Source organism: Methanoregula sp., from assembly GCF_035543475.1.
Taxonomy (GTDB): Archaea; Halobacteriota; Methanomicrobia; order Methanomicrobiales; family Methanospirillaceae; genus Methanoregula.
Window position 1 is genome coordinate 1 of record NZ_DATKKA010000033.1, and the last position, 56,960, is coordinate 56,960.

A 56,960-nucleotide genomic window follows, 5' to 3' on the forward strand; every position below is an offset into this window, starting at 1 on the left:
GTTCGCGTGTGGATTTTCACGGGTGTCCCGATAGTACACACGGTGCTTTCCTACATAAAGTTCCCGCTTTGATCCGTCGGAGACCGGGCCTGGGAATGCCATTCCTCTCATGTTTTATTACGTCAGCGAACGTAACCTAAAAACGGGTTATGCGTGTAGCCCAGGAGGTCTGGATTGGATTTCAAAAACAAAGTACTGATCATCGGGTACGGCGCCGTGTCCAAGTGTACGCTCCCGATTCTGCTTCGTCATGTCAATATTCCGCTCGAAAATATCACGATCGTCGATTTCAAGGATAAATCCCAGGACCTCAAGGCATACACTACCCGGGGGCTCCGGTTCCTGAAGCGGAAGATCACCCCGGAGAACCTGACTACCGTCCTTACCGAGACACTCGGTGAGGGCGGACTCTTGATCGACCTTGCCTGGAACATCGATGCCGGCGAGATTGTCCAGTGGTGCCACGAGCACAACGTGCTGTACGTGAACACTTCGGTCGAGGCATGGGACCCGCTGGGCGAACGCTATACAGCAAGCCCCGTGGAGAAATCCCTCTATTACCGGCAGATGAAACTGCGCGAACTGACCCGGGAGTGGGCAGACTCCACCACGTGCGTGGTCGACCACGGGGCAAACCCGGGGCTCATCTCGCACATGACCAAGCAGGGTCTCGTGGATATCGCTACCAAGATGATCGCGGACGGTCTTGCCGCGGACCCGGCCCGCTTCAGGCGCCTGATTGCCGAGCAGAAGTTTGGCGAGCTCGCCATGGAGGTGGGGGTCAGGGTGATCCACTGCTCCGAACGCGACACCCAGATCTCCCGGTCGCCAAAGAAAGTGGACGAGTTTGTCGGCACCTGGTGTATCGAAGGGCTGCTCGAAGAGGGCACGGCCCCGGCCGAGATCGGGTGGGGAACGCACGAAAAGGAACTTCCTCCCGGGGCGCATGTCCCGTCCGCCGGCCCCAAGAACGCGATCATGCTCCACCACATGGGGATAAACACCTGGATCCGCTCCTGGGTACCCGAGCAGGAGATCGTCGGGATGGTGATCCGGCATGGCGAGGCGTTCGGGATCTCGGACCGCTGGACGGTATGGAAAGATGGCAAGGCGATCTATCGCCCGACCGTGAACTACGCGTACATGCCCTGCGATGCAACGATTGCCTCGCTCCACGAGCTCCGGGGCCGGAACTATGAGCTCCAGTCCCGGCTCCGGATCATGAACGACCGGGAGATCTCCATTGGCTCGGATATCCTGGGCGCGCTTCTCATGGGCCACCCGTACAATTCGTGGTGGACGGGAAGCATCCTCTCCATTGATGAGGCAAAGAAGCTCGCGCCGGGCCAGAATGCGACCACCATCCAGGTCGCACTCGGGGTTGTCTCCGCGGTGATGTGGATGATCGAGAACCCGAAGAAAGGCTTCTGCCTGCCCGACGACCTCCCCCACCAGTTCGTCCTGGACATCGCAAAACCCTACCTCGGCGAGTTCTGGTCCGGGCCCTCGGACTGGACGCCGCTCAAGAACCGGACGGTCTATTTCCGGGAGAACCCGGAGAACGATTACGACAAGGAAGATGTCTGGCAATTCAAAAACTTCTTATTTGTGAGATGAATCAATCAGTACGGACAACACCGGAGGAACGGACGTGAACCCGACAGCAGACGCATGCAGGCAGGACGATGCGGTATCCCACATGGACCGCGGAAGTCGTCAGATGTTTCAGGATTTGGCAAAGAGAGAGGGGACTCCCCTTTTTGTGATCGACCATGCAAAGATCCGTGAAAACTACCACGAATTCAAGAAAAATTTCCCCAAAATACAGGCCTATTTTGCTGTCAAGGCGAACTCGAATCCCGAGATTGTCAAGACCCTGATGGATCTCGGTGCCAGTTTCGATGTTGCGTCGATGCCCGAGTTCATGATCGTGCACAATTTCATCAGGGATCTGCCGGACAAAGAACGGCAGGATTTCATCTGGGACCGGATCATCTACGCGAACACGATCAAGCCCATCGAGACCCTCGAGGAGCTCAACCAGTACAAGCCACTGGTCACCTTCGACAACATCGAGGAGCTCAGGAAGATCCGCATGCACGCCCCGCAGGCCGGCCTCGTGCTCCGGCTCAGAGTTCCGAACACCGGCTCCATGGTGGAGCTCTCCTCGAAATTCGGGGCAGACCCGGGCGAGGCCGTTGACCTGATCGCGGCGGCATTTGATCTCGGGCTCGTGGTGGAGGGCCTCAGTTTCCACGTGGGCAGCCAGTGCACCAACTTCGAGAACTACGTGGTGGCGCTCCAGATCTCGGCAAACATCATCGAGGAGACCGAGCACCGTCTGGGAAAGAAGATCCGGATTCTCGATATCGGCGGCGGGTTCCCCGTGAAGTACAACCCCGAGGTCCGGTCCATCGAGGAGCTGGCGGTCAAACTCAAGGCCGAGATCGCCCGGCTCTTCCCGGCTGACATGGAGATCCTCGCGGAACCCGGCCGGTTCCTTGTCGCAAATGCCTGCACGCTTATCGCAAAGGTGGTCGGGAAGGCCTACCGGGATGGCAAGCCCTGCTACTACATCAACGACGGAGTGTACCACACGTACTCGGGGCAGGTCTTCGACCACTGCACCTACCCGGTGCTGGCCTTCAAGGAGGGCCCGCGCCACATTTCGGCAGTCTTCGGGCCGACCTGCGATGCGTTCGACACGATCACGCTCTCGGCCGAGCTGCCGGAGCTGGCGATCGGCGACCTGGTATACTCGGAAAATATCGGGGCCTACTCGATCGCATCATCCACGTACTTCAACGGGTTTCCTCCGGCAAAAGTCGTGCATATCAACAAGTGATCTTTTTTTGGTAATCCGGGCCTGATTTTGGCTTATTTTCCCCCTAGGATCATATCTCCATACCCAAATCAGGGTTATGCTTTTCCGGGCCCAAATTGAGCCCGGATTGCCGTTTCGGGGATCCCGTTTTCCGGTTCCACAGGAAACGATGTCCACGCCCACGGAAAAAACAGCATTCTGCCTCTCTTTTCAAGAACCGGTCAAAAAGAAGGCCACTTAAACCTGCACTATAGCGGGCTTCTGTTGGCCCCCTTTTTCCGGACGTGCAAAGATACATGCAAATGAAAAGAAGGCCTGTTTTGGAGGGCGGGGAAAAAGGAGTACCTGGCCGTTACCCGAGCCGGACCGGGTTTATGACTGCCGTCTCCGGCTCCACCACCACCGCGGTGCCGTAGGCGAGCACCTCGGTCATCACACCGCCGGTCTCGGACGAATCGAATGCAACCCCGATAACCGCGTTGGCTCCCAGGGATCGTGCGTGCTCCCTGAGCCGTGCCAGCGCCTCCACCCGGGACTGGTTGAGGAGCTGGGTATATTCATGGATCTCGCCGCCGGCAAGCGAGCGCAGGCCCGCGGTGATGTTGCGGCCAAGGCCCCGGCTCCGGACAATCAGGCCCCAGGTGAACCCCAGCGTCTTTGTAATCTTATGGCCGGGCAGGTACGGCGTGCTGACAATAACGATCGCGTCTTCCATGGTTCTCACTCGATCTGCTATAGGACGGGCAAGACCAAAAGGGCATCTCTTAACAAAAAATGCTCTCCCCGGAATCCCAAAATAAATGATAAACGCCCTTTTCAGGCTACCGCCCCCGCACCCTTTTGGGGCAGGGCTGGCGTGAGGGGGATGGAATACGTGAAAAAAAAAGTTTTCACCCGTGCAAAAATAAACCGGAACCTCTCTCAACCCGGTTCTGTTTCACACTGTCACTTTCCGGAAGAGCCAGGCCCCCACAATGGTCATCGCCACGGCAAACCCGGCGATCACCACGGCGCTGATCACCGGGTTGATGGGAGAGGTCCCGGTCAGCCCGTACCGGATCCCTTCCACGCCATAGGTGAGCGGATCGATCAGCGTAAGAGGCTTGAGCCAGGCGGGGATGGAGTTGATGGGAAAGAGCGCTCCCGAAAGGCCGAAGAGGGGGAAGACCACGAAGTTTGAGATCAGCGAAAAGCCGGTCATGTCCTCCATCCGGGAGGCGATCGCGATCCCAAAGGCGGTAAACGCGATCCCGACAAGGATCATGAAGCCGAGCGCAATCAGGAAATGCAGGGGACTGGTGACCCGCAGGCCCAGGAATACGGCAAATACCATCAGGAGGATCCCCTGGAAGACCGCGGTGCTTGCGCCCCCCACGGTCTGGCCGAACATGATCTCGAGCCGGGATACCGGCGCCACGAGTGTTTCTTTCAAAAACCCGAACTGCTTGTCCCAAATGATCTGGATGCCGGAGAAGACCGAGGTGAAGAGCACGCTCATCGCTACCATGCCGGGCACCAGGAAGAGCACGTACTGCTGCCCGAGCGTGGTGGTGCTGACCACGGAATTGAGGCCAAAGCCAAGGAATACAAGGAGGAAGAGCGGCATGGCGATGCTTCCTACGATACGACTCTTTGACCGGATATACCGCTTCATGCTCCGGAGCCAGATGGTGTACACGATATCCATGGTCTAGTGCCTCATCATCCGGAAATGCATCCGCATCGCGTCCCTGCGGCTGATGTCCTCTTCGCGTATGGTCTTTCCCGTAAAAGAGAGGAAGACATCCTCGAGCGTCGGCTTGTGCACCGAGATGGACGTGATCGGGATCTTCTGCTCGTTGAGCAGCGTCACGATCTGGCTGAGCCGCTGCTCGGCGTTCTCCAGCGTGAGGATCACTTCCCCGTCATGGGTCTCCACACGCTTGATCCACGGTACGGCCAGTGTCGTGGCGACTTTTTCTGTCTCGGGTGACCGGAGGGTCAGAACGTCCCCGCCGATCGAGTCCTTGAGCCGTGCGGGAGTGTCCAGGGCAATGACCTTCCCGTGGTCGATGATGGCGATACGGCTGCAGAGCCGGTCGGCTTCCTCCATGTAATGGGTGGTGAGGATGATGGTGATGTTCTTCTCCTTTGCCAGGGTCTCGATGTAGGTCCAGAGGTGGTTGCGCGTCTGCGGGTCCAGGCCGAGCGTGGGTTCGTCCAGAAAGAGGACCTGGGGGTGGTGGAGGAGCCCGCGGGCGATCTCCAGGCGCCGCCGCATCCCGCCGGAGAAGGTCTTGACGATATCGTTTCGCCGGTCATAGAGTTCCACGAGCCTGAGGAGCTCCTCGGTGCGCTGCTCGCGGACATCTTTTGGGATCCGGTAGAGCCGGCCGTGGAAGTCCATGTTCTCCCATGCCGTGAGCTCCTCGTCCAGGCTCTGGTCCTGGAAGACGATCCCGATCGCTTTCCTGACGCCATCCTGGTCCCGGGTGACATCGATACCCATCACCGTGGCGGTGCCCGAGGTGGGCTCAAGCAGGGTCGAGAGCATCGAGATCGTGGTGGTCTTCCCGGCACCATTGGGGCCCAGGAGGCCGAAGATCTCGCCCTGTTCGATGTCAAAATTAATTCGGTCCACGGCCACGAGATCGCCAAATCGGCGGGTCAGGTCAGCGGTATGGATGGCGGCAGTCATGTCAGGTCACCTTTTTTGAGCTCATCGCGGCAGCGCCGGAGTATCTTTAACGCTTCCCGCTCTTTTTCTTCGGGCATTTCATTCAGAAGCGTTCGTATTTCAAAAAGCACACCCATCCCCGGGCTGTGCCAGTCGCCGAAGATAGCGGTGATGAGATGCCGGTACTGGTCCGTTTTCCTGTGGTGCTCTTTGCTGTGGGCCCGGATCCTTTTGAGCGTGTCCCGCCCGGTCCGGGTGAGCATAAAACCGGTACGGGCACGGGCACCACTTTTTTCCGGTGCAGGTGCGATGAGCCCTTCGGTTTCAAGCTGGCGAAGCAGGGGATAGAGCGTACCTTTGCTGGGAACCCATGCGCCATTGGTGAGTTTTTCAATCTCCCGGAGAATGTCGTAACCGGATTTTTCGTTCTTGTCAAGAGAGTGGAGCACGTAGAGGGCAAGCAGGGTGCGAGTTCTCCCGCTCTTTGATGCAAACTGGAAGAGGCTTGTCATGGGTAGTTCGGTTCCGATATAGTTCGATTTCGAACTATCAGTGTTTGGCAGTGCCAGATATAAATATTCCTGAAGTGACATGGAGAAGATCGTGACGGTACCTTATGAACCGGGACAGGCAAATGATAAAGCAGCATTACTCTCAGGCGCGTGAGGAATCTCCTGTGAACCATATCTACTGCTTCGGCCACCGCCAGCCTGACACCGACAGTATCGCGAGCGTGATCGGGTACGCCGATTTCAAAAACCGCTCCGAGCCGGGCCGGTATGTCCCGGCCCGGTGCGGGGAGCTCAACAGCGAATCGCGCTTCATGCTCGAGCGGTACGGCGTTGCCGCTCCTGCCTTTATTCCCTCGGTCGAGCCGACACTCGCCGATATTGTTTACAAACCGGTCTTTGCCCTCCCTGATGACGTCCCGACCGGGGACGTGGCCGCCCTCATGGCAAAAGAAGGGATCCGGAACGTGGTCATTACGGACGCGGAGGGAAAACCCGTCGGGATGATCGGGGAACACGCGCTTGCCAATGCATATATCGGGACCCTCCATCTCGCCGCCCTCTCGGTCACCCCGGTCCCGATCGGGACCCTCGCCCGTGTCCTGTCCGCGGAGATCCTGGTCCCGGCGCATGCAATCCTCGAAGGGCGGGTCTATATCGCGATCGATGCGCTCCACGTTACCCTTGCGAAGATGACCGAGAAGGATATTGCGATCGTGGGCGACAACGAACCGGCCCAGCTCGCGCTGGTCTCAGCCGGAATTGCCGCCCTGATCATTGCGGAGGGGGCACCGGTGGGCAGCCGGGTGATTGCCGCCGCCCAGCAGCGCAGGGTCTCGGTGCTCTCGACAAAGCTCGATGCATTCGGGGTGGGTAAGATGATCAACCTCTCCCTGCCGGCCCGGGAAGTGATGGAGACCAATGTCCCGGTCCTTACCTGCACCGAGACGATTGCCCGGGCCCGGCAGGTCGTGGCAGGGTCCATGTTCCGGGCTGCCTGCGTGGTCTCCCGCGAAGGAAAACTCCTGGGGATCCTTACCCGGACAACGCTGCTCGACGATGTGCGCCGCCCGGTCATCCTGCTCGACCACAACGAGGCCTCCCAGGCCGTTCCCGGTATCGAGGAGGCTGACGTGGTCGAGATCATCGACCACCACCGTCTCGGGGCCATCACCACGCTGCGGCCCATCCGGTTCTTCAATGATCCGGTCGGGGCGACGTCCACGATTATTGCCATGAAATTCCGGGAGGCCGGCCTTACGCCGTCCCGGGAGATCGCCGGTATCCTCCTGTGCGGCATCCTCTCCGACACGCTTGCCCTGCGGATGTCCACGACCACCCACCAGGACAAAAAGGCGGTGAAGTGGCTTGCCGGTATTGCCGGGGAGGACGCCGAAAAGCTGGGGGCCTGTCTTCTCGAAGAGGGCATGGATCTTTCGGGGGTTCCGCTCGATACCCTGCTTACCCGCGACACCAAGCTCTTCACCCTCTCGGAGAAGAGCGTGCAGATCGCCCAAGTGATGGTCCCGGCATTTGCCTGGAACCGGGACCGGAGTACGGAGATCACCGCTGCACTCGAACGAGCGAGGGCCGAAGCAGGAATCTCCCTCTCCCTTGCCCTCTTTACCAACATCCCCGAAAATGCGAGCGATCTCTACGGGGCCGGGGATACCGCGCTCCTCTCCTCGCTTTTTGGCGGACCCCTGCCGGTCCGCCTGCCCGGGGTGATGTCAAGAAAGAAGGATTTCCTCCCGTGGCTTGGCGAAAAACTGAAACGTACCTGCGGGACATAACCTGTTGTGTCTCCTGCCGGAATCCGTTTTCCCGCACAAACCTGTTATTTTTATCTGTGATTACAGAAAAGGTGTAAAATATAAAAGGTGTCCGTTATCCTGTCCTTTCCGACCCTTCCTGATCCTGCCAGCACCTCCGGCCAGCGCATCATCGTTGCCACGGTCTCCCTTGCCTCGCTCATGGGTGCCCTTGACATGAGCGTGGTCAACATTACCGTTCCCACGATTATCAGGTCATGGCAGATCCCTGTTGGCGTGGGGTCGCTTATCATCATCTCCTACATGCTCACCATCACCGGTCTCATCCTCTTTATGGGAAAACTGGGCGACCGGTACGGGTTCCGCCAGCTCTTCCTTCTGGGACTGGTACTCTTCGGCCTCGGATCCTTTTTGTGCGGGGTTGCCACCGATATTACAAGCCTGATCGTGTTCCGGGTGCTCCAGGGTGCCGGTGCTGCGATGTTCTCGGCGATTGGGCCGGCGGTCATCACGACTTACCTGCCGCTCTCCGTGCGGGGCAAATCCCTCGGTTTCCTCATCGCCATGTCCGCGGCCGGGTATGCCCTCGGCCCCGGCATCGGCGGTTTTGTCTCGCAGTATGCCGGCTGGCGCTGGGTCTTTTTCCTGAACCTTCCGATCGTGCTCGTCGCGCTTTTTATGAGCTGGTACTGCCTCCCCTCTGCATCGGGCACCACCGAGCAGAAACCCCTCAACATCACCGGTCCCCTCATCTTCGTTGCCGCCCTTATCCTTGTCCTTTCTGCGTTTACCTTCTACCAGGTACCGGGTACTCCCGACATTGTCCTCGAGCTGCTCTTGTTGGCCGGCGTGATCCTGGGCGTGATCTTTGTCCTGCGGGAACGGAACAGCCCGGATCCCCTGATCAACCCGGCGCTGGTCCGGAACCGCGATTTCCGGCTGGGGATCCTCGCCTGCCTGGTTATCACTACGCTCTTTTCCGGGGTCACGTACCTGATGCCCCTGTACCTGATCAACTCCCGTCATCTCGATGCAGCCCTTGCCGGCCTGATCATGACCGCTCCCGCGCTCCTCTCGATCCTGGTGGCCCCGGCAACCGGGAGCCTTGCCGACCGGCACGGGAGCATCCTGATCTCCATGGTTGCGGTCGCGCTCGCGGGGGCCGGCTTTCTGATCTTCTTCACGTTCAATCCCCTCACGCTCGTGATCGTGATCATCGCCGGGATGCTGATCACCCGTGTCTCCACGGCTGCGTTCTTCGGCCCCAATGCCCGGCTGATCATGGGACACTGTCCCCCCGATTCGGTCGGTGACGGTTCCGGGGTCATGATGACGGTCCGCCACGTGGGGATGGTGGCCGGGATTGCCTTCTTCCAGAGTGTCTTTGCGATCCGCATGTACATGGCCGGCATCCCCCGTGACGGGACTCCGCTCGTCTCGAAGCTGACCCCCGCCCTCTCCGTGCTCGGTTACCAGGCCGTGTACCTGGTCTCTTTTGCCCTCTGTATCCTGGTGGTCATTATCATCCGCCTGACCCGTGAAGTGCCGGACGAGGAATACAGCACTCCCCCGGAAACGCTCCCCCCGGATGCCCTGATATGATTTCCCCTCGGTAGAACGTATACCTGTTTTACGGGTTACCTGCCACCCTCAGCGCAGTGCATAAATAACGCCCGCTGCCCTATGTTCCCATGGTAAGCGTTATGCCCGAACTGGATATTACCCGGAAAACAACAGCGCTGGTGGTCATCGACCTCCAGAAGGGGATCGCCTTACAGCCCACACAGCCGCACCCGTCATCACTGGTCATCAGGAATGCAGCCCGGCTTGTAACGGCATTCCGGAAAAACGCGATGCCGGTTTTTCTCGTGCATGTGGTTTCCACACCGGAAACGATGCTTAAGGTGAAAAGCGACGATTCGTTCTCCCGTACCGGGCCCATTCCCCCGGACTGGTCCGAGTTTATCCCGGAGGTGGCTCCCGGACCCGCCGATATCGTTATCGGAAAGAAGCAGTGGGGGGCCTTCTACGGAACGGATCTCGAACTGCAGCTCCGGCGGAGGGGAATGGACACGATTGTCCTGTGCGGGATTGCAACCGATTTCGGGGTTGAAAGTACCGCACGCTTTGCCTACGAGTATGGCTTCCAGCAGATCTTTGCCGAAGATGCGATGGCCTCGAGGACCGCAGAGCAGCACCAGGCCGCAATAAACTTTATCTTCAGGCGGATGGGCCGGGTCCGGAGCACGGACGAGATCCTGACCGCGATCGGGTAAGTCTCCTTTCTCCCTCACGGGCGGGAGATCACTTCTTTTTCCCCGTAAAAATAGGCGAATTGTTCGAGGTATACAAGGAGGAGATACCCGGCAAGGATGCCGATCACGATACCCGCCACGTGGAGCGATATGCTTACCGTCCTTGTCGAGGGGGCCAACCGCTCGGGGAAGAGATTCCAGACAAAGTACGCAAAGATTGCGACAATTGCCACCGTTACAAGCCGGGTGGACCAGGTGAATCCGGCAAGGACGCGATACACTTCAAGGAACTGCTGCCGGTACAGGAGAATGACACATCCGAGCAGGACAAGGATACCGGCAAGGGCGCCGACAAATACCGCGTTATGTACGGCATGGTACAGGATGATATACCGTGCTATAATGCCGGCAGAAAGGGCAAGGACACCCGAGAGCACGATGCCATAATAGTGGCGCATGCGCTGGCCTGAAAGGTGTTCGAGGTAAACCAGCCAGAAGAGGAGCAGGAGCCCGGCAAGCGCTGAATCAATGCCCGAGAGACCGGCGTAGTATGAAGTCGTTGCATTAAAGTATGCGAAGAATGCCCCGAAAACGAGGAAGACCACGACGATGATCTTGCTGAGGACGAGATAGAGCCGTTTCCGGTTCACCAGCGTGGCAAGCACCAGCCCGTAGACTGCGATCAGCAGGTACGCGGTCACGTTTGCCACGAAATGATCGAAATTGAGGTGGACAAAAGAGGAGGTAAAGACCTGGTACAGGTGGAAGTTCTGCATGTCGACCTGGAGATCGTTACGGAGCCCGGGATTGACCGTGACCAGGTACTCGATGATGATGGTGATGGCCGGGATGATGAGCACGATGGAGAGATAGAAAGAGAAGAGCCGGAGGTTTACCCTGGATCGGGCTTCACGAAGTCGCGTCAGTACGCTCATGGGTATGCTGCCGGCCGTATTTCACCTGTACATCGGTCGGGCCGGCATAAAAAGGGAGGGATCGGGACCCGGACTATAAACCGGGTATCCGGTAATATACAGATCTTTTCTTGTCATCCGTACAAAAAATAGAAGCGGAAGGTGGGATCAGGATATATTTCCGTTCCGGTCTCTCCAGTGCCCGAGCACCTCCACCCCGGCAAAGACAAGCAGCGTGACAATGAGGGCAAGGACGAGTGCGGGAATCAGCTCTGACGAGTACATGGCAGGGAGAGCGGATCCGGTCTGGAGGGAGCCAGAGATCGGGCTGACCGGCCCGGACGAGAAGGTAACAAACGGCTGGACAAGGAAGATGGCAAACGACACGACAAAAAGACCGCAGAGCGTTGCGTATTTCAGCAGGACTGCGCGGAGGGCCGGGCCTGAACTGACTCCCGGGGCAACGATGAAGACCTGGTTTTTCAGGCGGTAAACCTTCATTTTCTTGCCCTTGACACTATACCGTGTATTGGCTATCTCGATAAGCCCCGCATTTTTGAGGTTTTCCACGTGGTATTTCGCCGCATTGGTGGAGAGCTCCATCCGTGACGCAATATCCGAGAGCTTCATCGGGCCCTCTGCCGAGAGGAGCGCCATGATATCACCGGCATTCTGGTGCGATATGGCTTTTACGATATTCTGTGCTTTTTCCTGGCCCGGCTCGAGAAAGATGATCTCTTCCTCGGCGGCGACAGGTGCCTGTGCGCTGGCATTTACGCTGTTTGCGTCCATATATCCCCCGGGTGGTCCACACGATGCACGGGACCGGCTGAATGTTCCTGACCCCTCGACCGGGAGGCCGGAACAGGTATGGCCGTGACGCCGTCGTTTTCTCGCGTTCCACTCATATGATCCCGTTAGCTGATGACAGGCTATAAACTCATGGATAACTGAAAAAAAAACTTCACTCTCCCGGCGGGCACCGTTTTCGTGGGATCATCTGTCCTGCAAAAGCCGTGAAGACCTGCCTGCAGGGTCTCCTGCATTCCATTGAGAGGGGAGAAGGGGGCACACTTCCTCCGGTGAAGGGATGTGCTCAGGCCGGGCAGCATCTTTTCCGGGGGGGATATATGCGGGTTTTTGGACTTTTATGGTCGCATTAAACCCGGCATTATGACACCAAGGTGATCCGGGTATGCATTATCTGATCTGCCGCCCCCTGCCTGCAAAACCCCGTTTTGGCCATTCTCCTGGTGGAGAGATCCTCTCCCAATGTGCCAGATTCTGGCAGAGGAATATGGTATGACAAGGCTGTTAAAGCACGTGTTAACGAAAATTTTTTTTTCACTTTATATTCTGCAGGGGATCACATCAAAGGGCTAAACATCCGGTAAGCGTACATGATGGGTAAGCGGCGGTACGATGGATCCAGTCCTTGCGGTAGTCTACCTTCTCCCCTTCATTATCCTCACAGCCATTATCGGGAGGGTGGATACCCGGTTTATTCTCTTTGTCCTCTGGGGCTGTGTAGCGGCCATACCGGCCGTCCTCCTTGAACCGGTCCTCTTTGGTGCAGTCAGCAGCGAGATCCCGGCCGCGATCGCCCCCCTGACCATCTCTCCTCTGGTTGAAGAGTTTTTCAAGGCGCTTCCCCTGCTTATCCTTGCGATCGGAGGGAGCCGGCAGCAGGACCGGGATATTTTCCTGTACGCCATGGCCTCGGGAATCGGTTTTGCGGTCATCGAGACCGGCCTGCTTGCTTCTCCGGATCCACTGGCCATTCTCATCCATTCGTTCTCGACCGCACTCCTGCACGGGTGTACCTGCGGGATGATCGGGTATGGTATCGTGATCGCGGGCCATTTTGACCGGCGGGCATTTCCTGCACTTATCATGGGATTTTTCACCCTCGCGGTCACGGTGCACGCGATCTACAATACGCTGGGGACGACGTTTTTCGGGCTGGCCGGGATCTGTGTAGACCTTGTCTTCCCCGTTCTCCTCTTCTTTGCCCTGCTCGCCTGCTACCACATCGATCTTCCGGCACTCTTTGTCCACCAGAGCGGCAGCTGAAAGGCCTGCCCAGTCAGGCGGCCTGCCCGGCCCGATCGCCTTCCCCGATGTAATCGAGGAGACCGAGAACGATCAGGGCAAAAGAGACCACGATCAGGGGACCGACAATGCTGAAGAGGTCGTAGACCGAGATCGCGCCCCCTGACGGGTACAACAGGGGCAGGGTCCAGGAAGGATAATTGATCAGGAGCGTTTCGCGGAGACCATAGAGCATCGCGGCAAGGCACCGGATGCAGATCCCGGCCCAGAGCAGCGGGTAGCGGAAAAACCCGTACCTGATTGTCACCACGACGAGCTGCTCCACGATAAGGAACCGCACCAGCAGCATCACGGTCCGGAGGGTGATGCCATACTCACCGATCACAAGGAGTGGCATGGCAAGGAAGAGTACCAGGAACAGCCAGGGGTATGCGGCATTTCCGGGCTCTTTTTTTCCCTCGATCTGGAAGGCCGCGATAAAGAAGAGCATGAAGCCCAGAAACGAGAGCTCGGCGACACTGGTATAGACGAACGGGCGACCGAGGCTTCCGGTCAGGGGGAGGAGAGAGAAGAGGTACCAGAAGATCGTGGCAAGGGCGTATTCCCCGAATGCAAACGCCGCGAGCAGCAGGATAATGCGCCCGGACCAGCACCGGTATGCGTACAGGCATATGACCATGCAGATAAGCGCCGCGGTTGCTTCAAGACAGTGACCGGCAAGGCGGTACAGCGGCAGCGGGATGACGACAACAAGAGCCCCGAAAAGGATGCAGAGCGCGACCAGCCCCCAGAGCAGGTAACGGGCCGGCAGGTGCCGTGCGGGCTCTGCTGCAACCAGGGGAGGGGATACGCTGCCATCCATTACTGTACCGGTGCGGCACGCGCCATAGAGAACCTTGCGGTTGGCCGGGGGCCTCCTATGGCCCCTGCTGCCGGGAATGCGCCGGGGCCGTGTCGGCTCCCAGGAACTCTGCTCCTCCCAGCGCCGGTCCCGGGCAGGGGATGCAGCCCGGTCCGGGCACGGTGAGCGGATCCCCTTTTTGCCTTGCCGTCTCTTTACGTACCCCATAGAGGAAGTAGATCGCAAGGCCCAGGGCAAGCCAGATCACAAACATGAGATGGGCGTGGGAACTGAGGTTGAAGATCAGGAACGCACAGGTCCCGACACAGAAGAGGGGGATGAGGGGGACCCCGGGACAGCGGAACGGGCGGGTGAGGTCCGGTCGCTGGACCCGCAGGAGCAGGATCCCGATCGCAACGATCGCAAAGGCCATGAGTGTACCCATGTTCACGAGCTCGGCCACGATCTCGATGGGGAAGAACCCGGCTACACAGGCCGTGAGGACCCCGGTGACGAGAATGACTTTGACCGGTGTCCTTGTCTTCTCGTGGACATCGGAGAAGAAGGCCGGCAGGAGGCCGTCCCGGGACATGGCAAAGAAGATCCGGCTCTGCCCGAAGAGCATGACAAGAATGACCGAGGTCATGCCGCAGAGCGCCCCGATCGAGACAATAAATGCTCCCCAGGAAAATCCGATCCTGCCCAGTGCGTAGGCAATCGGGGCGTTGATCGCATCGGGCCCGGCAAGTTCCGCGAAGGGGACAATCCCGGTCAGGATTACGCCGAGGATGATATAGATGACAAGGCAGATGACCAGGGATCCTATCAGCCCCAGCGGAAGGCTCTTCTGGGGATTTTTTGTCTCCTCTGCAGCCGTGACCACCGCGTCAAACCCGATAAAGGCAAAAAAGAAGATGGCCGCACCCGAGAACACCCCGAGCCATCCTTTCGGTGGCATAAAGGGTGTCCAGTTCGCCGGGTTGAGCGAGAAGAGGCCCAGCACGATAAAAAAGACGATGACCGCGATCTTGATGGCAACGATAATCGCATTGGTCCTTGCACTTTTTTTGGCCCCCCGTATCAGGAGCAGGGAAAGGCACAGGACAATGGCTATCGCGGGAAGATTGACCATCCCCCCTTCCATGCCCGGCGGGCTGGTGAGGGCAGGGGGAAGTGTGACCCCGACAGACCTGAGAAGGGCATTGAAATAGCCGGACCAGCCAATCGCTACCGCCGAGACGGCAAGGCCGTATTCGAGAATGAGATCCCACCCGATAATCCATGCCCAGATCTCGCCGAGCGTCATGTAGCAGTAGGTATAGGCGCTCCCGGCGAGCGGGATCATTGCGGAAAATTCCGCATAACAGAGGGCGGCAAAAAGACACGAGATACCGGCAATGACAAGCGAAAGCGGGAGAGCGTTTCCTGCATGGAGGCCGGCAACGAGACCGGACAGGACGAAGATGCCCATGCCGATGATGCCCCCGATCCCGAGCATGACAAGGTCAAATGTGCTCAGGGTCCGTGAAAGGGATCTGCTGCCCTTTGGATCCGGGGCCGATTGTTCGATCGGCTTTTTCTTGAACATGGAATGGTTAAGGAATGAGGTTTTATTCATGGACCGACCCGCCTTTTGCGTGCACGGTCTTCCCGGTATTTTGCACAGACCATGCCTGGACGAGGTACTCTCCGCTCCGGCATCTGATAAAGAAACGGATGAGTGAAAAAATTATTTCATCCAAAACGGCTCTGTTTTGAAAATAAGACAAGAATTACACGAATCCGGTATGTTCTCCCGGTTTTTCCCGTGATTAGTGTCTCCCTTGGAAAATCAGGATCCCGGCCCTTTCGGGTTCCGGATCCGGCCGGTACGGGTATGATCCCGCAGAATAAATGAAATGCAGCCCGCAAGGGCTGTTCCGGCCCCTTAAGCGCAGTATTTTTTTCACTTATCGCCGTGTTTATGCGGTGCTCATGCATAACAGGTGTACGTGAAAGTTCCGTCCCGGCAGGGTGCCGGGACCGTGGTTTGGCATGACCGTGTTCAGCGATATCGACATTTCGGTGGCAGTCAACCTGCTCATGAGTATCGGCATCGTCGCTGTCAGCGTATGGGGTTATTTTCGGATCCGGAAAATAACGCCGCTGTACTTCGGCGGTGCCTACACCCTCTTTGCCATCTCCCATTACCTCCTCCTCACAGAAGGGAACACTCCCCTTGGCCCGGAATTCTTTGCACTCAGGACCGGCGGGTATGCACTCGTCGTGATCGGTCTCTTTGCACTCCTGCAGGAGATTATCCGGCGGACCCGGTCCGAGGAGGATCTCGCCCGGCTTACCGGGCAGCTGGAGGAGCGTGTCCTTGCGCGGACCGCGGAGCTCGCACGCACCAATGCTGCGCTCGTTTCCGAGGTCAGCTCCCGCACCATTGCCGAGGAACGCCTCCGGCAGTCCCTGCACGAGAAAGAGGTGCTCATAAAAGAGATCCATCACCGCGTGAAAAACAACCTCCAGATCATTGTAAGCCTCCTCTATCTCCAGTCCAGAAAGACCGGGGATCCCGACTGCGCAGCTGCACTGCTCGACAGCCAGACCCGGGTAAAGTCCATGGCGCTTATCCACGAGAACCTGTACCAGTCTGGCGATCTCGCATCCATCAATTTTGACCGGTACCTGCAGAACCTTACCGGTAACCTCAGGGTGGCCTATGGCGCTGACCTGGCCGACATCCGGGTGATCACCGATGCGCGGGACCTGGACCTCAGCCTTACGACAGCCATTCCCCTGGGGTTGATCGCAAACGAACTTGTGGCAAATGCCTTCAAGTACGCGTTTGACGGCCGGGAGAGTGGAGAGATCACGCTCACCGGGGAAAAGGACGCATCGCAGGTCACGTTTGTTGTCCGGGACAACGGGAGGGGGATACCTCTGGAGGTTGACTGGGAGCATACGGAATCCCTCGGTTTTAACCTGGTCCGGATGCTCGTGCGGCAGCTCAGGGGGAAGATCACGCTTGACCGGACCAGCGGAACGCACTTTGTCATCACATTTCCCGTAACCGGGTGAGATTATGGAAAAAAGACCGCCAACTATCCTGATTGTTGAGGACGAACTGATCGTTGCCGAGAACCTGCGCCTTGTGCTCAGCGGCATGGGGTATGAGGTCCCCGAACCTGCCGGGACCAGCAGCGAGGCGCTGGAGCGGGCAGCCAGCCTTGCCCCTGACCTGATCCTGATGGACATCGTGCTGGAAGGTTCACCGATGGACGGGATCGAAACGGCCAAGAAGATCGGCCAGATGAAGGATGTGCCGGTGATCTTTGTCACCGCATATTCCGACAAAAAGACCCTGTCCCGGGTGAAAGGCACCGAACCGTATGCCTATATCCTTAAACCGTTCAACGAGCGTGAGCTGGCGTTTGCGATCGAGCTCGCCCTCCACCGGTACCAGCTCGACCGGGAGATCAAAAAGCGCGATTCCCTGCTCCTTGCCATCAGCTTTGCCATCGAGTGGTTCCTGCGCCGGCATGCCTCTGTTCCTTCCCAGGATCCCGGCTACGAGAAGAACCTCTCGGCGGGTATCATGGAGATCCTGGAGCATATCGGGTTTGCCGTCCATGCCGCAAGTGTCTGCATTTTCCGGATGAACCCGGGGCGGGAAGGCCGGGACGGCGCTACCGTCCAGTACCTCTGGGTTGATCCAGGTATCACGGGGAGGGGGAAAATCTCGCTCTCCTCTTCAGAGTCTATCACGTTTACCTCCATTCTCTGGAGCTCGCTCCTCGGGAGTGGCAACACTATTGCCGGTGACGTGAAGAAGCTGCCCGGAACCGAGGGCCGGTTCTTCGAGGACCGGGGAATCTCCTCCATTGCGGTACTCCCCCTCTTCCGGAACGATACCCTCTGGGGCTTCGTGGGATTCTCCGATACGGTCCAGCGGGAATGGTCGGACAGCGAGATGGAGACACTCCAGATCGCCGGGAACCTGATCGGCGCCGTGCTGAAGTAAGGGGCTGGTGGCTGTCCCATCCTTGTCACCGGGTGGTCACTTTTTTAAGAGTGCGTAACGATTCCCTGCCCTTTCATCACTGAAAATTTTCTTTCAGTTATGAGAAGCCCTTTCCTTATGGGATCCCTATTCGGTAGGAGATCTATGGCCAGTCAGTATCCCCCGACACCCGGCAGCCGGTTCCGCGATCTCCCGGTCGATCTCCTGCGGGGTATTGCGATCGTGCTGATGGTGGGGGCAAACACGGTCCCATACCTTCTCCTCCCGCCAGTACCGTTCGCTCTCCGGGTCCTTGCCTCGCTTGCTGCCCCGTTATTTATCCTGCTCTCGGGGATGATGGTTGCCCTCTCGCGGTCACGAAAGCCGCACAAGCTCTCCTATTTCCTGGTACGGGGCGGTCTTGTCATTCTCGTTGCCGCGCTCCTTCAGTCTGCGGTCTGGGGAATCGTCCCGTTTATCGATATGGACGTCCTCTTCCTGATCGGGGTCTCGCTCCCGCTCGCGTACCTCTTCCTTGGGCTGCGACAATCAGTCCGGTGGGGTATTATCGTAGCGCTCTTTGCAGTGACGCCGATCATCCAGCTGGTTTTTGGCTATCCTGTGCTTCCGGTCCAGCTCCCTCTTACCGGTTTCCCTGCGGGGGTGGGGGATTGGCTCCTCCCTGCGGCGGCCGGAGACTGGCTTGTCGGCGGCTGGTTCCCGCTCTTTCCCTGGCTGGGCGTTGCCTTTCTTGGGGCCGAGCTGGGAATGGTCCGGTGGGCGAAAAACGGGATCACGACATTTGGGACGCGGCAGGCCGCTCTTGTCTCTCTGGGGATCCTTGCAGCAGGGGCTGCACTCTGGGCGCTCCATCCCGGCCCGCAGCTGGTCAGGTACGGGTATGTGGAGCTCTTCTACCCGCCTGAACCGGGCTTCTGTCTCTGCGTTTTTGGCGCCATCCTGTGCATGTTTGTGATCGCGGATCTCATCCCGGCGGCCCGCATCCCCGCCCCGCTCTGCGCGATGGGCGAATGCTCTCTTGCGATCTATATCCTCCATTCGGTCATCATTGCATGGGTGATCGGGCCTGCCGGTCTCATGCTCCCGCTGCCGGCATTTCTCCTCTGCATCTGCCTGTTCATTGCCGGGATGTGCGCTTTTGCCTGTCTCCTGCGTTATTTCCGAAAGCGTGGGAAAGGATCGTTTCTGGTGCGGTTTCTCACCGGAGGATAAAAAGAGGGCCGGACCTTCATCTCCTCCCATCCGGAGTGGTCCTAGAGGATGAGCAGGAGGAAGAGGAGAATATAGAGCGAGATGGAGATCGCCGGGATAACGCGGATCGACCAGTAATTCACCTGCTCAACCTTTTCTGGGTTTTTGTCTTCCGTGAACTTGATGATCAGGATCCCGGAGACGCAGACCATTACAAGCGTGGCATAGGTGATGATCATGAAGAAATCCAGGAAGGTCGCGTAAGCCACGAGCGGTATGGCATCCGCGATCCGCCAGTGGATCAGCACGGCCGCAAGGAACATTGAACCGTTCAGCCCCAGCCGCGAGGAGACCTTCATTAAAAGCGAGGCAAGCGAGACGATCACGATCAGCGTGATGGGGAGGAAAAATTTCAGCAGGGTGGAAGCGGTGTCCCTCTGGATCCCATTGCTAAAGGTGGCGCGGGAGTAGGGGACTTCGCCTTCCACGTAAGTCCGGTTGGTGACTGCCGCGGACATGCCGGTGAGGCTCCAGCCGGGAAGGTTTGCCTCTGTGTCCAGGCCGGTGTTGTTCCGATCGATCACAAGGATCAGGTCCTTTTCGGTGAGAACCTTTGGCTCGATAATGATGGGGAGCGTATGGTTATCGAACGGGTACCGGCGGAGGTCGGGGTTTGCGGTCATGGTCGCGTACACCCGGTAGTCTTTTTCCGTGGGTGTATCGGTGATGAGATCAGCCGAGGATACATGCCCGTTCATGAACTCGACGTCGTTTATCGAGATATTGTCATCCGAGGAAAGGCTGAGGTAAAAGTCGGTCTGGTAGGTTCCGTCAGCAACGCTGAACTCCTTGACATCCACCACGTAGACTCCCACAGCGACCTGGTGCGGGCCTGCCGCGCCAGGAGACATGCTGGTGTCGGCTGAGGCGGACGGGAGGATAAGAAGGGCGCAGGCAAGAACACACAGGAGAAGCCGGGCCGGGAGGTCCGAACGTATCCATGCGGTTGATGTCCGGTCTTTCCGTTGCTGCCCCATGCCATCATCCCGGAATTATTCCTGATTGTTGTGTAGAGGGCAGGAGAGATAAAAATCGATCTATTCTGCTCCGGTGCCCTTTTCCAGTTTTACGGGCGCAGAGGATGGAAAAATCCTGTACCCGCCGTTCACTGCAGGATATTTTTCACCCAACGCCAGCATTATCCCTACCGGAAGAGAGACGGGGGAACAGCAGGAACGCTCATGGTCTCTTTAGGCAGGAACGAACTGGTGCTGGGCGCAGCGGCTTTTATCGCCCTGATCATTGCCGGTACGGAGCTGGCCGGCTACAGCTCGGATCTGGTGCTTCCCCGCGAGAGCGTCTGCATCATGCCGGCATCCGGTGGCGACTGGCTCTCCGGTTATCCGGAGGCGCTGATGGCCCGGGCCGGAAGCGATCCCGTCCCGGGCCGGCTGGTGATGTTCCGGGCCGGGATTGGACCTGACGGTGTCCCGTTATCCATCGATCTTGGCATTTCCGGGACCCGGAACGGGAGCGGCCGGCTGTACCAGCTCGCGTACCGGAAGACCCCGGATGCCTGCGGCTGGCTGGACGGGCTCTCTTACCCGGAACGGCCCGGCATGACTCCCGACCCCCTTCCGATCGATGCGGATCGTGCGCTCTCCGCGATCGGGAAGGTCCGGTTCGACTCGCTGGGACTTTCCGGCCTGTCCCTCGTGCTGGAGACGGTCCCGGCGCCGGGTAATCCCCCTGTCCCCTCCGTTGTCCTTTTCGAAAACGGGACTCCGGTGGATCCGGCCCCTGCAGACTCCGGCCTGATGCCGTTTTCCCTGCTGGTCTCTGAAAAGAGCTGCAGGTCCGTAACGGGTCGCGACCCGTCCTGCAGCCTCACCCCCCGGGTAAGCATCTCCTTTGTGGGTACCGGCGAAAGGGAGATCGGGTAATCACCTGCCCCGGTCCTTTCCTCCCCGGCGTCTCACGAAATACAGGGCAGCCGCACCCGCGATGACCAGAACCGCGGCCACGATCTCTGCAGGGTTCACCGAAAAACCGATTTCGCGGGGTACGCCCGCCATCTCCCCTTTCGGGGCGCCGGATAGCGGCCCGCTGGTGGAAAAACCGATAAAGAGCGGTGCCGGGGTCTGGCGGTATTCTGCGGGAAAGGTGGCATTCTCCAGCGACACGTTCGTCACATTCAACCCGGCGGCCGTTACCCCGGGTCCGGAGACTGCAATGGCCGCAGGAATACAGAGCAGGAAAAGGAGAAATAGGCTGGTCATCCGGACCGGGACAACGGCGTGGCATATCATGGATGAGCTCATCAGGGATCCATTTGCACGGTACCTTCCCATCAGGTTTTTGGTTGGACATCGTACAACCGGAACCGGCTATACCTGTCCCGGGTACAAAGGCAGAGCGGGGGAGGAGTCAGGCGAAAGGGATGGCCGATCCGCATCCCAGCTATGATAACCGAGGAGCACCAACCTAAAGAGCAGCGGACAAGCCGTATCTTTCCATGGCACGACAGGGACGATCTTCCGGGCCGCGGCCCTTCCTGAAATGGGCCGGGGGAAAATCGCAGTTACTCGGCGAGTTTGACCGGTACCTGCCGCGTGCGGCGCTCAGGGACCGGCGTATTGTCCGGTACGTGGAACCGTTTGTCGGGGGAGGGGCGGTCTTTTTTGCCCTCGAGCGATCCTTTCCCGTTGAGGAGTCCACAATCTGCGACATCAACGGGGAACTGGTGCTCACTTACCGGGTGATCCGGAACTCCCTTCCCCGCCTGGTCAGTGAGCTTGCAACACTTGAATCCGAATATTTCGCTCTTTCCGGTCCCCGGCAGGAGGCATACTATTACGAAATCCGGGATGCGTTCAACCGGGAGCGTGCTGCTCTCAGTTTTTCCCGGTATACCTCACGCTGGATTGCCCGGGCTGCGCAGATCATCTTCCTGAACCACACCTGCTACAACGGCCTCTTCCGGGTAAACAGGGACGGGGGATTCAATGTCCCGTTCGGGCGGTACCGGAACCCCGAGATCCTGAACGCAGAGAATCTCCAGGAGGTATCCTCCCTTCTTGCCGCGACACGGATCCTCTGCGGCGATTTCACCCGGTGCCGGCGTTTTGTGGACGACCAGACCTTCGTGTATCTCGACCCGCCCTACCGGCCCCTGAACGCGACCTCCTCGTTTACCGCCTATGCCCGGGGCGGATTCTCCGATACCGACCAGGTGCGCCTGTCCCGTTTCTTCCGGGAACTGGACCGGAAAGGGGCCTTTGTCATGCTGAGCAATTCAGACCCCGCCGGTGAGGACCCGAATGACTCCTTCTTCGATGATCTCTACGACGGTTTTACCATACGGCGGGTCCCGGCAAAACGGATGATCAACTGCAACGGCTCCCTGCGCGGCGCGGTGAGCGAACTCCTGATCACCAACTACTCTCCGTGAGGGTATCCCCCGATTTTTCATCTGCATGGCGGGATGCCGGGGGGAACGCTTATGTAACCAATATGCAATTTCTTCTTTGTCATTATGTCACGCTCGCAGGAGCCGGAAGGGCTGTACCGGATGCTCGCCATGGTGTTTGCGGCAATGGTCGTTCTCATGTTCTTCTTCGAGCTTGCCAAGCAAACCCTCAATCCCGATATTACCCTCTGGGAATCCCACGGGGTCACGATCGTTTTTACCAGCGCCCTGTCCGTTGTCCTTGTCTTCTTCCCGCTCCGGTCCGCGTACCACGAGCGCCAGAAGACCAAAGAAGAGCTCCGGCTCCGGCAGGAGGCGGAAGAGAACCTGCGCCGTTCCGAGATGCAGTACCGCTCTTTTGTTGAATCGGTCGAGGACTCCATCTATACTGTTGACCGGGAAACCCGGTATCTCCTCATCAACACCCGGCACCTGGTCCGGAGCGGTCTTTCACCCCAGGCTTATGCCGGGAAGAAGTATGCGGACTTCCATTCGCCTGCCGAGACCCGGCTTTTTGAGAAAGGGATAGAGACGGTACTGGCCACAAAACGTCCGTTCCAGGATGAGTACGAGAAGGACGGCGGGTATTTTCTGAGAAAATTCTACCCGGTCATTGATCCGGAGAGAAACGAGGTTGTTGCTGTCACGATCATCTCATCCGATATCACCGACCGGAAAAATGCCGAGAAGCATATCGAAACGGTCAACCGGAAACTGAACCTGCTCAACGACATCACCCGCCATGATATTCTCAACCAGCTGACAGTCCTGCATTCCCTCCTTGACCTTGCGGACGAACAGTCCACCGATATGTCCGCCAAAAAATACCTTGCACGGGGGGAGCAGGTGATCGATACGATCCATGCCCAGATCGCGTTCTCTTACGATTACCAGACGATCGGGGTGAAATCGCCGCAGTGGCAGGATCTTACCCAGACGGTTCAGCGGGCGCGGATGCCGCTGAAGATTGGCGACGTGATCCTTGATGCCTCCTGCAGCAACCTGGAAATCTATGCAGACCCGCTGCTTGAAAAGGTGTTCTTCAATCTTTTTGAAAATTCCCTGCGCTACGCCGGTGCCCATCCCCGGATCCGGCTCGCCGCTGAAAAAAAAGACGGGTATCTCCTGCTGACCTACGAGGACAACGGGCCCGGTGTACCGGATGAGGAGAAAGAAAAGGTCTTCCTGAGAGGGTTCGGGAAGAACACCGGCCTTGGCCTCTTTTTGATACGGGACATCCTTGCCATCACCGGGATTACGATCAGCGAGAACGGGACCGCGGGAAAGGGTGCACGTTTCGAGATTGCGGTGCCGGCCGGTGCGTACCGTTACCGGTAGACCCGGAGTTTGATGCGGTTATCAGGGTGTTTTTGCGGACGGGCCTGCCGCGACTGTCACGTAGTTTCTCCTTCCTGACGCCCGTGGATCTCCCGGCCTCAGGGCAAGGGCGCGATCGAACGCCTCCCCGGCCTCCCCGTACTTCTGCTGGTCGATGAAGACCAGGCCGAGGTTGTACCAGCCATTAAAATGCGCCGGATCGATTGCAAGGGCGCGCCGGAACGAGGCAATGGCCTGCTCCTCTTCATGCAGCCGCCGGTGGATCAGCCCCTTGTTGTTCCAGACCGCGGCGTTGAGGGGATCGATAGCGATCGCGTGGCCATAGGCCTCGAGCGCCTGGGTGAACCTGCCGATCCGGGCACAGGCCTGGGCAAGGTACGACCAGGCCCGGGCATGCTCCGGGTTGAGGGCAAGCGCCCGCCGGAAAGCAGCAATGGCCGGGGCATTTTTCTGTTCGTGGAACAGCCTGGTCCCCGCCCCGAACCAGTAACCGGCCGGGTCCGGAAAGGGCCGGGCCCGCCGGTCGAGTTGTCGAGCATAGACATGGTTTTTCGGGACAACAAAGATCGCCCCGCCCTGGATGCGGCGCTGGAGCGAGAGGCCGTGCATGAGCCCGGTTGCCCGGATAAATGCCTTTTTCCCGGGGCTGGTCCGGCCCAGGTTGACCAGGGCCAGGCTCTCGCAGAACCACGAGAGCGCGTGCCGGGGATCGGCTGCGAGGGCCCGGTCGAATGACTCAAGCGCAGGTTCGAAGGCACCATCGCGGCATTGCAGAACGGCCTTGTTGTACCAACCCGCTGCCCGTTTTGGATCGATTGCAGCGGCCTGATCGAACGAATCGATTGATTCGCGTATCCGGTTCATCCGGTACAGGATCACCCCGCGGTTGTGCCAGGCAATAGCCAGGTCCGGATCTTTTTCTATCGCTGTGGTGCAGGCCACCAGCTCCTCCTCGAAGAGGTACAGCGCATGGTACACGTTTGCCTTTGCCATCCAGACCAGGGCGGATCCGGGATCGAGTGCTGCGGCATGGTCGAGGGATTCGAGCGCTGTCTCGTCCTGCCCGAGATCGCTCTCCGCGAGCCCGCGGTTGTACCAGGCTGCTGCCATGCGGGGATCGATGTTGAGCGCATTTGTGTACGAGATGATTGCCTCGTGGTGCCGACCCATAGCATCAAGCGCTAATCCCCGGTTGCACCAGAGGACCGCGGACTGCCGGTCCTCACCGAGTTCCCGGTCAAACGAGCGGACCGCATCCTCGTACAGCTCCGATTGCATCAGGTCCGCTCCGGGACTCGCCCCTGCACCCACAACACCTTTTACCGGTGGCGGCATGCGCCCGATGCCCGGGACTCTTCCCTCGAGCCGGCCCGCGAAACGATATACTGGGCCCTCGGCATACCAGGCTGCCGCGCAGTCCGGTTCGAGCGCCAGCACCTGGTCAAAAGCCAGCATGGCAGAATTGTGCCTGCCGAGTTTTCCCAGCGCCATACCTTTTCCCAGCCATGCGTCAGGGAGGGCAGGGTCGAGATCGAGGGCCCTGTTGAAGAGCTGCAACGCATCGGCAAAACTGCCCAGCTCGCAGAGTGCCGCAGCCTTGCCGGAGACTGCCGGCGCAAACTGCGGGTCCGCAGCCAAGGCCCGGTCAAAAGTTGTTATCGCCCGGTGGTGGTGCTTCTCTTCTACGAGCGTCATGCCCAGCAGGGTCAGCGCTGCCACGTGTGCCGGGTCAAGGGTAAGGATTTTCGTACAGAACTCTTCGGCCTGCGGGTACTCGGCAAGTTCGAACGCGATCATGCCCAGGCCCAGAAGTGCGACAGGAGTTTCCGGGGCATTTCCGAGTGCCTCCTGGTAGGCCTCGCGGGCGCTCGCGTACCGCTCCAGGGTGCGCAGGGCATCGCCAAGACCTGTCCACGAGAGAGGGTTTTTCGCGTCCGCGGCGATGGCCCGGCGGTACGAAACAACCGCCTCGTTCTCCTCCCCGAGAAGATGGAAGGCAAGGCCGCGGCTGTACCAGATAAAAGGGTTTTCGTCTCCGAGAGCCAGGGCGCGGTCAAACGAGCGGATTGCGTCCTGGTACTCCCCGAGTCGGGCCTCGGCCATGCCCCTGCCGGCCCATGCCCCGGCATTGGACGGGTCAAGGGTGACAGACTGGACAAACGCGCTCAGTGCTTCCTCCTGCTGGTCCTCTTTCTGGAGGCGCATCCCGGAGAGGTACCAGCTGAGCGCATCAGCCATATGCACGCTTCTTTGTGTACCGTGTCATGAACTTTTCTGTCCCACCCTCTCACGGTGCCTGCATGACCGGCAAACCCTTATGCTGCGGCCGGGTGAATAAAACTGGAAGCGCAATGGACGAGTCTCCTCCTGAAGAAGAGCCGTGCGAGCAGTGCGGGCTCTGCTGCCGGATCTTCGGCCCCGGTATCGCACCAACCGCCGCAAATGTCTATCTCTGGATCGAGCAGGGCCGGACCGATATCCTGCGCTGGTTCGTTGCCTATGTAACCGGGGGAAACTCGCCCGTCCCCTGTACTGAACTCTCTGCAGAAGACCTCGGGAACGTGGCAGTCTTCGAGATGCGCGACCCGGAGACCGGCGGGTATGTCACGGTCTGCCCGTTCCTGCGCAGGGTGGCAAAAGAGCGGTACCTCTGCGGCATCCATACCGTAAAACCCGAGATGTGCTGCACGTACCAGCCATGGATCTGGGGGGAGACCTGTTTTAACCGGTGCAAAAGCCTTGCACGAAGGAAACAACCCCTGGTACGTTTTTGAACGAAAAAGACCGGGAGTTTCTCGCACCGCCGTGGATCAGACCCCGGGAAAAAACGGCAGCCTTTTTAGCGAAGGCTGCAGAAGGTATTATTCATCCGTTGAAAATAATATCCCGAAGGATAGAAATGGAATCTGAAACGCCGGAAAAGGAGCGCCCGGGTCAGAATATATCTCGCCCCGTGGGTGGCTTGGGCCGGATCTTTGCCATGGCCCCGGTCAGGATATGCCTTGTCTATTTTGTCTTCGGGTTTCTCTGGATCATCTTCTCGGACAACCTCTTCCTCTCCCTTCCCGTACCCCGGCAGGAACTTATCCTCATCTCCTCGATCAAGGGCACGGTTTTTATCATCGTCACCACGCTCCTTTTGTTCCTGCTTATCCGCCACTTCACCCGGCAATGGGAGGAGAAAAACGAGGAGCTGCGGACTGCAAACGATCGGCTCCGGGAGCGTGAAGAGGAACTACGGATCCAGAACGAGGCCCTTGCCCTCAGCCAGGCGGAATGGGAGATTACCTACAACTCGATATCCGACTGGATCTGCCTGATCGACCCGGATGGCCGGATCCTCCGGACAAACCGGAGTATCGAACCCCTGCTCGGGATCCCCCCGGAACAGGCCATCGGACGAAAATGTCACGACCTTGTTCACGGATCTGCATGCCCTGTTCCCTCGTGCCCCCGCCTGCGCATGCTGGTAACCAAAAAGAGGGAGACTATTGATCTCCAGTCACTGCAGCACGCCGGCTGGCTCCAGATCACCGTGGACCCGGTCTTTGACAGCAAAGGAAACCTGATCTCGGCCGTGCATGTGGTCCGGGAGATCACCGATCGGATGCGGGAGCAGAAGGCGCTCGAGCAGGCCAAAAAGAAGCTCTACCTCCTCAACTATGTCACCTTCAACGAGATCCAGAACTCGGTCTTTACCCTCTGGGGGTTCCAGCAGTTCGTCAGGGAGCGGGTAAAAGAAGACTCGATCCGGTCGGCGTTTGCAAAGGAAGACGAACTCCTCTCCAAAATCACCCGGTCCCTGAAGTTTGCCCAGGCCTACCAGAACCTCGGGCTCAAGCCCCCGGCATGGCAGGACGTACGCCAGGTCTTCCTCCTGGCCATCTCGCACCTGGACTTCCTCTCGATTAAACATGATATCCGGCTGGACGGCCTTGAGATCTTTGCTGACCCGCTGCTGGAGCAGGTCCTGGTGATCCTTGCCGAAAACACGCTGTTCCATGGGAAGAAGGCAACGCAGGTGACGCTCCGGTATACCGTGGGGCCCGGGAGCATTACGCTCATCTACGAAGACGATGGTGTCGGGATCCCGGAAAAGATCAAGGAAGAGATCTTCTCGCCGGATTTCCAGAAGACCAAAGCGATCGGTCTCTTTCTTGCGCAGGAGATTCTCGAGATCACCGGTATCACGATCCGGGAGACCGGTATTGTCGGGCAGGGTGTCCGGTTCGAGTTCACCGTGCCCCGGGGAGTGTACCGGTTTCCGGCCGGAAATAACCCTTAATTGTTTACCTTCAGCCCCCGCGTGCCCGTCTTCCCGTTTTTGGCCAGCAGAATTGCACAGGCGATGAGTGCTGCCCCGAGCAGGAGAAAGAGCACAAGGGGGAGTGTCCCGGTGAGCCTGCCACCGGCAAGGCCAAAGACGAGCGGCCCGGCGAGTGCTCCCACGGAAGCGATGGTGTTGACCAGTGCCGTGCCGGATGCCCGGAGCGCCGGCGGGAAGAGATCAAGGGTGAGGGCAAAGAACGGTGCATAGGCCGCATAGCAGGCCGCGATCGCGCAGGAGAGGATGAGAAAACCGGGCCCGGCTCCCCCGTGCGGGAGGGCGAGGGCGACAAGGAAGACCGCGGCAAGAAAGAGCGGGACTGCCACGTGAAGGCGCCGGTCCCCGGTCCTGTCCGAGTGGCGTGACCAGGCGTACATAACGATGACCGAGAGGGCATAAGGCATCATCACGAAAAGGCCGGTCTGTTCGATCGAGCCGGAGAGTCCCGAGGACGCCACGATCTGCGGGATCCAGAAGAGGAGGCCGGTCAGGAACAGCCCGACCAGGAACGAGGCCGCGCAAAGGAGTCCGACCCCGGGTAATGCCACCAATCCCCGGAGCGGGATCTTTGTTCCGGTCTCGTCGTGCACCCGCTTACCCTCAAGGAGGGGAGCCAGCCATGACCGTTCGGCGCCGGTCAGCCAGACCGCTTTTTCGGGGAGGTCCGGGAGGCAGACGAGGATCGCGCAGCCAAGGATGATGGCGGGAAGTCCTTCGAGGACAAAAAGCCAGCGCCACCCGGCCATCCCGAACCAGGCGACATGGGAGAGGATAACCGCCGAGACCGGGGATGCGATCAGCATCGCGAGTGGTATCGCCATAAAGAAGACCGCGAGCGCTTTTGCCAGGACCTCTTTGCGGAACCAGAAAGAGAGGTACAGGACAAGCCCCGGGGCAAAACCGGCTTCGGCAGCGCCAAGAAGGAACCGGAGGATACCGAGTTCAAGGGGGGAAGTTACCAGCGCCATCAGCACGGCAATGACTCCCCAGCTGGCCATGATCCGGAACAGCCAGACCCGTGCCCCGGTCCGAGCCAGGTACTGGTTGCTCGGGACCTCGAAGATAATGTAACTCACAAAAAAGATCCCCGAGACCGCCCCGAAGAGGAACGGGTCGATGCCGAGATCCGCGTTCATGGTCAGGGCCGCATAGCCGATATTGACCCGGTCGAGGATGCTTACCACGTAGAGTGCAAGGGCGAAGGGGATGATCCGCCACCAGATCTTCCGGTCAAGGGCTGCCACATCCATATCGGTTACCGGGTCCGGCGTTCCGGCGGATGCCGGTGTGGTCTCTTTGCTCATCCAGATCTTCCTCCCCGCAATTCCTGCACGCTTCCGGACCTGCTGCCCGGTAATCCTGAATGAGGAGTACCGTTTTTCGGGTAATAAGTGCAACAGATCCGGTTCCTGCACATTTTCCCCCGTAACTGCCCGGAAACGGCAGGTATATGGAGCGGGAGAGGACTACCTGATCACCGGTCAGAGCCCGGGATCAAAAACAGGCCGGCGCCGGGTCAGAGCCCCAAAAGGGGAGGGAAACAAGACATGCTTCTTGTCGATGCGAAGTGTACCATCCTGCCAGAACGGCGGGAGGATTTTCTCCGGGAGACAAAAAGGATCATCCCGGTTGTAGAAAAAGAGGACGGGTGCACCCGGTACGAACTGGTTGCCGACAGTGCCGATCCGAAAATATTTCATTTTATCGAGGAATGGGAGAGCCAGCGCCATCTCGATGACCACCTCGCCCGGCCCCACATGCAGGACTACTTTGCCCGGACCACAGGATGCCACGCGGTCCCGATACATCTCATCGTGTACACGGTCCTTTCGGCACAACAGGTCAGGCTTTGAGCAGGCCGGTAACGCCCTCTTACCCTGTCACAATCCGGATCCTGGCCAGCTTCTCCACCGGCTCTTTTACCGTGAAATATTCCCGCGGCAAAAACCGCAGGGGACCGGCGACGAACCGGCCGGGGATGGTCTGGAGCCGGGTGTTATGGATCATCACTGAATCGTTGTAAAATTCCCGACGGAGCGCGATCTAGCCTTCAAGCGCGGTCAGCTCCTTTTGCAGCGCAAGGAAGCTGGCGCTTGCCTTTGTGGTCCGGGTAATTTTCCGCAAGTGCAAAGACAGGTTTTAGAGATGCACTCACGGCCTGATTTCCCTTCCGCCTTCTCCGCCTGCAGGGCGGATGCGCGGATACGCGTGATCTCCGTGAGCACGCCCTGCTCATCCTTCACGTAGCCGCTGACGACCGCCACCCGTTCCGGGATCAGGTCCAGCCGTTTTTTGAGGAACACATCGATGTTTGCCCGGGCCGGAAAGTAACCGGCCGGGTCTCTTCTCCCTTCTTCTTACCGGGCGCATACCGCGGTCTCTTCCCGGTTGACCTGCTTCCAGTCCACGGGTCTCTGGTCCACCGGGCAGAACTTCATCTCCCCGCTGTCGAGCGTGGTGAGCATGCAGGGTTTTTTGCAGTGTTCGCACCGGAAAATTTTCAGGAACGATCCTCCTTTTACAGGTAGTGTTGTCATGGTGTGGTACCCTGAAAAAGTCGTTACCCGGTTTTCTTTATGTATTGGGCCGATAGGAAAAGTTCTCTGACCGTCCCTCCCGGGTATACCGGATAACCGGATGGTTATCCCCACGGGAAAAAAGCGGGCCGGAAGGTGATGCCCCGGTTAAATTGCTTTCTGCATCAGGACAATGTCGAAGGGCTCTTCAAACTTTACCCCGATGTTTTTTAAGCGTCCTGCCACGTAGAACCCATGCTTTTTGTGGAACCGGATCCCCTCCTCGTTCCACGAGGCCATGTGCGCGATCAGCATGGTGATACCTTTCTTACGGGATTCCCGGATAAGCCGGTAGAGGAGCAGTGACCCAAACCCCTGGTTCATGTACTCGGGCTGGATAAAATAGCTCAGTTCTCCGGTCTTTGAGAATGCCGGGAAGGGAAGGAACGGTTTGCAGAACCCAAACCCAATCACCCCTTCCGGGGAGTCGACAACATAGAACGCGTGGGCAAACCGGAGAAGATCGGCAATGTACGCCTCTTTCACCGGTCTATCCGCGTACGCTGCAAAACCGTTGATGGCATAGTGGTTGAAGATCGAGAGGATCTCCCCGCGATCCCCGTCGCAGACCGGGCGTACTGTTCCCTGTTCCGTTCCAGCAATCACGTCATTTCCCGAAGAGACTTGCCCGACTTCAGTTTCCGGCATTCCGGCTCCCGACCGTCCAGGATTACCCGGGTTTTGGTAAATGATAATGAATATACCCTGCACTTATATATTTCCCCACGCCGGTTTCCGCCCTGCTCCGGGCCGGCCCTTTTTTCGGGCGCCTCCCGGCCGATCCATGGGCTATTTCTCATATCCCGGCTAACTCTTTCCTATCCTATGGCCGGAGAACAACGCGATTTTGACGGGGCAGCGGCAACGTGGGACGAGAACCCGGGCCGGGTAAAGATGGCACACGATGTGGCAGGTGCGATCCGGGATACCCTCAGGCCGGGTCTCGGTACTGAGGTGGTGGACTTCGGGTGCGGCACCGGTCTCCTCTCCCTTGCCCTCCTCCCTTCCGTCCGCTCGGTTACTGCCGTTGACAGCTCGAAAGGGATGCTCGGGGTGCTGGACGCAAAGATTGCTGCAAAGAACCTTGCAAACATCCGGACCCTTCTTGTGGATGTGGAGAAGGGGGACCCGCTCCCCGGGCCGGCAGATCTGGTGATAAGCAGCATGACCTTCCACCACCTCAGGGATATCCGGCCGGTCCTTGCAGAGATGGCCCGGGTCCTCCGGCCCGGGGGCCGGATCGCGATCGCTGACCTTGATTCCGATGAAGGGAAGTTCCATGATTCTCCCGAGGGCGTATTCCACAACGGTTTTGACCGGTGCACGATGCAGAAGTGCCTTGAGGCCGCCGGCTTTGGGGAGATACGGAACCGGACGGCCGCGATCGTCCACAAGCCCGGGCCGTCCGGGGAAGTCCGGATGTTTACCGTTTTCCTGATGACCGCAACAAAGAAGGCATAAGATCCGCACCGGGGATCGTGCGTTCCCCAGCAAATCCATTTTTTCAAAAACAGGTATCCTGAGCAGGCCCTTCCTGAGCAGGTCCTGTTACCTTATCCGTGACCGGTGGCTGGCTCCCGGGTACTGCCGGACCGGGCGAACCCAAGGCCATAAATACGCCGGTGTGGTACAACTGCCCATGAGCGATGAGAAGACCCGGGTGCGGGCCATCCTGCGTGCCAGAAAAGAGGCGATGGCGCCGGAGGAGCGCCGGGAGAAGAGCGGGTACATCACCCGCCACCTGATGCTGCTCGTGGCGGAAGGTGAAACGGTGATGGTCTTTACCTCCAAGGAAAAGGAGGTCAACACAAAGCCGCTGATCCTTGCGCTGTTTCAACAGGGTAATCCCGTGGTCGTCCCGATCATCCAGAAAGAGGACGTGAGCCTCCGGCTCTCGTACCTCAAGGACCTTGGAGCGCTTGTGCCGAGCACGTTCGGGGTGCCCGAGCCGATCGGGAACGAGATCCCGGCTGACCCCGAAGACGTGGATATCATTATTCTCCCGATGCTCGGTTTTGACCGCGCCGGGGGGAGGATCGGGTACGGGGCCGGATACTATGACCGGTTTCTGTCGAAACATCCCGACCTCTTCAAGATAGGTGTAGCATTCGGCTGCCAGGAGATGGAAGACCTGCCGACCGATGAGAACGATGTGAAGATGGACCTGATCGTCACCGAGGAGGGGATCGTGTACGAAGGCGGGGGAGGGCGCCATGGAGATCGACGGGGCCGTCATAACTGACACCTTTGCCGAGGCATTCCCGGTCTGGATCTCCCGGGTCCTCGTGACCGCGGAGACGCCGGACTGGGCGCTCGCAGCCGCGACCGAGGCCACGGGGTTTGCGACATCGAAGATCGGCTGTCCCTGTGAGGCCGGGATCGAGCGGGAACTCTCCCCGGGTGAAACCCCGGATAGGCGGTCCGGGTACGCGATTCTCATCTGCACGGAGAAGAAGGCAATGAAGGCGCAGGTGGCGGCCCGGATCAGCCAGTGCATCCTCCCGGTACCGACCGCGTCCGCGTTCGATGGACTCCCGGATGCGAAAGACCGGTTCTACACCCGGATGCACTATTTTGGCGACACCTACGAGGAACGCTGCACGGTGGGCGGCCGGCAGTGCTGGAAGATCCCGGTGATGGAGGGCTGGTATACGGGCGAGGAGCGCTTCGGCCTTGTGAAGGGAATTGCCGGGGGAAACTTCCTTGTCATGGCAAAAGACCGGGCCGCGGCACTTGCCGGGGCGGAGGCGGCGATGGAAAGGATCGCGGGGATGCCCGGGATCATTGCCAGTTTTCCCGGGGGCATTGTCGGGAGCGGGTCGAAGGTCGGGTGCAGGAACTACCGGTTCCCGATGCCGGCGAGCACGAACCACCGCTGGTGCCCGGTCCTGAAAGGCCGGATCCCGGACTCACTGGTCCCTGATGGTGTGGGCGCCGTGTACGAGATCGTGATAAACGGCATGGATGAGACGACCGTTGCGGGTGCAATGCGGGAGGGGATCCGTGCCGCTGCAGCAACCGGAAATGTCCTCTGTATCGGTGCTTCGAACTTTGAGGGAAAACTTGGCCAGTACCGGATAAACCTGCACGGGATCCTCCGGTAATTTTTTTGCATGACTCTTCCGGCCATCGCGCTTTTTTCCCGAGGCAGCGGCATCTTTTATGTCCGGGGCTGCTCGAATTACGGCCGCTAAAGGGCGAAGACGGTCACGTTACCCAGTGCAGCTCGTTACGGATCACGGACCAGCGGGGTTCCGTTACAGACGGAATCTCTCCGAGCACCCAGTAATTGTACTTCGCATCGAGCATCCCGTAGTCCTTCTCCGTCCGGAGCCAGTAATCGAGCGCGAGGAGATAGGAGTCGCTGCTCTCCTTGGCTACCGGGTACGCGTACATCATCTGGTAGGAGTCGCTGGGCTGGATAATGGCCACATCGAAGAGCGGGTACTGCAGGGTCAGGGTATACCCTTCCTCGGCAGGAATCAGGAGGACATCGGCCTTCCCGCCCACGAAGAAATCCTCCTTTGTGTCGATCGGGACAATGGTTGCTCGGGGGAGGAGCTGGTGGGCAACGCCGACAAGCGCCGTGTTGTTGTAGACGGCGACCCGGAGGCCGTCCATCTTCTGCACATCGTCCAGCTGCGTATACGTATCCTTGTTCCCGTCAGGGACAACGAACGCCAGGTGGACGGTGACGGTCGGGTCGGTGAATTTCATCTGGTCGAGCCGGTCCGGGGTCACCACGACTGCGGACATGGCAATGTCGCAGTAGCCGCTGTCGAGTGATTCGGCAAGGTTGGTCCCCGTGATAGGGACGAACGCGATCCGGGAGACATTTAAGGTCCGGGCCAGGTCATAGGCCATCTCCACGTCGTATCCCACCAGTTCGCCCTTGCCGTTGAAGAACACAAACGGGACATTGTTGCTGTTGTACCCGACACGGAGCACGCCCCGATCGCGGATCTCCCGGATCTCGTCCCTCCCGACAGAGGGAGGGGGAGCAACGGGCGGGACGTCCTCCCGGTTCAGGTACACGGTCGTGTTTATGACACTGTCCAGCCGGTTCCCCGCCGGATCCAGGGGCAGCTCGATCTGCGAGATCTTGTCGCTCCCGTGATAGGTACCGGCCAGCAGGTAGGTAAATCCCGCGTGCAGCCCGGCGATCGCGATTGCGGCAAGCAGGACGACCCCGATGAGGCACATGACTGCCCTTTTCCACCGGAACCGGGCCCGGTTCGTGGAGAGGGCGATCGTGATGGTGGAGAGCGAGAATATCGAGATGACGCTCAGGGGGGCCACGAAAGCCTGCCGGAGGATCCCCGAACTGACGTACAGGTTATTCGCGTCTGCTGGGAGGTGCATCAGGTTCAGGAGCGAGATAACCGAGGCCTTCGATGAGCCGAAGAAGCTGGGGATCCCGATCGCGATAAGTTTGAGCTCCCCGATGAAACCGAGAGGGTCCTTGTACATCCAGGATACGAAAAGGATGAAGAGGAAGGGAACGAACCCGCCGAGGAGCGGGAAGGTATAGGCCACGGGTACCATGATCTCGCTGAGCGACCGTACATCTCCCGGGTCCTTGCCCGGGGCCGGGACTCCTTTGGGATCTCCGGCCGAGCTGGTACCGGTCCCGCCGAGTGTACCGCGATCCCGGTCACCGGCCTCGTCATCTATATTACCGTTGCCGGTCTCCCCGGCCCGGCCCTGGAAGAGCTTCTCCACCCCTTCGGAGATGAGCGGCAGGGTGATGAATTCGGTGCCGGTCGAGAAGGCCAGGAGCATGGCCCGCGAGGAAGCGGCAAGGATGTCCCGGTACCGGAACGTGGTAAAACAGGTGACCAGCAGGGGCATGGCAATGAGGCCGAGCAGGACTGCGGCAACCGCGAGGGTGACAATGAAGACCTGGAGGTCCAGGAAATTCTCGAAGGTCAGGGTCCCGGCCGTCACGGCCGTGATAACGAAGATGCCGACCGGGAAGGTCAGGGAGATGATGTGTGTCATCCGTTCGAGGGCACGCAGCAAGGTCCGCAGGATGCTCACGATCGGCCCGCTCCCGTCATCCAGCATCAGGGCAAAACCCAGGAACAGGCAGAAGAGGACGGTGGCAGGGATGATCCCGTCCGAGAGGGAGAGGAACGGGTTTGACGGTATGAACAGGTCGAGGAGGTTGACATCGGTCACCGGGGTCAGGAACTGGGTGCTGAAAAACGAGGCCTGCACGCGGGGGGGAAACGCGAGCTGGAACGAGAAATACCCGATGATGCAGATCGCCCAGATCAGGAGGAGAACCAGGATTGCCTTGACCGCGATCTGTTTTGCCGTGTCCCGCTTCAGGCTCCCGATACCGACAATAAGGGAGAGTGCAACGGAAGGCAGGATCGTGATCTGCCAGATCTTGATGAAGGCGTCGCTCGCCGGTCTCATCACGGATGTGAGGTCGCCAAAAAAGAGGCCGGTGAGTATTCCGAGGATGAACCCCACCAGTATCCAGCTTGTAAGATTAAGGCGGGGCAGTCTCATGGTGATTCTTCCTTCCCGGGGCTGCGGGTGCACGATCGATCCGGGTCGCGGTTTACAATGCAACCTCAAAAACGCCGGAAAGAGAACCGGGTCCATGCACACGAGCATGATCCGGCACCTGATGAAAGCCGGGCGTCAGGCAATAAACGATTATTACATCCGTCATTATTTAACAGTAACCGGAACCCCGCCATCCGGCTGCCTCTATTACCGGCAGTACCGTTTCAGGGGGAGAGATTCATGTGGCTTGACTGCCGAATACATCCGGGATGAAACTCGGGGTGCTCTGTTCCGGGGGTAAGGACTCGTGGTACGCGTGTTACCGCGCGATGGAGAAAGAGGAGGTCGCCTGCCTCATCTCGATCCGGTCCGGAAACGAGGAGAGCTACATGTTCCACACCCCCAACACCCACCTCGTACCCCTCCAGGCAGAGGCCGCCGGTCTTCCCCTCGTCACCGTGGAGACGGCGGGGGAGAAGGAGGCCGAGCTTGCCGATCTTGCCTGCGCCATCCGCACGGCCGTGGAGCAGTACGGCATTGAAGGCGTGGTGACCGGCGCCCTCCTCTCCGTGTACCAGGCTACACGGGTCCAGCGGATCTGCCGGGACCTCGGCCTCTGGTGCTTCAACCCGCTCTGGTACACGGACCCGGATACGTACATGGAGAGCCTCCTTGCCGCCGGTTTCCGGGTGGTCATCACCGGGGTCTTTGCCGCCCCGTTCTCCGCGGACTGGCTGGGAAGGGAGATTGACGCGGATGCACTCTCGGACTTACAGAAGTACGTGCGATCGCACCGGATCACCCTCACCGGTGAGGGAGGGGAGTACGAGACGCTTGTCCTTGACGCCCCGGTCTTTTCCCGGCGGATCGCGATAAAAAAAGCGGAGAAAGAGTACGCCAGCTACCGGGGCTTTTTCCGGGTAACACAGGCCGTGCTGGAGGCAAAATGATCCTCCTTGTGGATCTCTCGTGGAAACCTGCATCCCTTTCCCGTGACGAGTTCGTGGGCCCGGTGGCCCGGATTGTCTCCCGCGCCGGGGAGCAATGGCGCGAAGCTCACTTTTCGGAAATCCGAAACGCCGACCTTCGTGATGCCCGGGGGATCATCCTCTGCGGGACGGCGCTCTCGGATAATTCATTCTCAGAACAATCAGGGGCATTCCTCTGGCTCCGCGATACGTCTGTGCCGGTGCTTGGGATCTGCGCCGGTATGCAGGCCCTCTGCCTTGTGCACGGGGGCGCCCTCCGGCCGGCGTGCGAGATCGGGATGACCACGGTCCAGGTCACGTGTCCCGACCCGCTCCTTCCCGAAAAACCCGCATTCGAGGCGTACGAGCTCCACTCCTTTGCCTGCGACCCTCCCCCCGGCTGGGTGGTGACCGCGGTCTCGGACCGGTGCGTCCAGGCCGTCCGCCACCCGGACCGCCCGCTCTTCGGTGTCATGTTCCACCCCGAGGTCAGGAACGATGCCGTGGTGGAGCGGTTCTGCAGTTACTGCCGAAAGCAGGAAATTTCCCGCTGACCGTACCCTAGTATTGTGCGAACATCTCCGCGATCCGGTCCCGGTCATTTGTTTTTGTGAGCGCAAGCATCAGCAGGATCCGTGCCTTCTGGGGATTGAGCGTCCCCGCGGACAGGAAGTGGGGATCGTGTGCGGTCGCGATCCCGGACCCGGTCCGGGAGGCGACAACCACCGGGATCCCGCGGCCTGCTGCTGCCTGCAGGGCCGGGCCGATGGTTGAGGGGTATTCCCCGTTGCCCATCCCGGTAACAACCAGCCCTTCTGTACCAGCCTGCACGAAGGCATCGATTGCGGTCGTGTCCATTCCCGGGTAGGTTGCAATGATATCGACCCGGGGCAGCATGGAAAGCCCGCTCACGTCAAATTCCGACCCGGTCGTGTGGTTCCGCGCCGGGAGCCGGAAGATCTGCGGTTTCCCGTCCTCCATGTACCCCAGTGGCCCGAAGTCCGGCGAACGGAAGGTGCCGGTCGACTGCGTGTTTGTCTTGGTGGTGTCGCGTGCGGCATTGATCTCGCCATTGAGGAGGACGAGCACACCTTTACCCGCCGCTTCCCTGCTTCCCGCCAGCTGCACGGCCTCAAGCAGGTTGAGGGGGCCGTCTGCGGAGAGGGCGGTTGCCGGGCGCATGGCGCCGGTGATCACCACCGGTTTATCGCTCTTTGTGACAAGGTCGAGGAAATATGCGGTCTCTTCGAGCGTGTCTGTCCCGTGAGTGATGACTATCCCGTCGGTTTCAGGAGACTGGAGGAGCTGGTTTACCCGGTGCGAGAGATTGAGCCAGATTACCGGAGTGATGTCGTCACTGTTGAGGTTGCAGACCTGCTCCCCGGTGACCTGCGCAGCGCCGGTAAGTTCCGGTACCGATGCAATGAGCGTGTCAATGCCGATCGTTCCCGGCTGGTAATGGAGCATGTCGGTGGCGTTCTGGGCTGTGCCTGCGATAGTCCCTCCGGTGGCAAGGATGTGGACACGGGGAAGCGGGGCCTGTGCATCCGCAGCTGCTGCAGGTCCGGCAAGAAATAATACCAGAAAAAGCCCGGCAACAGCAAAAAAAAAGTACTGCAATCCCACGGGGCGGCACCCGGGAGACCCCGAAGCCCGCACTTGCCGGGGGTTTCCCGCATTTCTTTGTGCCATCCAGCCCCCTGTCCCCTTCTCCGGCGTATGAAACATCATCTGCATCACATGGTTCCTGTGTATCACTGGATCTCAGCACCGGACAATCAAAAAGAAAGCCATGAATGAAGGTATTTTTTCACTAAACCTTCTGGCAGGTCTCCAATAACGAAAAAAACGATGGAATAACTGCAAATTATTTTTCATTTATCGCTGCGCTTATCAAAATTCTTTCAGACATACAAAGGATAAGCGAGCTACGTCCCATGAACACAGAACTGCCGCTCCGGGCCGCCACCGCAGATCCGGCATTCGGCGACCGGGTCATGCACAAGGTCGTCCTCCGCCTGGTCCCCTTCATTATTATCCTCTATATGGTCAACTACATCGACCGGGTAAACCTGGGCTTTGCAGCGCTTACCATGAACCCGGATCTCGGGATCACGCCGGTGATGTTCGGCCTGGTCTCCGGTGTTTTTTTTATCGGGTACGTTATCTTCGAGTACCCGAGCAACCGGATGCTTGAACGGCTTGGGGCGCGGGTCTGGATCTCGCGCATCCTTCTCTCGTGGGGTGTCGTGGTTGTCCTCCTCTCGCTTGCCGCGAGTGCATTCGACGTGGGAGTACTCCGGCTGCTCCTTGGGATCGCGGAGGCCGGGTTCTACCCGGGGATCGTCTTTTACCTCTCGCTCTGGCTGCGGAACCGGGAGCTGGCACGGTGCATGAGCTACCTGTATGCCGCCCAGATCATTGCCATCATCATCGGGGCCCCGCTCTCCACCATAATCCTTGACAATGTCTCGTGGCTTGGGATCGCCGGGTGGCGGTGGCTCTTTGTGCTCGAGGGCATCCCGGCAATCCTCCTGTGCTTTGTCACCTGGAAGTACCTGACCGACCGGCCCGAGCAGGCCGCGTGGCTGGAACCAACAGAACGGGCATGGCTGGTCGCAACGATCCGGGCTGAACGGGAGGTTGATGGCGTCCCGGTACGGAGGACCCCCCGGGACTTCTTTTCCCGGCTCTGGTTTAACCGCCTCTGGATCGCGTTCTTCTTCGAGATGGCCTGCGGGTATGCGATTGTCTTTTTCCTGCCGCAGATCGTGTATGCGTTCCGCTTCGATACCGGTCATACCGCAACCGGCATCATTACGGCACTCCCGTATGCCGGGGCGCTCGCCTGCATGCTCCTGTGGGCCCGGCATTCGGATATCACCGGGGAACGGATGTACCATCTCCTTGTTCCGTGGACCTGCGCGGGTATCGGGTTTTTCCTGACAGCAGTTACGACCGGCCCGGTACTTTCACTACTGGCACTCTCCCTTGCAACCATCGGGATGTACTCGGGTATTCCGGTCTTCTGGGCCGTGGTGACGGAACGGATGCGGAGCCTTGACGGATCGGGGGGCATTGCTCTCGTGAACGCGCTTGGGACCACCGGGGGTTTTGTCGGCCCGTTTGTGATGGGCTTTGTTATCGCAGCTCAGGGCGGGGCAGCGGAGGGGCCGGTCCTGACCCTTTTTGGGGTGTTCATGATCCTTGCGGTCCTTCTCCTTGCCTGGGACTTTACTGACTGGCGTAAAAACGGCTGCCACGGACACTGATGCTGTCTGTTCTTCGGCGGATGCAAAATAGCAGCAGGGTGGTCTCACCCGCCCAGCCGGAACGAACCGGGAGGAAAATGGTAGAAGTACTCCTCGTACATCTCGGAGGTGCTCGCGGTCTTTGGGGGAGAATAGGGCCGCGGGATATACCCGAGCGCCCTGCGGAGGTCCTGCCGGACAACGTACGGGCGGCGTCTTACGATCTCCCGCTGGTCCTTTACCCGCATGGGCAGCCGGTGGATATGCTCGTGGCAGGGCCCGCAGACCACGAGGATCCGGGTTGAAGGGTCACGGACCATCTCCCGGTACAGGCGCCGGGAGATCCGGTGGATTAAAAGGAGCGGGAGGGCGAAGTATTCCGAGCAGAGTTCGCATGTCCCCTCGACCGCCCGCTTCGCGTTCTTTTCCTGTGCAGCAGTGAGCCCGGGATACTCGGACGCCCGCATACACGTCACTATTCCCCATAAGATCTATTAATTATCACCTCCAACGTTTTTTCACATGTTTGACTCAGCCAAACCATCCGCGATTGAGAACACGGAAGAGAACAAGCAGATCTGCAGGAAGTACTGCCCTATCTGCCAGAACTACAAGAAGCACGACCTGCGCCGGAACGAACCCAAGGAACTCTTCTGCGCCCAGGGCCCCTCGTCCTGCCAGAACATGAAAGAGATCGGATGCTTCTGTCCGGCCTGCGAGCTCTTCAACAAACACCATCTCCGCGGCGGGTACTTCTGCGTAAGAAGGTAAGGAATACTTTTTTTGTTTTCGGGCCGGCCGGGCTGCAAGGTTTCGCGTGTCCCCGGGCAAGGGTCTGATCCCGCCTTACGGGAAACCTCTTATCCCGGCGACACTATCCACTCATCATGAAAATTGCCACGGTCAGCATTGAGGACACCGATGAGAACCGGCAGATCTGCATGAAGTACTGCGGCATATGCCCGAACTACAAAAAGAACCACCTGGGAGAGCACCGACCGGACTGCCTCTTCTGCGCCCGCGGGGGCTCGGATGCACCGGACATCCGGGAGGCCCGCTGCTTCTGCCTGGCCTGCGAAGTCTTTACCGGGCACAGCCTGTCCCTTGGGCATTTCTGCGAACGGCATTAAAGGCGATCTGATCGGGCAGTCACCCGGCCGGTCCGGGCTCCTCCGGGACCGTTCCCGGTATTTTTCCTGCTCCATCCTGTACGGAACAGGTGACCTTATTCTCTTTTGATCAGGACCCTTCGGTTTTCATCCGGCGCAGCGAGAGGAGGCGGTACCCGCTCAGGAGAGCTACCCCGGCAAAGAATGCAAGGATGACGTATGAGCCCCATTCCAGGGTGCAGGTCCCCACCGTCGTTGTCACGCACTCGTAGCACAGGTACAGATCGATAATGAACATGACAATGGCGAGCAGCAGGACGATGGTGTACTGTGCGACCATGGAGGGAGCAGAGGGTACGATGGTCATATACTGTGGAAATTAAAGGCCGGTGCACTTAAAGATCGTGAAATAATTCCGGTCGTGATCATCCCACCGGCCATCTGGTTCGGGAAGTCAACCTATATGTGGTAATCCATCCCAGAATATTGTAAGGTATAGCATACATCCTTTGAAGGTGTCCCCTCATGAATTTGTCGTATTTTACCGATCGCAGAAGATTACTGGTTATCGGTCTCGTGGCGTTTTTTATTCTTGTTGCACTTTGGGTTCGCCTGATTCCCATGCTCACCGGGAACCATGGTGATATCCTTTCCATGGTGGCAAGCGATGACCCCCAGTATGATCTCCGGCTTGTCGAGCTCTCCCTTGCCAACCATTTCCAGTACCCCTGGTTCGACCCGATGACCAATTTCCCTGTCGGCACCTCCCTGTACTGGGGCCCGCTGACCATCATCATTGCAGATATTGCCTGCACGCTCACCGGAGCGGTCACCGTCCCGCAGATCATCGGGACCTGCCTCCTTGTGACCCCCTTCTTTGCGGCCGCTACAGTTGTCCTGATGTACTTTGTCGGGAAGGCATTCGGGGACTGGAAGACCGGCCTTCTTGCATCAGGATTTACGGCGGTCGTTTCGGGGACGTTCTTCCTCTATTCCCTGTACGGCTATTTCAACCACCGCGACGGGGAGGTGCTCTTTTCCACCCTGTTCTGTCTTGCCTATCTCTCTGTCCTGCTCTCGGAAAAAGAAACCAAAATTAACCTTGCGGATTTTTCCACCTGGAAAAAGACGGCAATCCTCTCTGCCCTTGCGGGCATTGCATACCTGCTCGGCCTTTTTTTGATGCCGACCATGATCCTGTTTGCCTTTATCGTCGGTGTCTTTACCCTTGTCCAGTTCATCTTTGATTTTTCCCGCGGCAGGGAGAGCACGTATCTCCTCATTGCAAACAGCATCATCTTTGCCATCGCCGCCGTCGGGCTCCTGCTCTTCGGGTTCAAGAGCCCGGGCACGGATCTCTCCACCTACTCGATCGGTCACGTGTATGCTTACGTCAGCCTTATCGGCGGTACCGTGCTGCTCTACCTTCTTGCCCGGTACCTGAAAAACCGGGAAAAGTACTGGTATCCCCTCGCGATTATCGGCTGTGGGATCGGTTTTATCCTGCTCCTTTTTGTGGCCGCACCGGAGCTCTATACGCTGTTTGTAAGCGATCTCTACAATTTCTTCGGGCAGCCGGCGGTGTCCCAGACCGTCATGGATGCACGGGCATGGACTCCCGCAGAAGCCTGGACGGCCTTTTCCTATGGGCTGTTGCTGATGGCAGGCGGTATCGCGGTCACGCTCTACAATAATATCCGGGAAGAGCGGCCGCAGGAGATATTTGCGCTGGTCTGGGCGCTGATCATCCTGTTTGCCACCTGGCAGCACGTGCGGTACGAATATTACCTCGCGGTGGTCATCGCGCTTCTCTCTGCTGTCTGTATCCATTTCGTCTTCGGGAAAGGATGGAAAGAGATCCAGGGTCTGGGCAGGGATTTGATATCCCCGTCTGCAGAGCAACCCGAGGACGACGAGAGCAGTCCGCGCCGGAGTAAAAAGGCAAAGAAGAAAAAAATCGCAGAGCATGCGCGGAGCCGGGATTACCTGGTCCTTTCTGCAGTGACCGTAGTGTTTGCGCTCGGCCTCCTCTTTGCATTTACCTCCCTTTCGTACAACTACCAGGTCTCAACGGCGGGTGTCAACCAGATGAACCCGGACTGGGAGGCAGCACTCCAGTGGCTGGGCAACAATACGCCGGATACCGGGGTTGACTACTACACGATCTATAACCAGCAGACATTCCAGTATCCCTCAACTGCATACGGGGTTATGTCCTGGTGGGATTACGGCCACATGATCACCAACATTGCGCACCGCATTCCCAATGCAAACCCGTTCCAGCAGGGTGTGACCGGGCCGGATGGATCGGCTGCGTATTTTATGTCCACCTCAGAGGATACAGCAAATGCCATCCTCAATCATGACGGCACCCGGTACGTGATCACGGATATCGAGATGGATACCGGTAAGTTCTGGGCTATGGCTACATGGTACAATGCAACAGCCGCCGGTGCTCCCTACCAGGAGGATCTGTTCATCCCCAGCCAGACTACCCAGGGAATGTATGAGTCCGGGTTCTTCAACGAGGCTCCCTATTACCAGACCATGGTCTCGAAGCTCCAGAACTTTGACGGATCCATGACCCCGGCAACCACTGCCTATTATATCGAGTACGTGGATCCCTCGGTCTCACACGAGGCCCTGCCCGTTGTCACCGATGCAAAGAGTATGAACGTGACCGATGCGGATGCCGCGGCTGCACAGTACAACCAGAATGCCCAGGCCGGGTACCATGCCGCCGTCCTCGGGGTGTCACTGAACCGGCCGCTTGAGGATGTACCGGCCCTCGACCATTACCGCCTTATTTACGAGTCCCCGTCGGATGCAGCAAGTTCCGGTACTGCCGACCTCAAGTATGTGAAAATCTTCGAGTATGTCAAGGGTGCCCAAATCAAAGGTTCCGGGATTATCGATATCCCGCTCGTTACCAACCAGGGCCGGAATTTCACCTACCGGCAGGCAAGTGTCAATGGCGAGTTTATCGTTCCCTACTCCACCAGCGGCAGCACGTACCCGGTACAAGCCACCGGCCCTTACCAGATCGAGGGAACGTCGACTACCTTCGAGGTGCCCGAGTCAGCGGTCATGAACGGGGACACGATCAATTAACATGAAAGGCACGGGAAAAGGACGATGGTGACCAAACCTTTTTTTTTTTCTGAACGGTAGCCTTAGGGCCGGCAAGAAAGCATAACGGGAAGGAACGATTGCCTTTCCGCTTCTGCGCATCGTACCATGCCTAAGTTAATATCCCGAAAATTCTATTTACCGGATGGAAACAGTTCCTTGCCGGGAAAACCTTACTGTTGAACCGGGAGTTCCGGGTACCGACAATCCGAACTCTCTCCGGGGCAGGGATGCGTGGAACGGTCCCTCTTTGGGATGTCCACCTGGTGGAAAAAGAGGAAATGATGTTATGACTGACGAGAGCATGTGCCCGGTAACGGGCGGAGCACACAAACAGGCTGCCGGAAGAGGCACATCGAACCGGGACTGGTGGCCCAATCAGCTGAACGTAAAGGTTCTTTCACAGCATTCTCCCCGGTCAAATCCGATGGGCAGGGATTTTGACTATGCAGGGGAATTTAAAAAACTCGATCTCGCGGCTGTAAAGGCAGACCTGCGGGAACTGATGACTGCCTCGCAGGACTGGTGGCCGGCGGACTTTGGCCACTACGGCCCCCTCTTTATCCGGATGGCCTGGCACAGCGCCGGCACATACCGCACCGGTGACGGCCGGGGCGGCGCCGGTGCTGGCCAGCAGCGCTTCCCTCCCCTCAACAGCTGGCCCGACAACGCGAACCTGGACAAGGCGCGCCGGTTGCTCTGGCCGATAAAAAAGAAGTATGGCAGGAAGATCTCCTGGGCTGACCTCATGGTCCTTGCCGGTAATGTCGCGCTTGAATCAATGGGCTTTCCAACATTCGGCTTTGGCGGCGGCCGGGTGGACGCATGGGAGCCCGAAGAAGACGTATACTGGGGTTCCGAGAACAAGTGGCTGGATGACAAACGCTATTCCGGTGACCGGAACCTCGAAAACCCGCTCGCTGCCGTGCAGATGGGGCTGATCTATGTAAACCCGGAAGGGCCCAACGGAAAGCCGGACCCGGTCGCGGCGGCGAAGGATATCCGCGAGACATTTGCCCGCATGGCCATGAACGACGAGGAGACCGTGGCGCTCATTGCCGGTGGCCATTCTTTTGGGAAAACCCATGGTGCCGGCCCTGCGACCCACGTGGGGCCCGAGCCGGAAGCAGCCCCCATCGAGCAGCAGGGCCTTGGCTGGAAGAGCAGCTTCGGTACCGGTAAAGGCGGGGATGCAATTACCAGCGGCCTTGAGGTCACGTGGACCAGTACGCCCACAAAGTGGAGCAACAATTTCTTCCGGATCCTGTTCAGCTACGAATGGGAACTCACCAAAAGCCCGGCCGGTGCATTCCAGTGGAAGCCCAAGGGTGATGCCGGTGCCGGTACCATACCGGATGCGCACGATCCATCAAAGCGCCGTGCGCCGTCCATGCTTACTACGGATCTCTCCCTGCGCTTCGACCCGGTGTACGAAAAGATCTCACGGCGTTTTTACGAACACCCGGACCAGCTTGCCGATGCATTTGCCCGGGCATGGTTCAAGCTGACCCACCGCGACATGGGCCCGAAAACGCGCTACCTCGGTCCCGAGGTCCCAAAAGAAGATCTCATCTGGCAGGACCCTATCCCGGCGGTCAACCATACGCTGATCGGGGCAAGGGAGATCACATTCCTCAAGAAAAAGATCCTTGCTTCGGGGCTTTCCGTTCCTGAACTGGTCTCGACGGCATGGGCGTCGGCGTCCACTTTCCGCGGCTCGGACAAACGCGGCGGTGCAAATGGCGCCCGCATTCGCCTCGCGCCCCAGAAAGACTGGGAGGTCAACGAGCCGGCCCGGCTGACAAAGGTGCTTACGGTTCTCGAAGGCATCCAAAATGAGTTTAACAGCGCCGCTACCGGCGGCAAAAAAGTATCACTGGCAGACCTTATTGTCCTTGCCGGGTGCGCAGGTGTCGAAAAGGCGGCAAAGAACGGCGGCCACAAGGTAAAAGTCCCCTTCACGCCGGGACGCATGGACGCCACGCAGGAGCAGACCGATGTGAACTCCTTTGCCGTGCTCGAGCCACGGGCAGACGGTTTCCGCAACTACCAGAAGGCCCGCTATGCCGCCTCGGCCGAAGAACTTCTCGTGGACAAGGCGCAGCTGCTCACGCTCTCTGCGCCGGAGATGACGGTGCTTGTCGGGGGCCTGCGTGTCCTTGATGCCAACTTCGGTCAGGCAAAACACGGGGTTTTTACCAGCCTTCCCGGGGCGCTCACCAATGACTTCTTTACTCATCTCCTTGACATGGGCACAGAGTGGAAGCCGGTTGCACCAGACGCTGACGTGTTCGAGGGTTACGACAGGAAGACGGGAAAAGTACGATGGACCGGCACACGGGTCGATCTCGTCTTTGGCTCAAACGCCCAGCTCCGGGCTATCGCCGAGGTGTACGCAAGCGCTGACGGGGAGGAGAAATTGGTCCAGGACTTTGTCCAGGCCTGGGCCAAAGTGATGAACCTTGACCGCTTCGATATCCCCCGTCGGTAAATGTACGCCGATAAAAGTACCGGGAACCATGGGCAGGGTGTGGCAAAAGGGTTGAAGCAGTGAATATACCAAGAGAAGCGCCGCGTATTATCTCGTGGAACCTTACGCTCAGGTGTCCTCTTTCCTGTTCCCACTGTTACGTGGATGCAGGAACAGAGGAGGCAGCAGGAGTGCTCTCCACGAATGAGGCGCTCGCGGTCATCGACCAGGTCCGCGCAACCGGGACACCGGTGGTCGTGCTGTCGGGAGGTGAGCCCCTGATGCGTGACGACCTCTGCACGATCGCCCGGTACGGGACCGACCGTGGCCTGCGGATGGTGATGGGGACGAGCGGGTACTTCCTTGACCGTCCCATGGCGGCCCGTCTCAAAGAGGCCGGGATCCGGGCTGCAGCCATCAGCCTCGACTCAGCCGACCCGGCCGTGCATGACTCGTTCCGCGGGGTGAGCAGTGCATGGGAGCGGGCCGTTCGTGCAATCAGGAACTGCACGGAAACCGGGATCGGTGTGCAGATCAACATGACCGCGGTGCGACCGGCCACAGGAGAGATTGAATCCGTAGTGGAGCTCGGTAAGAGTCTCGGGGTGCACGACTACCAGGTCTTCTTTCCCATCCCGACCGGGAGAGCCGGAGGGACCGGCCCGGCAAACCCCCGCGAGTACGAGGAGGTGATCCGGCAGGTGCTCCTGAAGTACAGCGACAGCGACGTCAACCTCCGCCCTACCTGCGCCCCGCAGTTCCGGAGGATCGCCGCTGAGCTGGGGATCGTACAACCGGCCTCTGGCCGGGGCTGCATTGCCGGGACCAGTTACTGCCGCATCTATGCAAACGGCGATGTGACGCCCTGCCCGTACCTGCCGGTCAGCGCCGGCAATGTCCGTGACATTCCCTTTGACCGGATCTGGAACGAATCGCCGATCCTTATGGCACTGCGTGACCCGGGCCGGCTCACCGGGAAATGCGGGCGATGCGACTACAAAACCATCTGCGGCGGGTGCCGGGCCCGGGCCTACCGGGGAGCGGAGGCAATCTCGTCCCGCTGGTGCGATGGCCTTGAAAAACCCACAGCAATCGCGGGCGAGCTCTGTGCAGAGGACCCGTGGTGCCCGTACGAACCGGGAGGCATTTCGTGAACGACAACACAGCGACAGACACACTCGATCTCAGGATCCTTGACGCACTCCAGCAGGACATCCCGCTCGTGGCCCGGCCATGGGAAACAATCGCCTCCCGGCTGGATATTCCGGAACCGCTGCTGCTTGAACGGCTCAGGCACCTCTCTGCAAAAGGCGTGATCCGCGGGATCTCGCCCATCATCGAGTCCCGGGCGCTCGGCATCACTGCCGCAACACTCGTAGCCCTCCCGGTCCCGGCGGAAAAGATCCGCGAAGTGGCGGAACTGATCAACCGGTACGCGGAGGTATCGCACAATTTCCGGCGGGACCACCAGTACTCGCTCTGGTTTACGCTCTCGGCAGAAAATGAGGGGGCACTTGAAAAGATCCTTTCCGGGATCCTTGCCCGGACCGGATTTTCCCGGGATGAGATCCTCAACCTGCCCACGGTAAAAAAGATCAAGATCGATGTCCGGTTCCCGCTGGTGCCGGGCACAAAGGGGGTCTCGTGATGGACCCGGCCGACATGAAAATCCTTGCAGCCCTTGAAGACGGGCTTCCTCTTGTACCGGAACCGTTTGTGGAGATTGGGAGAAAACTTGGCCTTACGGGAGACGAGGTCCTGGAGCGTACGCAAAAACTGCTGGAGTCCGGTGTGATCCGGCGGTTCCGGGCCCGGATCAACCAGCGGCAGGTAGGCATCTCCGCAAATGCCCTTGTGGCCTGGCACTGCAACGGGGAGCCGGCCGAAAAGGCCGGGGCAGTCCTTGCATCGTATCCTTCGGTCACCCACTGCTACGAACGCCGGCCCGTGCCGGGCCGGTGGGACTATTCCCTGTACACGGTCCACCACGGCCGCTCGCGGGAAGCAGTTGAAGACGAGGTCAGAAAAATTGCCGGTGCCGCCGGCCTTTCGGACTATCTCGTCCTTTTCAGCACCGAGGAGTATAAGCGTGTCCCCCATGTCCGCGTCAACGAGAACGGGAGGGGATCATGAACCGGATCACCCAGTGCCTGCACGGGAAGGGAACGGTCAGTGCCGTGATGAAGCACCGGCATGGGGATGTCCCGTCCCGGTACCTCGCGTTTTCCGGGATGCGCAGGCCCGTTGTCTTCTGGAACCTCACCGACCGGTGCAACCTTTCCTGCACGCACTGCTACAGCCGCTCGGCCCCGGACAGCCCGACACAGGGAGAACTTTCCACCACGGAAGCGCTTGCGTTCATCGATGATTTGGCCGCAGCCGGCATCCCGCTTGTCATCTTTACCGGCGGGGAACCGCTTGTCCGTCCCGATATCTGGCAGCTGGCCGGACACTGCCGGGATAAGGGGATCAAGACAGCGCTCAGCACAAACGGGACACTCATCACCGATGAGATAGCGGAAAAGATCAAGGAGAGCGGGATCGAGTACGCCGGGATCTCGCTTGACGGGGCAACTGCCGCGACCCATGACCGGTTCCGGAACACGCCCGGATCTTTTGCCCGGGCCACTGCTGCCTTTGCCCGGTGCAAAAAGGCCGGGGTCAGGTGCGGTGTGCGGGTGACGCTCACCAAAGAGAACCTGGACGAACTCGGCCCCCTTGTCCGCCTCTCCCGGGAACTCGGGGCAACACGGTTCTGCCTGTACTGGCTGGTGCCCTGCGGGCGGGGGAGCGACGCCTATTCCCGGCTCCAGCTGGGCGCAGGGGATGTCACGAAGGCGCTCACGCTCCTGTACCGCACGGCACAGGAGATCCCGCCGGAACAGATGGAATTTCTCACGGTCGATGCCCCACAGGACTGCATCCACCTGATCCAGTCCATGGAGCGTGACAATTCACCGGATCTTGCCGAGGCCCGGGAACTGCTTGCCTCGCTCAACGGGGGGTGCAGCGCCGGTGACCGGGTGGCAAACGTGGACCCACACGGGAACGTGTACCCCTGCCAGTTTGCCCGGTCGCCGGAGTTTCTCGTGGGAAACATCCGTGACCGGCCGTTTTCATCCCTCTGGAATGACCCGCACAACCCGGTGCTCTCGCGGTTCCGGACTCGGCCTGCCGTAGTTGGCGGAAAGTGCGGTTCCTGCACCTACCTCTCGCTTTGCGGCGGCGGGTGCCGGGTACGGGCCTGGGCAACGGGTGGCAGCATCGAATCCGAAGACCCGTTCTGCTCTGTAACCGGTCCCGGAAACGGGCATACCGGATCCCCCTTGTAACAGCCGGGACTGCAGTACCGTTTTTATTGCAGTTCATAACCTCGTAGTAACGGGATGCCGGTGCCCTGCACAAAACCTGAAATAGTTCCCTCTCTCTTTTTTCATCAGGAAGTACCTGATGGAACCAGACCGCAGCCCCCACGCAACCGGAAAAATGCCCGTGCTCTTTATCGGGCATGGTTCGCCGATGAACATGGTCATGGAAAACCGGTTTACCCGGAGCCTCGCTGTTCTCGGCCCCTCGCTCCCCCGGCCCCGGGCCATCCTCGTGATCTCAGCACACTGGCTGACAAAGGGGAGTCTTGTTGCCTGCACTGACCGCCCCCGGATGATCTATGACTTCTCCGGTTTTCCTCCTGAACTTTACCAGGTAACGTACGGGTGCAGCGGGGCGCCGGCCTGTGCACAGCATTCAGCAGACCGGTCCGGCGGGGCGATCCGGTGCGACCCTTCCCGGGGGCTGGATCATGCCGCGTATGCAATCCTCCGGCACCTGTTCCCGGCTGCAGAGATCCCGGTCTTCGAGATGAGCCTTGACTACGCGTTTGGCGACCCGCACCCCCGCCCGATCCAGTACCACTATGACCTGGCACGGCGGCTCGCACACCTCCGGAACGAAGGGGTCCTTATTATCGGCAGCGGGAACATGGTGCACAACCTCGGACTGGTCGATTTTGCCGAAATGGAACGGGAACCGTTCGGTTGGGCCGAGGAGGCGGATGCATGGATGCGGGACCGGATCCTTGCCGGGGAGCACCGTGAACTCTTTACGTACCCGTATACCGGCGGGGAAACAGCCGTGCGTGCAGTCCCGACGCTGGATCATTATCTCCCGATGATCTGTGCCCTCGGGCTCCAGGAAGAGGGGGAGAAGGTCCGGTATATCTTCGAGGGATTCCAGAATGGATCCATGTCGATGCGGTCCTTCCGGATCGGGTAAAAAGCATTTTTCCGGAGAACATTCGCCGAAGTCCGCTGCCCCACGGTGAGCCGTGTCTGTCCCTGGCACCTCCGGCAAACCTTTAAGAGGAACCCGGGATACGTGCTGGTATGTATGACCGATCCCCTCTTCTTCGCATGACCGTGGTGGTACTGCTCGTGGCTGCCGCTGTCGTGTGTGCCGGGTGTACCTCCTCGTCTTCCGCGTCCGCCGGTTCGCCCACCGTCTCCCCCTCGCCGGCGCTCCCGCAGGCCACCGCTCCGGGCCAGGTTTCCCCGTCCATGTCCGCCATGGGAACGCCGGGATCAGCTGCTGCATCGCAGGGCGGCTCCTCGGTTGCCATCCAGAACTTTGCCTATGTCCCTTCGGCCCTCACGGTCCCGGCCGGGACCACCGTCACGTGGACAAACCTTGATTCGGCCCCCCATACGGTGACCTCTACCTCATCCCCGTCCGTGCTCGCTTCGCCCACGCTCCACACGGGCGACACCTACCATTATACGTTCACGAAGACCGGGTCCTACAGCTACCAGTGCACGATCCACCCGTTCATGACCGGCACCGTTACAGTCACCCCGTAACCGCTTTTTCCTTCTCAACAGGCTCATCGCTGGAAAGAAGTGATCCTCCCCGGCTCCGGCAGACCTGTCCCGCGTACTCGATTTACGGGCAGTTCCACTGCTGATCCCCGTACCGTGATGCGAACCGCCGGGCCGGGAAACATACGATCTTCCCGTTTCAACGGCTGCAACTGGCGGGGCCTCTAAAAGACGGAAGCGTAGCATCCCGCGATCTTTCCCCGCCGGAAACATCCGGGTACCCGGGCGCACCCGCGTTCCGGGATTCCCGGTGCCTCTGCAGTTTTTTTAATGATCGCTTCTTATCCCGGGCCCATGATGCCTCGCGTGCCGGTTGATCCGGAACCCCGGCCACAGATATGGTTATTACCCGGCAAACCAAGCCATCATCAGCGATGGAACCAGCACCCCTCCTCCCCGGTTACCGTTTGCCGAACACGTTCCAGATAACGCAGAACGATTTTGTCAGGTTCTGGGTGATCGCCTCCATTACGGCCTCCATTATCGGCGTCACCTATGTCTCCATGGCGGCAGGATATGGATCAATCGTCCCGCAGCTCTTCTATTTCCCCATCCTTTATGCCACGTATTTCTATCCTTCCCGCGGGATTTACGTTGCCGGGAGCTGCGCTGTTGCCTACCTGCTCATTTCCGTGTATTTCCTTACCCCGAACGTGTTTGTCGTGGGCGGTGTCGTTGTCCAGGCCCTGCTGTTTATCGGTATTGCGGTGATCTCTTCCTATGTCGTAAAACAGCGGGATACCCTTAAGATCACCGTGCCCGAGGACGATGTGGTTGCCGTACGCATGATGATTGCCACCGGGGAAAGCGAACGGGTTGAATTCAAGTTCAAGGCCCTCTGGAGCACGAGGGTCTCCAAAGAGGAGGCAGAGGCCAGCGAATCACCGGAAGTGCGGAAGTACCGGACGAATGCATCGAAGTTCATCATCGCGCGATCCATTGCCGGTTTCCTGAACTCCAGCGGCGGGGATCTCATCATCGGCATCGAAGAGGACCGGGTTAATAACATGATCCGGGTGGTAGGGATCGATGAAGATTATTCCCGGATGCTGGAGAAGGACCGGAACCCGGACGGGTACCGGCGGATGCTGATCGACTCGGTGATCCGGCGCTACATCCCCGAGATCTATGAAACAGCGAGCCGGCATATCCACATCACCTTCCCGGTGATCTCGGAAAAAACGCTCTGCCATGTGCATATCACCCCGGCAGAAAAGCCGGTTTTTGTGGATACCGGCAGTGAAGAGTTCTTCTTCATCCGCCTTGACGCATCCACCCGCAATATCAGCGGCAAGACCCTGACTAACTATATCCTCACCCGTTTCAAAAATTCCTGACCCGGTCAACCTTTCATTTTTCCGATTTTTTCCGGGAGTGTGCTGTTTTTCGCGAGGACAATCGCCTTTCAGCCATGTGTAACCGTCCCGCAGCTCAAAACTGAATGGCGATAAGGGAAGGAAAAATTTCACTTAACCCAGCGAATTTAAGATTCGGGGAAAATAGTAACAAACCGGAAAAGGAAGTGCCTGCCGGCATTCATTGCCGTGGACTGCCTTTTCCCCTGTCCCGTAAAGGTGGCATACCATGTGTGATATGTACTCGGACGTCCATGTGCAGTTTATTCTCTTCCTGATCGTTGCGGTTTTTGTCGGCATCATATCTGCAGCCGTTTCCTGGCTCCTGTTAAGAGATAAACGAAGGTCCGTCCGGGTAAGCGCTGTTGTTGCCCTCACGATCCTGTCGTTTATCGCTTTTTATTTCCGTGACTCTCTCAATTCCCCGTTATGGGAAATTGTCGTCCTGTTCATCGCCATCCTCTGGTTCCCGGCAGCAATAACCCTGGCCGGTCTTGTCGTTCCCGGAGTACCCGGGACCAAATCCCTTCCTGTCTGGATTCTTGTAAACTCTGTGCTGGTCTACCTGATCGAAATTTACTTTGACGCGTATATCGCCGACATGCTCGGCCTGCGATCCATACATTCACTCATCCTCATTCCTCCTCCGTCCCTGCCCTATGAATGGCTGCAGATCCCGGAAATTTACAAGGTCTTCATCCAGTTCGGCGTGACCTTTGTCCTCGCGGCCCTGATCTTCTGGCTGGGCCTGAAGCTGAACCGGTGGCTTTCCGGGAAAACTGAAGGGGAACCGGCGAGCTGAGCTGCAACCGGCCCGGGTTTTGTGTTCCAGGTCGAGGAGAAGCCGGAACCGTATCGGGCATATTTTAGGAGTGGAGGTGATTGATCCCCTGCCCCCACCTCATTTTTCCCAAAAAGCTCCCCGTAGGAGCGTCATTTTTTCCCAGCAATATCGTGATAAAAACCGAAAACCAGATAAAATCCGTTTTCATAATTAGAGAAACGAACCAGACATCAGCGCAATTCTGTTTATAGAAAATGACCCCTACGGTTTCTTTGATTATAAAGGCTAGTTATCAGGGTGTGGATCTGCTCAATCTACAGATTCGACATATTGTAAAAATGCTGGAACACAAAAGGTTCTGTGAAATTATTCTGGTTTTTGATCCTACGGAATCTGTTTTTATTCGACAATATTCCCAACCCTCAAAATTGCTGGCGGTGGACATTGCAGAAAAACTTCTGCATGACGGAATACTTGATAAGTACGTTGTTCCGCCTATGGATAATCCGGGTCTAATAGAAGACATCAATGAACGGTGGTTTGGTATCAGAACTGCAGAAACCCATACGATTACTAAATCTCCCTTGTATCAGCAATTATTTGCTTTTGAAATTTCAAGCGGAAAATATGTTCTTCAGACTGATGCAGATGTAATAATCTGCCGCAGGGACAGGGATCATAACTATATCAGGGATATGATCGCGGCCACAGAATCTGCACACAACGTTGTTTCTGTCGGGTTTAATATCGCTCACAGATCCAATGACTATTGCCCATATTCATCACCGTCTAATGGAGAGTATGTTCCAGAAGTCAGGATCTGTCTTTTTCAGAAAGATCGTTTCTTTTCGTTGCGGCCATTTCCCAACGAATTGATTGAAGGAAAATTTAAACTGACCTGGTACCGCTCCCTCCATCAGTTACAAAAAGAAAAAGGACTTGTTTCATTACGCGGGGGTGATGGGCGGACTTTCTTTATCCACCCGCCGAATAGTGTTAAAAAAGATCTCCCCTTTTTGACCGGCGTCATAAGAAAGGTGGAAGAAAACCAGATTCCTGAAATTCAATTCGAACATGTTGATCTTGTTGGAAACTACAGAGACTGGGATATAGTGTCATCGAAGGCTGATATTTTATGAGATGGCATAATCTCTGGCATTTATACCGTGCTTCAAAAATGGGAAGTCTCGTTCACGGGTATGAATTCCCTCCGAATCTGAACCGGATTGAGATAGATATCACATACGATTGCCGACTTCGTTGTTTGAATTGTGCCCGCTCCTGTTCCCAAGCCCCGGATATCGCGGCTATGTCAATCAATCAGATTGATAAATTTGTATCTGAATCAATCTCACAGAAGGTAAAATGGGAAAAAATCGGTGTGTTGGGTGGAGAACCCCTGCTCCATCCGGACCTCCTGGAAATATTGGATATTCTTCTCACCTATAAAGAGACATACTCCCCGTCATCTCTCATTGAAATTACTACAAGCGGATATGGGACTGATGTGAAAAGTGCAATTTCTACGGTTCCAAAAGGTGTGGAGATCAACAATACTCATAAGCAGGATGCATATCAGGATAAATTTGAACCGTTTAATGTTGCGCCGCGGGATCAATGGAAATTTTGTCTTTCCGATTTTCGAAATGGGTGTAGTACCACAAAAGACTGTGGACTTGGATTAAACATCTACGGATACTATCCCTGCGGACCCGGGGGTGCCATCGACCGGGTTATGGGATTTAATATCGGATTAAAACACCTGCCTCGTTCACACGATGATATTTTCCCACAAATGCAACAATTATGCCGATTTTGCGGCCATTTCTGCAGTCGACATTTCATTCCGAAAGACCAGCGGGATACAATAATCGGAAATCCGATGTCAAAGTCCTGGAAGAAATCTTATGCAGCGTTTCAAAAGAATAAACCAACATTAACAAAATATTAACAACGAAGGGGAAATCGTGAAAAAAGAAGCTTCTGTAGTTATTCGATGTAATAACGATGAACGCGTTTTTCAGTGTATTTCCAGCATTGATGCAGATGTCGAAATTGTTGTTGTGATGAACGAAAACCATGAGATGCAGCAACGGTTAGAGAGACTGGGAGTCATCTGTTGCATTTCTCCGCCGGGAAATCTATCCGTTGTCTCTAATATCGGTTTCGATGCTGCAACATCGGATAAAGTGATTATCACCGATTCGGATACGACATTTGGTAAAAACTGTATCCGTGCGATGATACAGGGTTTGGATACGTATGACGTTGTACGTGCCCCGTTACGATTCCAAAAAAATTCAGACCTGCTTTCACGAGAAATTGCGGAAGCCCGGGATTATGTAAATTCCCTGCCTGTCGTTTATACGCCAGGAATCGGAGTGAACAAACGCCTTCCCGGTCTGATTCAAGGATTTTTTTTTGACAACGCAATCCCCTTCGCTGTCGATGCCAATCTCACGTACAGAATTAACAAAGAAAAAGTCCCGGTATTATTTTTACAAGATGTTTGGATAGATCATTCGGCGGAGAATGTCCAGCATGATCTTCTCGCAGCACAGCGGATCGGTACAGGTTGCCGGCAAAGTAGTAGGAGACTTCATCAAATGTACATACATGAACCGGAAGCAAGTATAGGTAAATCGCTCAAAGGTGTGAAAATAGTACATTACCCTCATTTATTAAGGCAGAAAGGTATTCGTGTTCTTTTATACCAGATTTTGTGGGATCTCAATTTTTACAGGGGATACTATCTGGGGGGATAACAAAG

56 protein-coding genes are annotated in these 56,960 nt (G+C 58.2%); 36 read left to right on the plus strand and 20 right to left on the minus strand.

The genetic code is table 11. The features are described 5' to 3' along the window. Window positions 1-174: 174 nt before the first annotated feature. A complete protein-coding gene (locus VMS83_RS10560; protein WP_325412564.1) occupies window positions 175-1,617 on the plus strand; it encodes a saccharopine dehydrogenase NADP-binding domain-containing protein in 1,443 nt (480 codons plus the stop codon). Between the two features lie 103 nt (window positions 1,618-1,720). After that, entirely contained in the window at window positions 1,721-2,845 is a 1,125-nt protein-coding gene (locus tag VMS83_RS10565) for a type III PLP-dependent enzyme (protein WP_325412566.1), read from the plus strand. 331 nt (window positions 2,846-3,176) lie between these two features. Here VMS83_RS10565 and VMS83_RS10570 read toward each other — a convergent pair whose 3' ends face one another. From VMS83_RS10570 to VMS83_RS10585, 4 genes are all read right to left on the minus strand, one after another. Further along, entirely contained in the window at window positions 3,177-3,539 is a 363-nt protein-coding gene (locus tag VMS83_RS10570) for a heavy metal-binding domain-containing protein (RefSeq protein ID WP_325412568.1), read from the minus strand. A 222-nt stretch (window positions 3,540-3,761) separates the two neighbouring features. Then, window positions 3,762-4,511 carry an ABC transporter permease gene (locus tag VMS83_RS10575; protein WP_325412570.1) on the minus strand — a complete coding sequence of 250 codons (750 nt, stop codon included), beginning with the start codon at window positions 4,509-4,511 and terminating at the stop codon, window positions 3,762-3,764. Between the two features lie 3 nt (window positions 4,512-4,514). Next, complete coding sequence (locus VMS83_RS10580; RefSeq protein WP_325412572.1) at window positions 4,515-5,501, minus strand: ATP-binding cassette domain-containing protein; 987 nt, start codon at window positions 5,499-5,501, stop codon at window positions 4,515-4,517. Continuing rightward, window positions 5,498-5,992, minus strand: coding sequence for a PadR family transcriptional regulator (locus VMS83_RS10585; RefSeq protein WP_325412574.1), 495 nt, complete (start codon window positions 5,990-5,992; stop codon window positions 5,498-5,500). The genes VMS83_RS10580 and VMS83_RS10585 overlap by 4 nt, the downstream gene beginning before the upstream one ends. 164 nt (window positions 5,993-6,156) lie before the next feature. Between VMS83_RS10585 and VMS83_RS10590 the strand changes: the two genes are divergently transcribed. The 3 genes from VMS83_RS10590 to VMS83_RS10600 all read left to right on the plus strand — a co-directional run bounded on the left by VMS83_RS10590 (window position 6,157) and on the right by VMS83_RS10600 (window position 10,037). Continuing rightward, window positions 6,157-7,782 carry a putative manganese-dependent inorganic diphosphatase gene (locus tag VMS83_RS10590; protein WP_325412576.1) on the plus strand — a complete coding sequence of 542 codons (1,626 nt, stop codon included), beginning with the start codon at window positions 6,157-6,159 and terminating at the stop codon, window positions 7,780-7,782. 87 nt (window positions 7,783-7,869) lie between these two features. Beyond that, the gene (locus VMS83_RS10595; RefSeq protein WP_325412578.1) at window positions 7,870-9,363 is read left to right on the plus strand and encodes an MFS transporter; all 1,494 of its coding nucleotides are present in this window, start codon (window positions 7,870-7,872) and stop codon (window positions 9,361-9,363) included. A gap of 89 nt (window positions 9,364-9,452) precedes the next feature. Next, the gene (locus VMS83_RS10600) at window positions 9,453-10,037 is read left to right on the plus strand and encodes a hydrolase (RefSeq protein ID WP_325412580.1); all 585 of its coding nucleotides are present in this window, start codon (window positions 9,453-9,455) and stop codon (window positions 10,035-10,037) included. 14 nt (window positions 10,038-10,051) lie between these two features. Here VMS83_RS10600 and VMS83_RS10605 read toward each other — a convergent pair whose 3' ends face one another. Together VMS83_RS10605 and VMS83_RS10610 are read right to left on the minus strand one after the other, a co-directional pair. Then, window positions 10,052-10,951 carry a hypothetical protein gene (locus tag VMS83_RS10605; protein WP_325412582.1) on the minus strand — a complete coding sequence of 300 codons (900 nt, stop codon included), beginning with the start codon at window positions 10,949-10,951 and terminating at the stop codon, window positions 10,052-10,054. Between the two features lie 147 nt (window positions 10,952-11,098). Continuing rightward, window positions 11,099-11,722 carry a winged helix-turn-helix domain-containing protein gene (locus VMS83_RS10610; protein ID WP_325412584.1) on the minus strand — a complete coding sequence of 208 codons (624 nt, stop codon included), beginning with the start codon at window positions 11,720-11,722 and terminating at the stop codon, window positions 11,099-11,101. Window positions 11,723-12,352: 630 nt separating this feature from the next. Between VMS83_RS10610 and VMS83_RS10615 the strand changes: the two genes are divergently transcribed. Beyond that, entirely contained in the window at window positions 12,353-13,003 is a 651-nt protein-coding gene (locus tag VMS83_RS10615; protein WP_325412585.1) for a PrsW family glutamic-type intramembrane protease, read from the plus strand. Window positions 13,004-13,016: 13 nt separating this feature from the next. On the opposite strand, the gene VMS83_RS10620 is transcribed toward VMS83_RS10615, so the two are convergent. Beyond that, window positions 13,017-13,844 (minus strand): hypothetical protein, encoded by an 828-nt coding sequence (locus tag VMS83_RS10620; protein WP_325412586.1) that lies wholly within the window; start codon window positions 13,842-13,844, stop codon window positions 13,017-13,019. Between the two features lie 55 nt (window positions 13,845-13,899). Further along, window positions 13,900-15,441, minus strand: coding sequence for an amino acid permease (locus VMS83_RS10625; RefSeq protein ID WP_325412588.1), 1,542 nt, complete (start codon window positions 15,439-15,441; stop codon window positions 13,900-13,902). Window positions 15,442-15,857: 416 nt separating this feature from the next. On the opposite strand from VMS83_RS10625, the gene VMS83_RS10630 reads away from it, so the two are divergent. The 3 genes from VMS83_RS10630 (at window position 15,858) to VMS83_RS10640 (ending at window position 19,044) form a co-directional block, all read left to right on the plus strand. Continuing rightward, entirely contained in the window at window positions 15,858-16,889 is a 1,032-nt protein-coding gene (locus tag VMS83_RS10630; RefSeq protein ID WP_325412590.1) for a sensor histidine kinase, read from the plus strand. 4 nt (window positions 16,890-16,893) lie between these two features. Further along, window positions 16,894-17,832, plus strand: a complete 939-nt coding sequence (locus VMS83_RS10635; protein WP_325412592.1) for a response regulator — start codon at window positions 16,894-16,896, stop codon at window positions 17,830-17,832. Between the two features lie 144 nt (window positions 17,833-17,976). Continuing rightward, window positions 17,977-19,044: a heparan-alpha-glucosaminide N-acetyltransferase domain-containing protein gene (locus VMS83_RS10640; RefSeq protein ID WP_325412594.1), complete on the plus strand. Its 1,068-nt coding sequence runs from the start codon at window positions 17,977-17,979 to the stop codon at window positions 19,042-19,044. A gap of 41 nt (window positions 19,045-19,085) precedes the next feature. On the opposite strand, the gene VMS83_RS10645 is transcribed toward VMS83_RS10640, so the two are convergent. Then, complete coding sequence (locus tag VMS83_RS10645) at window positions 19,086-20,060, minus strand: hypothetical protein (protein WP_325412596.1); 975 nt, start codon at window positions 20,058-20,060, stop codon at window positions 19,086-19,088. 204 nt (window positions 20,061-20,264) lie between these two features. Here VMS83_RS10645 and VMS83_RS10650 point away from each other — a divergent pair, with 204 nt between their 5' ends. Beyond that, window positions 20,265-20,966: a hypothetical protein gene (locus tag VMS83_RS10650; protein WP_325412598.1), complete on the plus strand. Its 702-nt coding sequence runs from the start codon at window positions 20,265-20,267 to the stop codon at window positions 20,964-20,966. Here VMS83_RS10650 and VMS83_RS10655 read toward each other — a convergent pair whose 3' ends face one another. Then, entirely contained in the window at window positions 20,967-21,332 is a 366-nt protein-coding gene (locus tag VMS83_RS10655; protein WP_325412600.1) for a hypothetical protein, read from the minus strand. Window positions 21,333-21,538: 206 nt separating this feature from the next. Between VMS83_RS10655 and VMS83_RS10660 the strand changes: the two genes are divergently transcribed. Both VMS83_RS10660 and VMS83_RS10665 read left to right on the plus strand, forming a co-directional pair. Next, window positions 21,539-22,474, plus strand: a complete 936-nt coding sequence (locus VMS83_RS10660; RefSeq protein ID WP_325412602.1) for a DNA adenine methylase — start codon at window positions 21,539-21,541, stop codon at window positions 22,472-22,474. Window positions 22,475-22,558: 84 nt separating this feature from the next. Beyond that, on the plus strand, window positions 22,559-23,830 hold the full coding sequence (locus VMS83_RS10665; protein ID WP_325412604.1) for a sensor histidine kinase: 1,272 nt from the start codon (window positions 22,559-22,561) through the stop codon (window positions 23,828-23,830). Between the two features lie 21 nt (window positions 23,831-23,851). Here VMS83_RS10665 and VMS83_RS10670 read toward each other — a convergent pair whose 3' ends face one another. Beyond that, on the minus strand, window positions 23,852-26,068 hold the full coding sequence (locus VMS83_RS10670) for a tetratricopeptide repeat protein (protein WP_325412606.1): 2,217 nt from the start codon (window positions 26,066-26,068) through the stop codon (window positions 23,852-23,854). Between the two features lie 113 nt (window positions 26,069-26,181). Between VMS83_RS10670 and VMS83_RS10675 the strand changes: the two genes are divergently transcribed. Both VMS83_RS10675 and VMS83_RS10680 read left to right on the plus strand, forming a co-directional pair. Next, a complete protein-coding gene (locus VMS83_RS10675) occupies window positions 26,182-26,604 on the plus strand; it encodes a YkgJ family cysteine cluster protein (RefSeq protein ID WP_325412608.1) in 423 nt (140 codons plus the stop codon). A gap of 125 nt (window positions 26,605-26,729) precedes the next feature. Then, window positions 26,730-28,115, plus strand: coding sequence for a PAS domain-containing protein (locus VMS83_RS10680; RefSeq protein WP_325412610.1), 1,386 nt, complete (start codon window positions 26,730-26,732; stop codon window positions 28,113-28,115). Here the strand turns inward: VMS83_RS10680 and VMS83_RS10685 are convergent. Further along, on the minus strand, window positions 28,112-29,572 hold the full coding sequence (locus tag VMS83_RS10685; RefSeq protein ID WP_325412612.1) for an MFS transporter: 1,461 nt from the start codon (window positions 29,570-29,572) through the stop codon (window positions 28,112-28,114). The two genes, VMS83_RS10680 and VMS83_RS10685, sit on opposite strands and share 4 nt — an antisense overlap. Before the next feature lie 132 nt (window positions 29,573-29,704). Between VMS83_RS10685 and VMS83_RS10690 the strand changes: the two genes are divergently transcribed. Continuing rightward, entirely contained in the window at window positions 29,705-30,010 is a 306-nt protein-coding gene (locus tag VMS83_RS10690; protein ID WP_325412614.1) for a putative quinol monooxygenase, read from the plus strand. Window positions 30,011-30,029: 19 nt separating this feature from the next. On the opposite strand, the gene VMS83_RS10695 is transcribed toward VMS83_RS10690, so the two are convergent. From VMS83_RS10695 to VMS83_RS10705, 4 genes are all read right to left on the minus strand, one after another. Further along, window positions 30,030-30,200 (minus strand): LemA family protein, encoded by a 171-nt coding sequence (locus VMS83_RS10695; protein WP_325412688.1) that lies wholly within the window; start codon window positions 30,198-30,200, stop codon window positions 30,030-30,032. 17 nt (window positions 30,201-30,217) lie between these two features. Beyond that, window positions 30,218-30,466, minus strand: coding sequence for a LemA family protein (locus VMS83_RS10970; protein ID WP_414674918.1), 249 nt, complete (start codon window positions 30,464-30,466; stop codon window positions 30,218-30,220). A gap of 48 nt (window positions 30,467-30,514) precedes the next feature. Next, window positions 30,515-30,694 (minus strand): hypothetical protein, encoded by a 180-nt coding sequence (locus VMS83_RS10700; protein ID WP_325412616.1) that lies wholly within the window; start codon window positions 30,692-30,694, stop codon window positions 30,515-30,517. Window positions 30,695-30,841: 147 nt separating this feature from the next. Beyond that, window positions 30,842-31,381, minus strand: coding sequence for a GNAT family N-acetyltransferase (locus VMS83_RS10705; RefSeq protein ID WP_325412618.1), 540 nt, complete (start codon window positions 31,379-31,381; stop codon window positions 30,842-30,844). A gap of 177 nt (window positions 31,382-31,558) precedes the next feature. On the opposite strand from VMS83_RS10705, the gene VMS83_RS10710 reads away from it, so the two are divergent. From VMS83_RS10710 to fhcD, 3 genes are all read left to right on the plus strand, one after another. Further along, window positions 31,559-32,194, plus strand: coding sequence for a class I SAM-dependent methyltransferase (locus VMS83_RS10710; RefSeq protein ID WP_325412621.1), 636 nt, complete (start codon window positions 31,559-31,561; stop codon window positions 32,192-32,194). A 178-nt stretch (window positions 32,195-32,372) separates the two neighbouring features. Next, window positions 32,373-32,975 (plus strand): 5-formyltetrahydrofolate cyclo-ligase, encoded by a 603-nt coding sequence (locus VMS83_RS10715; RefSeq protein WP_325412623.1) that lies wholly within the window; start codon window positions 32,373-32,375, stop codon window positions 32,973-32,975. Further along, window positions 32,947-33,837: a formylmethanofuran--tetrahydromethanopterin N-formyltransferase gene (gene fhcD / locus VMS83_RS10720; protein WP_325412625.1), complete on the plus strand. Its 891-nt coding sequence runs from the start codon at window positions 32,947-32,949 to the stop codon at window positions 33,835-33,837. Before VMS83_RS10715 ends, fhcD begins: the two co-directional genes overlap by 29 nt. Before the next feature lie 103 nt (window positions 33,838-33,940). Here fhcD and VMS83_RS10725 read toward each other — a convergent pair whose 3' ends face one another. Then, window positions 33,941-36,253 (minus strand): cation:dicarboxylate symporter family transporter, encoded by a 2,313-nt coding sequence (locus VMS83_RS10725; RefSeq protein ID WP_325412627.1) that lies wholly within the window; start codon window positions 36,251-36,253, stop codon window positions 33,941-33,943. Between the two features lie 269 nt (window positions 36,254-36,522). Here VMS83_RS10725 and VMS83_RS10730 point away from each other — a divergent pair, with 269 nt between their 5' ends. Both VMS83_RS10730 and VMS83_RS10735 read left to right on the plus strand, forming a co-directional pair. Next, window positions 36,523-37,203, plus strand: a complete 681-nt coding sequence (locus VMS83_RS10730; RefSeq protein WP_325412629.1) for a diphthine--ammonia ligase — start codon at window positions 36,523-36,525, stop codon at window positions 37,201-37,203. Next, complete coding sequence (locus tag VMS83_RS10735) at window positions 37,200-37,775, plus strand: type 1 glutamine amidotransferase (protein ID WP_325412631.1); 576 nt, start codon at window positions 37,200-37,202, stop codon at window positions 37,773-37,775. The genes VMS83_RS10730 and VMS83_RS10735 overlap by 4 nt, the downstream gene beginning before the upstream one ends. A gap of 7 nt (window positions 37,776-37,782) precedes the next feature. Here the strand turns inward: VMS83_RS10735 and VMS83_RS10740 are convergent, their stop codons facing one another. Continuing rightward, window positions 37,783-38,847 (minus strand): asparaginase, encoded by a 1,065-nt coding sequence (locus tag VMS83_RS10740; protein ID WP_325412633.1) that lies wholly within the window; start codon window positions 38,845-38,847, stop codon window positions 37,783-37,785. 311 nt (window positions 38,848-39,158) lie between these two features. On the opposite strand from VMS83_RS10740, the gene VMS83_RS10745 reads away from it, so the two are divergent. Further along, complete coding sequence (locus VMS83_RS10745) at window positions 39,159-40,493, plus strand: MFS transporter (RefSeq protein WP_325412634.1); 1,335 nt, start codon at window positions 39,159-39,161, stop codon at window positions 40,491-40,493. 44 nt (window positions 40,494-40,537) lie between these two features. Here VMS83_RS10745 and VMS83_RS10750 read toward each other — a convergent pair whose 3' ends face one another. Then, window positions 40,538-40,939 (minus strand): hypothetical protein, encoded by a 402-nt coding sequence (locus VMS83_RS10750; protein WP_325412636.1) that lies wholly within the window; start codon window positions 40,937-40,939, stop codon window positions 40,538-40,540. A gap of 55 nt (window positions 40,940-40,994) precedes the next feature. On the opposite strand from VMS83_RS10750, the gene VMS83_RS10755 reads away from it, so the two are divergent. Continuing rightward, window positions 40,995-41,243: a DUF2769 domain-containing protein gene (locus VMS83_RS10755; RefSeq protein WP_325412638.1), complete on the plus strand. Its 249-nt coding sequence runs from the start codon at window positions 40,995-40,997 to the stop codon at window positions 41,241-41,243. 116 nt (window positions 41,244-41,359) lie between these two features. Next, window positions 41,360-41,602 (plus strand): DUF2769 domain-containing protein, encoded by a 243-nt coding sequence (locus VMS83_RS10760; protein ID WP_325412640.1) that lies wholly within the window; start codon window positions 41,360-41,362, stop codon window positions 41,600-41,602. 109 nt (window positions 41,603-41,711) lie between these two features. Here the strand turns inward: VMS83_RS10760 and VMS83_RS10765 are convergent, their stop codons facing one another. Continuing rightward, window positions 41,712-41,921: a hypothetical protein gene (locus VMS83_RS10765; protein ID WP_325412642.1), complete on the minus strand. Its 210-nt coding sequence runs from the start codon at window positions 41,919-41,921 to the stop codon at window positions 41,712-41,714. A 185-nt stretch (window positions 41,922-42,106) separates the two neighbouring features. Here VMS83_RS10765 and VMS83_RS10770 point away from each other — a divergent pair, with 185 nt between their 5' ends. From VMS83_RS10770 to VMS83_RS10830, 13 genes are all read left to right on the plus strand, one after another. After that, on the plus strand, window positions 42,107-44,692 hold the full coding sequence (locus VMS83_RS10770; protein WP_325412644.1) for an oligosaccharyl transferase, archaeosortase A system-associated: 2,586 nt from the start codon (window positions 42,107-42,109) through the stop codon (window positions 44,690-44,692). Window positions 44,693-44,999: 307 nt separating this feature from the next. Beyond that, window positions 45,000-47,201: a catalase/peroxidase HPI gene (gene katG, locus VMS83_RS10775; protein WP_325412646.1), complete on the plus strand. Its 2,202-nt coding sequence runs from the start codon at window positions 45,000-45,002 to the stop codon at window positions 47,199-47,201. A gap of 59 nt (window positions 47,202-47,260) precedes the next feature. After that, complete coding sequence (locus VMS83_RS10780) at window positions 47,261-48,334, plus strand: radical SAM/SPASM domain-containing protein (RefSeq protein ID WP_325412648.1); 1,074 nt, start codon at window positions 47,261-47,263, stop codon at window positions 48,332-48,334. Further along, window positions 48,331-48,828, plus strand: a complete 498-nt coding sequence (gene ahbA, locus VMS83_RS10785; protein WP_325412650.1) for a siroheme decarboxylase subunit alpha — start codon at window positions 48,331-48,333, stop codon at window positions 48,826-48,828. The genes VMS83_RS10780 and ahbA overlap by 4 nt, the downstream gene beginning before the upstream one ends. Next, the gene (gene ahbB / locus VMS83_RS10790; protein WP_325412652.1) at window positions 48,828-49,313 is read left to right on the plus strand and encodes a siroheme decarboxylase subunit beta; all 486 of its coding nucleotides are present in this window, start codon (window positions 48,828-48,830) and stop codon (window positions 49,311-49,313) included. The genes ahbA and ahbB overlap by 1 nt, the downstream gene beginning before the upstream one ends. Further along, window positions 49,310-50,512, plus strand: a complete 1,203-nt coding sequence (locus VMS83_RS10795; protein WP_325412654.1) for a radical SAM/SPASM domain-containing protein — start codon at window positions 49,310-49,312, stop codon at window positions 50,510-50,512. Before ahbB ends, VMS83_RS10795 begins: the two co-directional genes overlap by 4 nt. A 118-nt stretch (window positions 50,513-50,630) precedes the next feature. Beyond that, window positions 50,631-51,452 carry a class III extradiol ring-cleavage dioxygenase gene (locus tag VMS83_RS10800; protein WP_325412656.1) on the plus strand — a complete coding sequence of 274 codons (822 nt, stop codon included), beginning with the start codon at window positions 50,631-50,633 and terminating at the stop codon, window positions 51,450-51,452. Between the two features lie 110 nt (window positions 51,453-51,562). After that, window positions 51,563-52,033 carry a cupredoxin domain-containing protein gene (locus VMS83_RS10805; RefSeq protein ID WP_325412658.1) on the plus strand — a complete coding sequence of 157 codons (471 nt, stop codon included), beginning with the start codon at window positions 51,563-51,565 and terminating at the stop codon, window positions 52,031-52,033. A gap of 392 nt (window positions 52,034-52,425) precedes the next feature. Beyond that, complete coding sequence (locus tag VMS83_RS10810) at window positions 52,426-53,388, plus strand: ATP-binding protein (RefSeq protein WP_325412660.1); 963 nt, start codon at window positions 52,426-52,428, stop codon at window positions 53,386-53,388. 247 nt (window positions 53,389-53,635) lie between these two features. Beyond that, a complete protein-coding gene (locus VMS83_RS10815; RefSeq protein WP_325412662.1) occupies window positions 53,636-54,208 on the plus strand; it encodes a hypothetical protein in 573 nt (190 codons plus the stop codon). 236 nt (window positions 54,209-54,444) lie between these two features. Then, on the plus strand, window positions 54,445-55,329 hold the full coding sequence (locus tag VMS83_RS10820) for a hypothetical protein (RefSeq protein ID WP_325412664.1): 885 nt from the start codon (window positions 54,445-54,447) through the stop codon (window positions 55,327-55,329). Between the two features lie 38 nt (window positions 55,330-55,367). Then, complete coding sequence (locus tag VMS83_RS10825) at window positions 55,368-56,141, plus strand: radical SAM protein (protein WP_325412666.1); 774 nt, start codon at window positions 55,368-55,370, stop codon at window positions 56,139-56,141. 16 nt (window positions 56,142-56,157) lie between these two features. Continuing rightward, window positions 56,158-56,955: a glycosyltransferase family A protein gene (locus VMS83_RS10830; protein WP_325412668.1), complete on the plus strand. Its 798-nt coding sequence runs from the start codon at window positions 56,158-56,160 to the stop codon at window positions 56,953-56,955. The last annotated feature ends 5 nt before the right edge of the window (window positions 56,956-56,960 follow it).

Coding starts and splice junctions, on each gene's coding strand:
- fhcD (WP_325412625.1), top strand. CDS start 32,947: ATGGAGATCGACGGGGCCGTCATAACTGACACCTTTGCCGAGGCATTC.
- VMS83_RS10765 (WP_325412642.1), bottom strand. CDS start 41,921: ATGGTCGCACAGTACACCATCGTCCTGCTGCTCGCCATTGTCATGTTC.
- VMS83_RS10755 (WP_325412638.1), top strand. CDS start 40,995: ATGTTTGACTCAGCCAAACCATCCGCGATTGAGAACACGGAAGAGAAC.
- ahbB (WP_325412652.1), top strand. CDS start 48,828: ATGGACCCGGCCGACATGAAAATCCTTGCAGCCCTTGAAGACGGGCTT.
- VMS83_RS10585 (WP_325412574.1), bottom strand. CDS start 5,992: ATGACAAGCCTCTTCCAGTTTGCATCAAAGAGCGGGAGAACTCGCACC.
- VMS83_RS10750 (WP_325412636.1), bottom strand. CDS start 40,939: ATGCGGGCGTCCGAGTATCCCGGGCTCACTGCTGCACAGGAAAAGAAC.
- VMS83_RS10725 (WP_325412627.1), bottom strand. CDS start 36,253: ATGAGACTGCCCCGCCTTAATCTTACAAGCTGGATACTGGTGGGGTTC.
- VMS83_RS10825 (WP_325412666.1), top strand. CDS start 55,368: ATGGGAAGTCTCGTTCACGGGTATGAATTCCCTCCGAATCTGAACCGG.
- VMS83_RS10635 (WP_325412592.1), top strand. CDS start 16,894: ATGGAAAAAAGACCGCCAACTATCCTGATTGTTGAGGACGAACTGATC.
- VMS83_RS10690 (WP_325412614.1), top strand. CDS start 29,705: ATGCTTCTTGTCGATGCGAAGTGTACCATCCTGCCAGAACGGCGGGAG.
- VMS83_RS10675 (WP_325412608.1), top strand. CDS start 26,182: ATGGACGAGTCTCCTCCTGAAGAAGAGCCGTGCGAGCAGTGCGGGCTC.
- VMS83_RS10620 (WP_325412586.1), bottom strand. CDS start 13,844: ATGGATGGCAGCGTATCCCCTCCCCTGGTTGCAGCAGAGCCCGCACGG.
- VMS83_RS10600 (WP_325412580.1), top strand. CDS start 9,453: ATGGTAAGCGTTATGCCCGAACTGGATATTACCCGGAAAACAACAGCG.
- VMS83_RS10745 (WP_325412634.1), top strand. CDS start 39,159: ATGAACACAGAACTGCCGCTCCGGGCCGCCACCGCAGATCCGGCATTC.
- VMS83_RS10810 (WP_325412660.1), top strand. CDS start 52,426: ATGGAACCAGCACCCCTCCTCCCCGGTTACCGTTTGCCGAACACGTTC.
- VMS83_RS10700 (WP_325412616.1), bottom strand. CDS start 30,694: ATGACAACACTACCTGTAAAAGGAGGATCGTTCCTGAAAATTTTCCGG.
- VMS83_RS10705 (WP_325412618.1), bottom strand. CDS start 31,381: ATGCCGGAAACTGAAGTCGGGCAAGTCTCTTCGGGAAATGACGTGATT.
- VMS83_RS10640 (WP_325412594.1), top strand. CDS start 17,977: ATGGCCAGTCAGTATCCCCCGACACCCGGCAGCCGGTTCCGCGATCTC.
- VMS83_RS10795 (WP_325412654.1), top strand. CDS start 49,310: ATGAACCGGATCACCCAGTGCCTGCACGGGAAGGGAACGGTCAGTGCC.
- VMS83_RS10580 (WP_325412572.1), bottom strand. CDS start 5,501: ATGACTGCCGCCATCCATACCGCTGACCTGACCCGCCGATTTGGCGAT.
- VMS83_RS10710 (WP_325412621.1), top strand. CDS start 31,559: ATGGCCGGAGAACAACGCGATTTTGACGGGGCAGCGGCAACGTGGGAC.
- katG (WP_325412646.1), top strand. CDS start 45,000: ATGACTGACGAGAGCATGTGCCCGGTAACGGGCGGAGCACACAAACAG.
- VMS83_RS10630 (WP_325412590.1), top strand. CDS start 15,858: ATGACCGTGTTCAGCGATATCGACATTTCGGTGGCAGTCAACCTGCTC.
- VMS83_RS10730 (WP_325412629.1), top strand. CDS start 36,523: ATGAAACTCGGGGTGCTCTGTTCCGGGGGTAAGGACTCGTGGTACGCG.
- VMS83_RS10715 (WP_325412623.1), top strand. CDS start 32,373: ATGAGCGATGAGAAGACCCGGGTGCGGGCCATCCTGCGTGCCAGAAAA.
- VMS83_RS10565 (WP_325412566.1), top strand. CDS start 1,721: ATGTTTCAGGATTTGGCAAAGAGAGAGGGGACTCCCCTTTTTGTGATC.
- VMS83_RS10660 (WP_325412602.1), top strand. CDS start 21,539: ATGGCACGACAGGGACGATCTTCCGGGCCGCGGCCCTTCCTGAAATGG.
- VMS83_RS10610 (WP_325412584.1), bottom strand. CDS start 11,722: ATGGACGCAAACAGCGTAAATGCCAGCGCACAGGCACCTGTCGCCGCC.
- VMS83_RS10770 (WP_325412644.1), top strand. CDS start 42,107: ATGAATTTGTCGTATTTTACCGATCGCAGAAGATTACTGGTTATCGGT.
- VMS83_RS10655 (WP_325412600.1), bottom strand. CDS start 21,332: ATGATATGCCACGCCGTTGTCCCGGTCCGGATGACCAGCCTATTTCTC.
- VMS83_RS10605 (WP_325412582.1), bottom strand. CDS start 10,951: ATGAGCGTACTGACGCGACTTCGTGAAGCCCGATCCAGGGTAAACCTC.
- VMS83_RS10800 (WP_325412656.1), top strand. CDS start 50,631: ATGGAACCAGACCGCAGCCCCCACGCAACCGGAAAAATGCCCGTGCTC.
- VMS83_RS10570 (WP_325412568.1), bottom strand. CDS start 3,539: ATGGAAGACGCGATCGTTATTGTCAGCACGCCGTACCTGCCCGGCCAT.
- VMS83_RS10735 (WP_325412631.1), top strand. CDS start 37,200: ATGATCCTCCTTGTGGATCTCTCGTGGAAACCTGCATCCCTTTCCCGT.
- VMS83_RS10665 (WP_325412604.1), top strand. CDS start 22,559: ATGTCACGCTCGCAGGAGCCGGAAGGGCTGTACCGGATGCTCGCCATG.
- VMS83_RS10815 (WP_325412662.1), top strand. CDS start 53,636: ATGTGTGATATGTACTCGGACGTCCATGTGCAGTTTATTCTCTTCCTG.
- VMS83_RS10615 (WP_325412585.1), top strand. CDS start 12,353: ATGGATCCAGTCCTTGCGGTAGTCTACCTTCTCCCCTTCATTATCCTC.
- VMS83_RS10625 (WP_325412588.1), bottom strand. CDS start 15,441: ATGAATAAAACCTCATTCCTTAACCATTCCATGTTCAAGAAAAAGCCG.
- VMS83_RS10670 (WP_325412606.1), bottom strand. CDS start 26,068: ATGGCTGATGCGCTCAGCTGGTACCTCTCCGGGATGCGCCTCCAGAAA.
- VMS83_RS10805 (WP_325412658.1), top strand. CDS start 51,563: ATGTATGACCGATCCCCTCTTCTTCGCATGACCGTGGTGGTACTGCTC.
- VMS83_RS10820 (WP_325412664.1), top strand. CDS start 54,445: ATGACCCCTACGGTTTCTTTGATTATAAAGGCTAGTTATCAGGGTGTG.
- VMS83_RS10650 (WP_325412598.1), top strand. CDS start 20,265: ATGGTCTCTTTAGGCAGGAACGAACTGGTGCTGGGCGCAGCGGCTTTT.
- VMS83_RS10680 (WP_325412610.1), top strand. CDS start 26,730: ATGGAATCTGAAACGCCGGAAAAGGAGCGCCCGGGTCAGAATATATCT.
- VMS83_RS10760 (WP_325412640.1), top strand. CDS start 41,360: ATGAAAATTGCCACGGTCAGCATTGAGGACACCGATGAGAACCGGCAG.
- VMS83_RS10645 (WP_325412596.1), bottom strand. CDS start 20,060: ATGGGGCAGCAACGGAAAGACCGGACATCAACCGCATGGATACGTTCG.
- VMS83_RS10575 (WP_325412570.1), bottom strand. CDS start 4,511: ATGGATATCGTGTACACCATCTGGCTCCGGAGCATGAAGCGGTATATC.